Annotated in this window: 52 protein-coding genes and 1 riboswitch (1 of these 53 only partly in view); of the genes, 18 read left to right on the plus strand and 34 right to left on the minus strand. The window is 70.8% G+C overall.

Annotation, left to right across the window (positions count from 1 at the left end):
* The first annotated feature begins 271 nt into the window (after positions 1 to 271).
* Complete coding sequence (locus ACZ5VD_RS39580) at positions 272 to 943, plus strand: potassium channel family protein (RefSeq protein ID WP_468554155.1); 672 nt, start codon at positions 272 to 274, stop codon at positions 941 to 943.
* Positions 943 to 1617, plus strand: coding sequence for a potassium channel family protein (locus ACZ5VD_RS39585; RefSeq protein WP_468554154.1), 675 nt, complete (start codon positions 943 to 945; stop codon positions 1615 to 1617). Before ACZ5VD_RS39580 ends, ACZ5VD_RS39585 begins: the two co-directional genes overlap by 1 nt.
* A gap of 165 nt (positions 1618 to 1782) precedes the next feature.
* Here ACZ5VD_RS39585 and ACZ5VD_RS39590 read toward each other — a convergent pair whose 3' ends face one another.
* The 9 genes from ACZ5VD_RS39590 to ACZ5VD_RS39630 form a co-directional block, all read right to left on the minus strand.
* Complete coding sequence (locus tag ACZ5VD_RS39590; protein WP_468554153.1) at positions 1783 to 2574, minus strand: DUF3159 domain-containing protein; 792 nt, start codon at positions 2572 to 2574, stop codon at positions 1783 to 1785.
* Between the two features lie 3 nt (positions 2575 to 2577).
* Positions 2578 to 2976 carry an OB-fold nucleic acid binding domain-containing protein gene (locus tag ACZ5VD_RS39595; protein WP_468554152.1) on the minus strand — a complete coding sequence of 133 codons (399 nt, stop codon included), beginning with the start codon at positions 2974 to 2976 and terminating at the stop codon, positions 2578 to 2580.
* Positions 2977 to 3021: 45 nt separating this feature from the next.
* The gene (locus ACZ5VD_RS39600) at positions 3022 to 3705 is read right to left on the minus strand and encodes a response regulator (RefSeq protein WP_468554151.1); all 684 of its coding nucleotides are present in this window, start codon (positions 3703 to 3705) and stop codon (positions 3022 to 3024) included.
* A complete protein-coding gene (locus ACZ5VD_RS39605; protein WP_468685303.1) occupies positions 3702 to 6269 on the minus strand; it encodes an ATP-binding protein in 2568 nt (855 codons plus the stop codon). The genes ACZ5VD_RS39600 and ACZ5VD_RS39605 overlap by 4 nt, the downstream gene beginning before the upstream one ends.
* A 154-nt stretch (positions 6270 to 6423) precedes the next feature.
* Positions 6424 to 7116, minus strand: a complete 693-nt coding sequence (locus tag ACZ5VD_RS39610; RefSeq protein ID WP_468685305.1) for an ABC transporter ATP-binding protein — start codon at positions 7114 to 7116, stop codon at positions 6424 to 6426.
* Between the two features lie 60 nt (positions 7117 to 7176).
* Complete coding sequence (locus ACZ5VD_RS39615) at positions 7177 to 8358, minus strand: alginate lyase family protein (RefSeq protein ID WP_468685307.1); 1182 nt, start codon at positions 8356 to 8358, stop codon at positions 7177 to 7179.
* Between the two features lie 180 nt (positions 8359 to 8538).
* The gene (locus ACZ5VD_RS39620) at positions 8539 to 9312 is read right to left on the minus strand and encodes a DUF3710 domain-containing protein (protein ID WP_468554147.1); all 774 of its coding nucleotides are present in this window, start codon (positions 9310 to 9312) and stop codon (positions 8539 to 8541) included.
* Position 9313: 1 nt separating this feature from the next.
* Positions 9314 to 9874, minus strand: a complete 561-nt coding sequence (dut, locus tag ACZ5VD_RS39625; RefSeq protein WP_468554146.1) for a dUTP diphosphatase — start codon at positions 9872 to 9874, stop codon at positions 9314 to 9316.
* Positions 9871 to 10455 (minus strand): PaaI family thioesterase, encoded by a 585-nt coding sequence (locus ACZ5VD_RS39630; protein WP_468554145.1) that lies wholly within the window; start codon positions 10453 to 10455, stop codon positions 9871 to 9873. The genes dut and ACZ5VD_RS39630 overlap by 4 nt, the downstream gene beginning before the upstream one ends.
* Before the next feature lie 58 nt (positions 10456 to 10513).
* Between ACZ5VD_RS39630 and ACZ5VD_RS39635 the strand changes: the two genes are divergently transcribed.
* Positions 10514 to 10975, plus strand: coding sequence for a DUF3093 domain-containing protein (locus ACZ5VD_RS39635; RefSeq protein ID WP_468554144.1), 462 nt, complete (start codon positions 10514 to 10516; stop codon positions 10973 to 10975).
* 101 nt (positions 10976 to 11076) lie between these two features.
* Here ACZ5VD_RS39635 and ACZ5VD_RS39640 read toward each other — a convergent pair whose 3' ends face one another.
* From ACZ5VD_RS39640 to ACZ5VD_RS39655, 4 genes are all read right to left on the minus strand, one after another.
* Positions 11077 to 12006, minus strand: coding sequence for a hypothetical protein (locus ACZ5VD_RS39640; RefSeq protein ID WP_468685309.1), 930 nt, complete (start codon positions 12004 to 12006; stop codon positions 11077 to 11079).
* Between the two features lie 13 nt (positions 12007 to 12019).
* The gene (locus tag ACZ5VD_RS39645) at positions 12020 to 12316 is read right to left on the minus strand and encodes a DUF4193 domain-containing protein (RefSeq protein ID WP_005481602.1); all 297 of its coding nucleotides are present in this window, start codon (positions 12314 to 12316) and stop codon (positions 12020 to 12022) included.
* Positions 12317 to 12721: 405 nt separating this feature from the next.
* Positions 12722 to 13969, minus strand: a complete 1248-nt coding sequence (locus ACZ5VD_RS39650) for a sensor histidine kinase (protein WP_468554142.1) — start codon at positions 13967 to 13969, stop codon at positions 12722 to 12724.
* Positions 13970 to 13975: 6 nt separating this feature from the next.
* Positions 13976 to 14629 carry a response regulator transcription factor gene (locus ACZ5VD_RS39655; protein ID WP_007385219.1) on the minus strand — a complete coding sequence of 218 codons (654 nt, stop codon included), beginning with the start codon at positions 14627 to 14629 and terminating at the stop codon, positions 13976 to 13978.
* A gap of 416 nt (positions 14630 to 15045) precedes the next feature.
* On the opposite strand from ACZ5VD_RS39655, the gene ACZ5VD_RS39660 reads away from it, so the two are divergent.
* Positions 15046 to 15219, plus strand: coding sequence for a hypothetical protein (locus ACZ5VD_RS39660; RefSeq protein ID WP_468554141.1), 174 nt, complete (start codon positions 15046 to 15048; stop codon positions 15217 to 15219).
* A gap of 106 nt (positions 15220 to 15325) precedes the next feature.
* Here ACZ5VD_RS39660 and ACZ5VD_RS39665 read toward each other — a convergent pair whose 3' ends face one another.
* Together ACZ5VD_RS39665 and ACZ5VD_RS39670 are read right to left on the minus strand one after the other, a co-directional pair.
* Positions 15326 to 16141 carry an inositol monophosphatase family protein gene (locus tag ACZ5VD_RS39665; RefSeq protein ID WP_468685310.1) on the minus strand — a complete coding sequence of 272 codons (816 nt, stop codon included), beginning with the start codon at positions 16139 to 16141 and terminating at the stop codon, positions 15326 to 15328.
* Positions 16142 to 16149: 8 nt separating this feature from the next.
* Positions 16150 to 17277, minus strand: coding sequence for a ferrochelatase (locus ACZ5VD_RS39670; RefSeq protein ID WP_468554139.1), 1128 nt, complete (start codon positions 17275 to 17277; stop codon positions 16150 to 16152).
* 164 nt (positions 17278 to 17441) lie between these two features.
* Here ACZ5VD_RS39670 and ACZ5VD_RS39675 point away from each other — a divergent pair, with 164 nt between their 5' ends.
* The 3 genes from ACZ5VD_RS39675 (at position 17442) to sepH (ending at position 21434) form a co-directional block, all read left to right on the plus strand.
* Positions 17442 to 18680: an MFS transporter gene (locus ACZ5VD_RS39675; protein ID WP_468685312.1), complete on the plus strand. Its 1239-nt coding sequence runs from the start codon at positions 17442 to 17444 to the stop codon at positions 18678 to 18680.
* Positions 18640 to 19959, plus strand: coding sequence for a D-arabinono-1,4-lactone oxidase (locus ACZ5VD_RS39680; protein WP_468554137.1), 1320 nt, complete (start codon positions 18640 to 18642; stop codon positions 19957 to 19959). The genes ACZ5VD_RS39675 and ACZ5VD_RS39680 overlap by 41 nt, the downstream gene beginning before the upstream one ends.
* Positions 19960 to 20363: 404 nt before the next feature.
* Positions 20364 to 21434, plus strand: a complete 1071-nt coding sequence (gene sepH / locus ACZ5VD_RS39685) for a septation protein SepH (RefSeq protein ID WP_468685313.1) — start codon at positions 20364 to 20366, stop codon at positions 21432 to 21434.
* An 89-nt stretch (positions 21435 to 21523) separates the two neighbouring features.
* Here sepH and ACZ5VD_RS39690 read toward each other — a convergent pair whose 3' ends face one another.
* Positions 21524 to 22384, minus strand: a complete 861-nt coding sequence (locus tag ACZ5VD_RS39690; protein ID WP_468554135.1) for a sulfurtransferase — start codon at positions 22382 to 22384, stop codon at positions 21524 to 21526.
* A 296-nt stretch (positions 22385 to 22680) separates the two neighbouring features.
* Between ACZ5VD_RS39690 and ACZ5VD_RS39695 the strand changes: the two genes are divergently transcribed.
* A complete protein-coding gene (locus ACZ5VD_RS39695; protein ID WP_468554134.1) occupies positions 22681 to 23487 on the plus strand; it encodes a VOC family protein in 807 nt (268 codons plus the stop codon).
* Between the two features lie 330 nt (positions 23488 to 23817).
* Here ACZ5VD_RS39695 and ACZ5VD_RS39700 read toward each other — a convergent pair whose 3' ends face one another.
* The 4 genes from ACZ5VD_RS39700 to ACZ5VD_RS39715 form a co-directional block, all read right to left on the minus strand.
* The gene (locus ACZ5VD_RS39700; RefSeq protein ID WP_468554133.1) at positions 23818 to 24435 is read right to left on the minus strand and encodes a thymidine kinase; all 618 of its coding nucleotides are present in this window, start codon (positions 24433 to 24435) and stop codon (positions 23818 to 23820) included.
* Positions 24436 to 24503: 68 nt separating this feature from the next.
* Positions 24504 to 25706 (minus strand): alkaline phosphatase family protein, encoded by a 1203-nt coding sequence (locus ACZ5VD_RS39705; protein WP_468554132.1) that lies wholly within the window; start codon positions 25704 to 25706, stop codon positions 24504 to 24506.
* Positions 25706 to 26293, minus strand: a complete 588-nt coding sequence (locus ACZ5VD_RS39710; protein WP_468554131.1) for a DUF5998 family protein — start codon at positions 26291 to 26293, stop codon at positions 25706 to 25708. The genes ACZ5VD_RS39705 and ACZ5VD_RS39710 overlap by 1 nt, the downstream gene beginning before the upstream one ends.
* Positions 26294 to 26504: 211 nt before the next feature.
* Positions 26505 to 29348 (minus strand): bifunctional acetate--CoA ligase family protein/GNAT family N-acetyltransferase, encoded by a 2844-nt coding sequence (locus ACZ5VD_RS39715; protein ID WP_468685316.1) that lies wholly within the window; start codon positions 29346 to 29348, stop codon positions 26505 to 26507.
* Positions 29349 to 29525: 177 nt separating this feature from the next.
* Between ACZ5VD_RS39715 and ACZ5VD_RS39720 the strand changes: the two genes are divergently transcribed.
* A complete protein-coding gene (locus ACZ5VD_RS39720; RefSeq protein ID WP_468685317.1) occupies positions 29526 to 29807 on the plus strand; it encodes an HPr family phosphocarrier protein in 282 nt (93 codons plus the stop codon).
* A 127-nt stretch (positions 29808 to 29934) separates the two neighbouring features.
* Here the strand turns inward: ACZ5VD_RS39720 and ACZ5VD_RS39725 are convergent, their stop codons facing one another.
* The 4 genes from ACZ5VD_RS39725 to ACZ5VD_RS39740 form a co-directional block, all read right to left on the minus strand.
* Positions 29935 to 30630 carry a GntR family transcriptional regulator gene (locus tag ACZ5VD_RS39725; RefSeq protein ID WP_468554128.1) on the minus strand — a complete coding sequence of 232 codons (696 nt, stop codon included), beginning with the start codon at positions 30628 to 30630 and terminating at the stop codon, positions 29935 to 29937.
* A 187-nt stretch (positions 30631 to 30817) separates the two neighbouring features.
* Entirely contained in the window at positions 30818 to 31582 is a 765-nt protein-coding gene (locus tag ACZ5VD_RS39730) for a M23 family metallopeptidase (RefSeq protein WP_468685319.1), read from the minus strand.
* 13 nt (positions 31583 to 31595) lie between these two features.
* Positions 31596 to 31762: riboswitch (cyclic di-AMP (ydaO/yuaA leader) on the minus strand.
* Between the two features lie 190 nt (positions 31763 to 31952).
* Positions 31953 to 33353 carry a M16 family metallopeptidase gene (locus ACZ5VD_RS39735; RefSeq protein WP_468554126.1) on the minus strand — a complete coding sequence of 467 codons (1401 nt, stop codon included), beginning with the start codon at positions 33351 to 33353 and terminating at the stop codon, positions 31953 to 31955.
* Positions 33350 to 34699: a M16 family metallopeptidase gene (locus ACZ5VD_RS39740; RefSeq protein WP_468685321.1), complete on the minus strand. Its 1350-nt coding sequence runs from the start codon at positions 34697 to 34699 to the stop codon at positions 33350 to 33352. Before ACZ5VD_RS39740 ends, ACZ5VD_RS39735 begins: the two co-directional genes overlap by 4 nt.
* Before the next feature lie 395 nt (positions 34700 to 35094).
* Between ACZ5VD_RS39740 and ACZ5VD_RS39745 the strand changes: the two genes are divergently transcribed.
* Complete coding sequence (locus ACZ5VD_RS39745) at positions 35095 to 37548, plus strand: DNA gyrase/topoisomerase IV subunit A (protein WP_468685322.1); 2454 nt, start codon at positions 35095 to 35097, stop codon at positions 37546 to 37548.
* Here the strand turns inward: ACZ5VD_RS39745 and ACZ5VD_RS39750 are convergent.
* Entirely contained in the window at positions 37545 to 38651 is a 1107-nt protein-coding gene (locus ACZ5VD_RS39750; RefSeq protein ID WP_468685323.1) for a CobW family GTP-binding protein, read from the minus strand. The two genes, ACZ5VD_RS39745 and ACZ5VD_RS39750, sit on opposite strands and share 4 nt — an antisense overlap.
* An 827-nt stretch (positions 38652 to 39478) precedes the next feature.
* Here ACZ5VD_RS39750 and ACZ5VD_RS39755 point away from each other — a divergent pair.
* From ACZ5VD_RS39755 to ACZ5VD_RS39765, 3 genes are all read left to right on the plus strand, one after another.
* Positions 39479 to 39952, plus strand: a complete 474-nt coding sequence (locus ACZ5VD_RS39755) for a DUF6082 family protein (protein ID WP_468685324.1) — start codon at positions 39479 to 39481, stop codon at positions 39950 to 39952.
* Positions 39953 to 40198: 246 nt separating this feature from the next.
* Positions 40199 to 40438 carry a hypothetical protein gene (locus ACZ5VD_RS39760; protein ID WP_468685326.1) on the plus strand — a complete coding sequence of 80 codons (240 nt, stop codon included), beginning with the start codon at positions 40199 to 40201 and terminating at the stop codon, positions 40436 to 40438.
* A 121-nt stretch (positions 40439 to 40559) separates the two neighbouring features.
* Entirely contained in the window at positions 40560 to 41249 is a 690-nt protein-coding gene (locus ACZ5VD_RS39765) for a DUF6082 family protein (protein WP_468685328.1), read from the plus strand.
* Between the two features lie 15 nt (positions 41250 to 41264).
* Here the strand turns inward: ACZ5VD_RS39765 and ACZ5VD_RS39770 are convergent, their stop codons facing one another.
* Entirely contained in the window at positions 41265 to 42431 is a 1167-nt protein-coding gene (locus tag ACZ5VD_RS39770) for a citrate synthase/methylcitrate synthase (RefSeq protein ID WP_468685329.1), read from the minus strand.
* 123 nt (positions 42432 to 42554) lie between these two features.
* Here ACZ5VD_RS39770 and ACZ5VD_RS39775 point away from each other — a divergent pair, with 123 nt between their 5' ends.
* The 4 genes from ACZ5VD_RS39775 to ACZ5VD_RS39790 all read left to right on the plus strand — a co-directional run bounded on the left by ACZ5VD_RS39775 (position 42555) and on the right by ACZ5VD_RS39790 (position 47338).
* Positions 42555 to 43811 (plus strand): citrate synthase family protein, encoded by a 1257-nt coding sequence (locus ACZ5VD_RS39775; protein WP_468685331.1) that lies wholly within the window; start codon positions 42555 to 42557, stop codon positions 43809 to 43811.
* Positions 43812 to 43864: 53 nt separating this feature from the next.
* Positions 43865 to 44809: a sucrase ferredoxin gene (locus tag ACZ5VD_RS39780; RefSeq protein ID WP_468685332.1), complete on the plus strand. Its 945-nt coding sequence runs from the start codon at positions 43865 to 43867 to the stop codon at positions 44807 to 44809.
* A 181-nt stretch (positions 44810 to 44990) separates the two neighbouring features.
* Positions 44991 to 46661, plus strand: a complete 1671-nt coding sequence (locus ACZ5VD_RS39785; protein WP_468554117.1) for an ATP-binding protein — start codon at positions 44991 to 44993, stop codon at positions 46659 to 46661.
* Positions 46658 to 47338, plus strand: a complete 681-nt coding sequence (locus tag ACZ5VD_RS39790) for a response regulator (RefSeq protein WP_468554116.1) — start codon at positions 46658 to 46660, stop codon at positions 47336 to 47338. Before ACZ5VD_RS39785 ends, ACZ5VD_RS39790 begins: the two co-directional genes overlap by 4 nt.
* A gap of 106 nt (positions 47339 to 47444) precedes the next feature.
* On the opposite strand, the gene ACZ5VD_RS39795 is transcribed toward ACZ5VD_RS39790, so the two are convergent.
* The 6 genes from ACZ5VD_RS39795 to ACZ5VD_RS39820 all read right to left on the minus strand — a co-directional run bounded on the left by ACZ5VD_RS39795 (position 47445) and on the right by ACZ5VD_RS39820 (position 54633).
* Positions 47445 to 49037, minus strand: a complete 1593-nt coding sequence (locus tag ACZ5VD_RS39795) for a solute symporter family protein (RefSeq protein WP_468685334.1) — start codon at positions 49035 to 49037, stop codon at positions 47445 to 47447.
* A complete protein-coding gene (locus ACZ5VD_RS39800; RefSeq protein WP_468685335.1) occupies positions 49034 to 49594 on the minus strand; it encodes a DUF485 domain-containing protein in 561 nt (186 codons plus the stop codon). The genes ACZ5VD_RS39795 and ACZ5VD_RS39800 overlap by 4 nt, the downstream gene beginning before the upstream one ends.
* A 69-nt stretch (positions 49595 to 49663) precedes the next feature.
* A complete protein-coding gene (locus tag ACZ5VD_RS39805; protein WP_468554113.1) occupies positions 49664 to 50347 on the minus strand; it encodes a response regulator in 684 nt (227 codons plus the stop codon).
* Positions 50344 to 51489 (minus strand): sensor histidine kinase, encoded by a 1146-nt coding sequence (locus ACZ5VD_RS39810; protein ID WP_468685337.1) that lies wholly within the window; start codon positions 51487 to 51489, stop codon positions 50344 to 50346. Before ACZ5VD_RS39810 ends, ACZ5VD_RS39805 begins: the two co-directional genes overlap by 4 nt.
* Positions 51486 to 52010, minus strand: coding sequence for a DUF1453 domain-containing protein (locus ACZ5VD_RS39815; RefSeq protein ID WP_468685339.1), 525 nt, complete (start codon positions 52008 to 52010; stop codon positions 51486 to 51488). The genes ACZ5VD_RS39810 and ACZ5VD_RS39815 overlap by 4 nt, the downstream gene beginning before the upstream one ends.
* Before the next feature lie 502 nt (positions 52011 to 52512).
* On the minus strand, positions 52513 to 54633 hold the full coding sequence (locus tag ACZ5VD_RS39820; protein ID WP_468554110.1) for a DNA gyrase/topoisomerase IV subunit B: 2121 nt from the start codon (positions 54631 to 54633) through the stop codon (positions 52513 to 52515).
* A 441-nt stretch (positions 54634 to 55074) separates the two neighbouring features.
* On the opposite strand from ACZ5VD_RS39820, the gene ACZ5VD_RS39825 reads away from it, so the two are divergent.
* Entirely contained in the window at positions 55075 to 55305 is a 231-nt protein-coding gene (locus ACZ5VD_RS39825) for a DUF7455 domain-containing protein (protein WP_468554109.1), read from the plus strand.
* Between the two features lie 108 nt (positions 55306 to 55413).
* Here ACZ5VD_RS39825 and ACZ5VD_RS39830 read toward each other — a convergent pair whose 3' ends face one another.
* Both ACZ5VD_RS39830 and ACZ5VD_RS39835 read right to left on the minus strand, forming a co-directional pair.
* Entirely contained in the window at positions 55414 to 56271 is an 858-nt protein-coding gene (locus tag ACZ5VD_RS39830; RefSeq protein ID WP_468554108.1) for a serine protease, read from the minus strand.
* A 122-nt stretch (positions 56272 to 56393) separates the two neighbouring features.
* Positions 56394 to 56805: the final stretch of an RNA polymerase sigma factor gene (locus tag ACZ5VD_RS39835; RefSeq protein WP_468554107.1), read on the minus strand. 1124 nt of this gene lie beyond the right edge of the window; 412 of the gene's 1536 nt are visible here — the last part of the coding sequence; its start codon lies beyond the right edge, outside the window; the stop codon is at positions 56394 to 56396.

Below are 56805 nucleotides of genomic sequence, written 5' to 3' on the forward strand. Positions count from 1 at the left end.
GGCGTCCACCTCTCCGAGGAATTCCAACTCCACCCCGAACAGTCCACCGACGCCATCGTCATCCACCACCCCGAAGCCAAGTACTTCAACGCACGCTGACGAAACCGTCGTCCTGCACGGATGAGGGCAGGGACTCAGTTGCGGCTTAAGCTCGTCTTCGGGCAACGCCGGAGGCTGTTGCCCGGTCGTTGCCCGGCAGGCTGAGAGAAAAGAGTGATCAGGGTGTTTTCGCAGGTCATCGTGGTGACCAGGACTGCGGGGTAGGGCTTCAGTGCACATCGTCATCATGGGCTGCGGGCGAGTGGGTTCGGCTCTCGCCCAGACCCTGGAGCAGCAGGGGCACACGGTCGCCGTGATCGACCAGGACCCCACCGCCTTCCGCCGGCTCGGCTCCGGGTTCGGCGGCCGTCGCGTCACCGGTGTCGGTTTCGACCAGGACACCCTGCGTGAGGCGGGCATCGAGGAGGCCGGGGCGTTCGCGGCGGTCTCCAGCGGCGACAACTCGAACATCATCGCCGCGCGGGTGGCCCGCGAGATGTTCGGCATCGAGAACGTCGCGGCCCGGATCTACGACCCCCGGCGTGCCGAGGTCTACCAGCGTCTGGGCATCCCCACCGTGGCCACGGTGCGCTGGACCGCCGACCAGATGCTGCGGCGGCTGCTGCCCTCGGGCGCCGAGCCCCTGTGGCGCGACCCCACCGGTGGCGTCCAGCTGGCCGAGGTGCACACCACCACGTCGTGGGTGGGGCACAAGATCAGCCGCCTCCAGGAGGAGACGGGCGTCCGGGTGGCGTTCCTGACCCGGCTGGGCGAGGCGGTCCTGCCCACCTCGCAGACGGTGTTGCAGGAAGGCGACCTGGTGCACGTGATGATGCGCACCGACGAGGTCGACAAGGTCGAGGCGGCGTTCGCCAAGGGTCCCGAAGAGGAGGGCGGTCACTGATGAGGGTCGCCATTGCCGGTGCCGGTGCGGTCGGCCGCTCGATCGCGGGCGAACTGCTGGAGAACGGCCACGAGGTCCTTCTCATCGACAAGGCGCCGACCGCGATCTCGGTCGAGCGCGTCCCGCAGGCGGAGTGGCTGCTCGCCGACGCCTGCGAGATCACGTCCCTGGACGAGGCCGCGCTCCAGCGCTGCAACGTCGCGATCGCCGCGACCGGCGACGACAAGGTCAACCTGGTCGTCTCCCTGCTGGCGAAGACGGAGTACGGCGTTCCGCGGGTCGTCGCCCGGGTGAACAACCCGAAGAACGAGTGGCTGTTCAACGAGTCCTGGGGCGTGGACGTCGCCGTGTCGACTCCCCGCCTGATGTCGGCCCTGGTCGAGGAGGCGGTGAGTGTCGGTGATCTGGTCCGGCTGCTCCGCTTCAGCCACGGCGACGCCAACCTGGTCGAGCTGACCCTGCCGGAGGAGTCGGCCCTCGCCGGCACCCAGGTCGGCGATGTCGAATGGCCGCAGGACACGTCCCTGGTGACGATCATCCGCGGCACCCGCGTGCTCACGCCCTCCCAGGAGGACTCGCTGGAGGCGGGAGACGAGCTCCTCTTCGTGGCCGCCCCGGCCCGCGAGGAGCAGCTGGAGGACCTGCTGTCGGTACGCCGGGACACGGCGAGCTGATCCCTCCGGGAGCTATGACGGCGAAGGGCGCCCCGATTGTTCGGGGCGCCCTTCGCCGTCATGGCGGCAGTCGGTCTTCGTGCAGCCGACCTGGTCTACGTAGAGCCGACCGGTCTTCGTGCAGCCGACTTCGTCGTACGGACGGCTGGTCGTCGTACGGGGCGGCTACGCGTCGCGTCGGTGACGGCCCACGGTCGAATCCTCGGACTCCACGGATCCCGCCGGCTCACCGCGTTCCTCCGCGCGCGCCGCCTCCCGCTCCTTCTCGGCGCGTTCCTCCGCCTCCATCTCGGCGAAGACGTCGATGGGGGCCGGTGCCTTCGCGAGGAAGACCCAGGTCAGGTAGACGGCCAGCAGGAAGGGCGGGATCTTCAGGGCGACCAGGACCCAGCCGAGCTGGGCGGTGTCGGCCCACCAGTACAGCGGGAAGAGGATCGCGCACTTGGCGAGCAGGATCAGGCCCCAGGCCCAGCTGGCCTTGGCGTACGCCTTCTTGCGGCCCGGGTTGCGGGTGCGCCAGGAGAGGTTCTCCTTGAAGACCGGGCCGAGGATCAGACCGATCAGCGGGACCCCGCAGAGGGTCGTGATGATGTAGGCGAGGCCCAGGCCCAGCGTGTAGAGCATGCCGGGGAGGTAGAAGTCCTTGGCGTTGCCGGTCATCATCGCGAAGACGACACCGAAGGCGACGCCGAAGACCCCGCTGAAGGCGTGCTTGACGGTGTCCCGCGTCACCAGGCGGACCACGACCAGCAGCAGGGACACCCCGAGGGCGGCGATCGCCGACAGGTGCAGGTCCTTGTTGATCGTGTAGATCGTGACGAACAACAGGCCTGGCACAACGGTCTCGACCATGCCCCGCACGCCGCCGAAGGCTTCGAACAGCGCGGCCTCGGTCACCGCCCGGGCATCCGGCTCGGTGACTTCGGTGTCTTGGGTCGGCTTGTCGAGCGACGTCACCGGCTACTCCCGTCCGAGGGGTCTCAGTTCGTATTTCGGATTGAACAGCACCCGGCGGCCCCGGCTCATCGAGATCCGGCCCGATGCGATCAGTTTGCGTCCCGGCTCTATGCCCACGATGGAGCGCCTGCCGAGCCACACCACGTCCAGCGCGGCGGAGCCGTCGAACAGCTCGGCCTCCAGGGCCGGGACTCCCGCGCGCGGGCGCAGGGTGACCGTGCGCAAGGTACCAGTAACCGTCACGACCTGACGGTCCTGGCAGTCACCGATGCGCGTGCAGCCGGCGGTCTCGGTGTCCTCCCGCAGCTCCTCGGACTCCAGGTCCTCCTGGGACGAGGAGAGCCGGTCGAGCATGCGCCGGAACCGGCCCACCGGCTTCTCGGAACGAGGAACAGCACTCATATCTGAAGCGTACCGGGGCCCACCGACAGCTACGTACCCCTGGCGCTACCGCTCGAACCGGTACCCCATGCCGGGTTCCGTCACGAAGTGCTTCGGATGCGACGGATCCGCCTCCAGTTTGCGCCTGAGCTGGGCCATGTAGACCCGCAGATAGTTCGTCTCCGTCCCGTACGACGGCCCCCACACCTCCTGGAGCAGTTGCCGCTGGCTGACCAGGCGCCCCGTGTTGCGCACCAGCACCTCCAGGAGGTGCCACTCCGTGGGCGTGAGCCGCACGTCCTTCCCGTGCCGCCGGACCTTCTTCGCGGCGAGGTCGACGGTGAACTCGTCGGTCTCCACCAGCACCTCGTCCTCCTCTCCCCCGGTCGGCTCGGCGCGGCGGACGGCGGCGCGCAGCCGGGCCAGCAGTTCGTCCATGCCGAAGGGCTTGGTGACGTAGTCGTCGGCGCCGGCGTCCAGCGCCTCGACCTTCTCGTCGGAGGAGTGGCGGGCGGACAGCACCAGGATGGGCACCCGGGTCCAGCCGCGCAGGCCCCTGATCACCTCGACGCCGTCCATGTCGGGCAGGCCCAGGTCGAGGACCACCACGTCCGGGTGGCGGGTGGCGGCCAGTTCGAGGGCGGTGGCGCCGTCGTGCGCCGCGTCGACGTCGTACTTGCGCGCCCTGAGGTTGATCACGAGGGCGCGCACGATCTGTGGCTCGTCGTCGATCACCAGCACCCGGGTCATGTGACCTGCCTTTCGGGTCGTACAGGGTGGAGGGAGTCCTCGGAGGGGGGCGGCTGCCCGGGTCCCGGGCCTGCCGCCGCCCGGAGCGTGAGCACCATGGTGAGGCCGCCGCCGGGGGTGTCCTCGGCGTGCAGGGTGCCGCCCATGGCCTCGGCGAAGCCGCGCGCCACCGCGAGGCCCAGGCCGACTCCGGCGCCGCGCGGGGCGTCGCCGTAGCGCTGGAAGGGCTCGAAGATACGTTCCCTGGCCTCCTCGGGAACGCCCGGACCGCGGTCGACCACCCGCACCTCGACCCGGTCGGCGAGGGCACTGGCGGACACCAGGACGGCCTGCCCGACCGGGCTGTACTTCACCGCGTTCTCGACCAGGTTGGCCACCGACCGCTCCAGCAGCCCCGGGTCCACCGCGACCATCGGCAGCGTCTCGGGAACATCCAGGACGACACTGCCGCCGGGCACCCCGCCGAGCGCCATCGGCACCACCTCGTCGAGGTCGATCTCCCGGATCAGCGCCGTCACCGTGCCGGTCCGCAGCCGGGACATGTCGAGCAGGTTCCCCACCAGGTGGTCGAGGCGGTCGGCGCCCTCCTCGATCCCCTGCAACAGCTCCGCCCGATCCTCCTGCGACCACGCCACGTCCTGGGACCGCAGGCTGGTCACGGCCGCCTTGATCCCGGCCAGCGGAGTACGCAGGTCATGACTCACCGCGGCCAGCAGCGCGGTACGGATGCGGTTGCCCTCCGCGAGCGCACGGGCCCGGTCCGCCTCCTCCACCAGCCTGCGCCGGTCCAGGACCACGGCCGCCTGCGCGGCGAACGCGGCCAGCACCCGGCGGTCCTCGGCGGGCAGCACCCGCCCGGTCAGCGCCAGCGCCATGTGATCGCTCACCGCCACCTCGACATCCGCCTCCTCCGGCCGCTCCAGCGGCCGTCCGAGACCGACCCGGCCGGCACAGGTCCACGGATCGACCTCACCCGCCCGCTCCAGCAGCGCCGCCGACTCCATCCCGAACGTCTCACGGACCCGCTCCAGCAGCTCCTCCAGACCCGTCTCACCACGCAGCACATTGCCCGCGAGGAAGGACAGGATCTCCGACTCGGCCCGCAGTCTGGCCGCCTGATGGGTGCGCCGGGCCGCCAGATCCACCACGGACGACACCGAGACACCGACCCCCACGAAGATCGCGATGGCGACGATGTTCTTCGGATCGGCGATGGTCCAGTGGTGCAGGGGCGGTGTGTAGAAGTAGTTCAGCAACAGGGAGCCGACCGCCGCCGAGGCCAGCGCGGGCAGCAGTCCGCCGAGCAGGGCCGCCGCCACCGTCAGCGTCAGGAACAGCAGCATGTCGTTGGCGAGGCCGAGGTGGACGGTGTTGAGCAGGAGCGCCAGGATCACCGGGCCGGCCACACCGACCAGCCAGCCCCAGACGATCCGGGCCCGCCCGAGTCTGGCCCCCCGTGACACCGGCAGGCCGCGCCCCTTGGCGGCCTCTTCGTGGGTGACGATGTGCACGTCGAGGTCGGGACCGGACTCGCGGGCCACGGTCGCGCCGACGCCGGGGCCGAAGACGTACTGCCAGCTCTTGCGGCGCGAGGAGCCGAGGACGATCTGGGTGGCGTTGGCCCCGCGGGCGAAGTCCAGCAGCGCGGCCGGTATGTCCTCACCCACCACATGGTGGAACGTGCCGCCCAGGTCCTCGACCAGGGTCCGCTGCACGGCCAGCTCCTCGGGAGACACCGAGGTCAGCCCGTCACCACCGGCTATGTACACGGCCAGCACCTCACCGCCGGCCCCCTTCTCCGCGAGCCGCGCCGCCCGCCGGATCAACGTCCGCCCCTCCGGGCCCCCCGTCAGCCCGACCACGATCCGCTCCCGCGAACCCCAGATCCTCGACACCCGGTGATCACTGCGGTACTGCTGCAGGTACTCGTCCACCCGATCCGCCACCCACAGCAGCGCCAGCTCCCGCAGCGCCGTCAGATTCCCGGGCCGGAAGTAGTTCGACAGTGCCGCGTCCACCTTGTCCGGCCGGTAGACATTCCCGTGCGCCATCCGCCGCCGCAACGCCTGCGGCGACATGTCGACCAGCTCGATCTGATCCGCCCGCCGCACCACCTCGTCCGGCACCGTCTCCCGCTGCCGCACCCCGGTGATCGACTCCACGACATCGCCCAGCGACTCCAGATGCTGGATGTTCACCGTCGACACCACGTCGATCCCCGCCGCCAGCAACTCCTCCACGTCCTGCCACCGCTTGGCATGACGCGAGCCGGGAACATTGCTGTGCGCCAGCTCGTCCACCAGAGCGACCCGCGGGCACCGTGCCAGCACCGCTTCCACGTCCATCTCCGAGAACACGGCGCCGCGGTACTCCACCTCCTGCCGCGGAACCTGCTCCAGACCGTGCATCATCACCTCGGTCCGCGCACGGCCGTGGTGCTCCACGAACGCCACCACACAGTCCGTGCCCCGCTCCACACGACGATGTCCCTCCGACAACATCGCGTATGTCTTGCCGACACCCGGTGCCGCACCGAGATAGATCCGAAGCTTGCCGCGTCCCATGTCCTCATTGTCTTCCCACCGCTGCCGACCGCGCAGCGTCGACCTTACGGCCAGCAATCGCGACAAAGGGGACCGCGAGCGGCCCGAGGGCCGTCTTTGACGCAACCCTGACGTGGTGGAGCGCCGGCCCTGACGCGCCGGAGCCGCCGGGGCCTCACTCCTCGACGATCTCCCCGTCCCGCAGCTCCAGCACCCGGTCGGCCAGGTCGAGCAGGTTCGCGTCGTGGGTGGCGACCAGTGCGGTGACCCGCTCGCTGCGGACGACGGCCCGCAGCAGCTCCATCACGGCGTGACCGGTCTCCGCGTCCAGCTGGCCGGTGGGCTCGTCGGCGATCAGGAGCGAGGGGCTGTTGGCGAGGGCGCGGGCGATGGCGACCCGCTGCTGCTGGCCGCCGGACAGCTCGCCGGGCCGCTGTCCCGCGTGGTCGGCGAGTCCGACCAGGGACAGCAGCAGCTCGACGCGCTCCTCGCGCTCCCGCGGGTCGGCGCGGCGCAGCCGCATCGGCACGCCGACGTTCTCGGCGGCCGTGAGGATCGGGATGAGCCCGAAGGACTGGAAGACGAACCCGACGCGGTCCCGGCGCAGCGCGAGCAGGCCGTCCTCGCCCAGCTCCGAGAGGTCGAGCCCGTCGACCGTGACGCGCCCCTCGTCCGGCACGTCGAGCCCGCCGACGATGTTGAGGAGCGTGGTCTTGCCCGATCCCGAACGCCCTTTGAGGGCGACGAGTTCGCCGCGCGGCACCTCGAAGGTGACGCCGCGCAGCGCGTGGACGACGGCCGCCGAGTCGCCGTAGGACCTGCGGACGTTCTCGACACGCACCATGGTCTCGGTGACCACCTCAGTCATGCGTCCTCCCCCGTGAACCGGGCGCCAGTATCGCCACTGAGCGCCCGGCACTTCAACGGTTCAGCTCGGGTTGTCCCCGTGGGTGAGTGTTTCCCAGGCCACGAAGAGGTTGTTGCTGCCGGCCGGGCGGTTGCGCTCGGTCAGGGCCTGCGTGTTAGTCATGGGCATGCCAAGCCTGTGATGCAGGGCGTTGTGGCCGACCTCCGTGACGGGCCCGAGCCCGAGGTGCAGCGAACCACCGCACAGCGAACTCGGTACGGCCGCGCCCAGTTCGTACCTGGCCTGGAACCCGAGCGCCTGCCGCAGCCGTTCGCCCACGTCGGTGCCGTACAGGTCCTGGCCCTGGATCCGGCTGGTCTCGGCGACGTGCGCGATGGCGGAGATGCCGTAGCCGGTGTGCGTGAAGTCGCGGCAGGTCTCCTGGGTGAGCCCGGTGACGAAGGTCGACTGCCCCTGCCAGTAACCGACGATCTTGTCCCGGGTGTCGAGGTTCTGGCTCGGCACGGTCTTCGGCAGCTCGCCGTCGGAGGCGAGGTAGACGTAGGCGGCCGTGCGGGTGCGGAACTTCGCCATGGCCTTGTCGTACGACGTCCTGTCCTCCAGGAAGACGGAGATGCCGACGGCGGCCTCCATCATCGACAGCTCCCAGTTGCCGTTGGAGTGGGAGCCGTTGACGACCTCGGGCAGATACACGTTCCGGAGCATGGTCGCGAAACGGCCGGAGTTGGCCCAGCTCCCCGTGTACGTGTACTTGACGATCTCGGCGGCCCGGGGCCAGGAGGATCCCGCCCAGCCGGTCTGCAGGGGCGCGTTGCTGTTCGTGTGGTCCTTGATCACGGCGGACCAGGCGTCCATCAGCTCGATGGCCTTCCGGGCGTACCGCTCGTCGCGGGTCACGTACCAGGCGAGTGCCTGGGTGTACGCGGCGATGGCGTCCTCGCGCTCGTCGGTGCAGCCGAGGTCGGGGTCGGAGTACGAGCCGCACTCCACCGTCGCGCGCGGCCTGGGCGTGCGCCCCAGATCGGCGTACTTGCTCGCCAGCATCCGGTCGAAGGCGCCCTTCCAGGGCTGGGCGCCGGCCGTGACCTTGGTGCGGGCGAAGTCCAACTGCCCCTTGGAGACGGTGACTCCGGGGTGAGCGAAGGTCGCGGGGGCGGCCTCGGCGCGTGGTGCGGTCGGCTGCGCGAGGACGCCGCCCAGGGCGAGGGCGGCGACGATCGCGAGGAGGGGGGTGCGACGCATGGCGACTCCGTTCTCCTACAAGTTCTCATACATGAACGACGGGCGCCCTTATGAACTTAGGCGTTGAGCCGAGACCGTAGGTACAGACCAATCGCGCGTCAAGGGTCCGCGCACGGATCCACGCACGACGAGGGCCGCACCCCGTGCGGGGTGCGGCCCTCGTCGTGCGTATCCGAGCTTCTAGCGGACCTCGGTGATCTCCGGTCCGCGCTGCAACTGGCCCATGCCTCCGGAGAAGCGCGAGGTGCCGTCGTCCTGCTGGACGCCCTCGGGGACCATCTGCGCGTCGTTCGGCAGCTTCAGGACGATCGGGTCGCGAGGCGCCATCGGGCCCTCGCCGCGGACCACGACCGTGTCCCGGAAGATCTGCTCCAGCAGGCCCGCGGCCTGCGGCTGTACCGCGCCCTGGCCCGAGATGACACCGCGCAGGAACCAACGGGGGCCGTCCACACCGACGAACCGGACCACCTGGAAGCCACCCGTGCCGTCCGGGAGTTGCACCGGCACCTGGGCGCGCAGCTCCCAGCCCAGCGGACCCTCGACCTCGTCGACGATGCCGCCCTGCTGGGTGATGCCCGTGCCGATCTCCTCGCGGACCTCGCCCCAGATGCCCTCGCGCTTGGGGGCGGCGAAGGCCTGCAACTGGACGGCGCTGTCCCGCAGCACCACGGTCGCCGCGACGATCGCGTCGCCCGCGACCTCGACCCGCAGCTCCATGCCGTCGACACCCGGTACGAACAGACCGCCCAGGTCCACCCGGCCCTCGGCCGGGTCACGCACCTCGGAGTCGTCCCAGGGCCCGTCGGGCCGCGGCTCCGGCTCCAGCCTCACCCGCGGGCGCCCGCCCTCGTCCTCGGCCTTGTCGTCCGCCTCAGTGTCGACGCCGTCGACGACCTGCTCGGGCTCGCCGGCCGCGTCCTCGGCGGCACCCTTCTTCTTGCGACGTCCGAACACGTCACTGTCCTTCCCGGTCGGATACGACCGATGCGTATCGATTCCCACCCGTTGTGCCGCCGTCGGCGGCCTGACCGCTTGCGCTGTTCGTACTGCCGGGGTCGCCCACCGCCGCATGACCGCCGGTGGACCCGAAGCCCCCCTCGGCCCGAGCCGATCCGGGAAGCTCCGCGACCTCCTGGAAGCGGACCCTCTCGACCTGCTGGACGACGAGTTGGGCAATCCGGTCGAAGCGCTCGAACCGCACGGGCTCGTGCGGGTCGAGATTCACCACGATCACCTTGATCTCCCCACGGTACCCGGCATCAACCGTCCCCGGGGCATTCACGAGAGCCACACCGCAACGGGCGGCGAGGCCGGAGCGTGGGTGCACGAAGGCCGCGTACCCCTCCGGGAGCGCCACAGACACCCCCGTGGGCAGTACGGCCCGTTCGCCCGGCTTCAGTTCACGGCTCTCGGTGGTGCGGAGATCGGCTCCCGCGTCACCGGGAAGTGCGTACGCCGGAAGCGGCACGTCGGGGTCGACGCGCCGGATCAGCACGTTCAGGGGGTCACGGCTCACGGGTTCACCTCAAAGGCACGGGCACGCCGGACCTGGTCCGGGTCGTCCATGGCCGCCCGGAGCTCCTCCTGGCGGCCGTTCTCGATGAAGTGGTCGACCTTCACCTCGACGAAGAGCGCGTCGGCACGGACGGCGACCGGCCCGTCGGGGCCGCCGACGCGTCCGGTGGCGGTCGAGAAGATCTTCCGCCCCGCCACCGCCGTCACCTCGGCCTCCAGGTACAGCGTCGTACCGACCGGCACGGGCCGTACGAAGTCCGTCTCCAGCCGTCCGGTCACCGCGATCGTCCGCAGCAGCCAGTTCAGCGAGCCGAGCGTCTCGTCGAGCGCGGAGGCGAGCACACCGCCGTGCGCGAGGCCCGGGGCGCCCTGGTGGGCGGGTTGCACGGTGAACTCGGCGGTGACGGTGACGCCCTCGCCGGCCCGCGCCTGGAGGTGCAGTCCGTGGGGCTGTCCGTCGCCACAGCCGAAGCACTGGCCGTAGTGCGCGCCGAGGAGCACACCGGGCGCGGGGGCGTCAGGATGACGCACCGGTTTCACGGCGTCGGCGGGTGGCTCGACAGCGGCGGAAGTACGACTCACAGCCGCAGACCTTACCCGCGCGTCGGCCTGAACTGGACACCGTGCCAAGCTTGGCTTCATGCAGCTCTCCGCCACCCCGTACGAAGAACGTCTCACCGCCCCCCGGTCCTGGTGGCTGATCTCTTTCCTGGTCGGGGTCTCGATGGCGCTGATCCTGCTGCCCTTCGGCACGCTGCCGCTGCTCGGCGGCCTGGTCGGCGGGACGGCGGTGGCGGCGGTCGTGGCCAGTTCGTACGGCTCGCAGCGGATCCGTGTCGTGGGCGGTTTCCTGATCGCGGGCGAGGCGAAGATCCCGGTGTCGGCCCTGGGCGAGGCGGAGATCCTGGACCCCGAGGAGACGCGCGCCTGGCGCACCTACAAGGCCGACACCCGCGCGTTCCTGCTGCTGCGGGCGTACATCCCGACCGCCCTGAAGGTGGACGTCACGGACCCGGCGGACCCGACGCCGTACCTGTATCTGTCGACGCGGGAGCCGGAACGGCTCGCCGAGGCGCTGAGGTCGGCGCGCGCGGCCGCCTGACATCCGGCGTAGAACACTCGGGCGGGGCTTCACCCGGAGCCCCGCGGCGGGGCTTTGCCGAGGCGGTCCAAAATCTTTTTCACCGCCACGCAAAAACTTCGTCAGGGCCCGATTTCCTTACGGCCGCGACCGAGTTCCTTCGGAACATCCCCCAATGTGAGCGGATTTTCGGGACCCTCCAGAGGCGGCAGTTCGGGAAGTGCTTCCCAGGGCACCTGGGTCTTCCGCAGGTCCTGCCGGATCCGTTCCGCGAGTTTCCTCGTGTCCCGGCGGTTCATGACCGCCCCTACCGCCGCGCCGACCATGAAGGGCATCAGGTTCGGCAGGTCGCGCACCATGCGCTTCATGATCTGCTGCCGCAGCTGTTGCTTCATACGGCTGTTGACCGCCGAACCGACCGTGGTCGGCCTGGTCACGTCGATACCGCGCTCCCCCGACCAGGAGTCGAGATACGCGGTGCTGCGCTGCTTGAGGCCGCCCGGCGGCCGCGCGCCGTAGACCTCGTGGAGTTCGGCGATCAGCTTCAGCTCGATCGCGGCGACCCCGGTGATCTCGGCGGCCAGTTCGGTCGGCATGGCGGGCGGCACGGGCAGCATGGCAGCCGCTCCGATGCCCGCTCCGACCGTGGCGGTGGCACCGGAGGCGCCCGCCACGAGCTTGTCGGCGAGCTCCTCGGGCCCCAGCCCGGGGAACTGCCTGCGGAGCGTCGCGAGGTCCCGTACGGGGATCCGCGGCGCGCTGTCGATGATCCGGTCGGTGAGGTACGCCAGGCCCGCCCTGGCCCGGCTGCCGCCCTTGCGGACCCCTTCCCGGGCCTTGTCCCGGATCACCGCCACCCGTCCCTTGCTGACGGGCGGCGAGGTGTCCGACGGCGCCGGTAGGTCAGTCCGGCCGGCCGCCGGTTCGAGCGAGGCCGATCCCTGATCGGATGAGCCCCGCTCGTCGTCACGCGCGCCGAGCCGCCCTTCGGGCGGCCCTTGGTCCGCTCCCAGGTGGAAGCGGCGCTTCCGGGGAGGGGTCGAGCCAGTCACGGCCGACCCGCCCTCAGTCGCAGTCGCGGCAGATCGGCTGACCGTTCTTCTCGCGGGCCAGCTGGCTGCGGTGGTGCACCAGGAAGCAGCTCATGCAGGTGAACTCGTCCTGCTGCTTGGGCAGCACCCGGACGGCCAGCTCCTCGTTCGAGAGGTCGGCGCCGGGCAGTTCGAGGCCTTCGGCGGCTTCGAATTCGTCGACATCCACTGCGGAGGTCGACTTGTCGTTCCGGCGGGCCTTCAGTTCTTCAAGGCTGTCCGAGTCGACGTCGTCGTCGGTCTTGCGTGGGGTGTCGTAGTCGGTTGCCATGTCGCTCTCCCCCTCTGGGTGTCTTCGGTGTCTCCAGCGCACGTAACGCGTGAGAGGCCGGACTTGTGCCCGACCCGAGGCGGAGATTTTGCCTCACATCAAGGTCTGTTACTCAATCGACACCCAACCGGACTCCTCTTGAGTGATCGGGTTGGATGGCGATCGGGACCGTACACGGTCCGAATCCCGCACTTCAAAGGCGTCTCACCGTGTACTTCCCGTGATCAGGACCCTCGAAAACCCGGATTATCCCGGCTTTCCGACAGGGTGCATGATCACGGAGAGTAGATGGCCGGAAATTCGCCCTTGTGATCGATCACACACGGAGATGCTCGAAAGACGCCTCTAAAATTCCGCGCAAAGCGAACATCCTCGTGTGCCGGATCATGTGCGGGGGCCATGATCTCAGACGGGAAGGGTTACCCGCATCACGAGCCCACCCCCTTCACGGGGCTGTGCCGAGATATGACCGCCGTGCGCCCGGGCCACGGACCGGACGATGGACAGGCCGAGTCCGACGCCCTTGTCGCTGCCCGTACGTTCCGTGCGCAGCCGCCGGAACGGCTCGAAGAGGTTGTCGATCTCGTACGCCGGCACCACCGGGCCCGTGTTGGACACCACGAGCACCGCCTGACCGTGCTGGACCTCCGTCGTCACCTCGACCCAGCCGCCGTCGGGCACGTTGTACCGCACGGCGTTCTGCACGAGGTTCAGCGCGATCCGCTCCAGCAGCACGCCGTTGCCCTGGACCACCGCGGGCTTCTGCTCGCCGCGGATCACCACACCCTTGGCCTCCGCCTCGCCGTTCACCTGGTCCACGGCCTGCTCGGCGACCTCGGCGAGGTCGACCGGCTTGCGCTCGACGATCTGGTTGTCGCTGCGGGCGAGCAGCAGCAGCCCCTCCACGAGCTGCTCGCTGCGCTCGTTGGTGGCCAGCAGCGTCTTGCCGAGCTGCTGCAGCTCCATCGGCGCGCCCGGATCGGAGAGGTGGACCTCAAGGAGCGTGCGGTTGATCGCCAGTGGCGTCCGCAGTTCGTGCGAGGCGTTGCCGACGAAGCGCTGCTGGGCGGTGAAGGCCCGCTGCAGCCGCTCCAGCATGTCGTCGAAGGTGTCCGCCAGTTCCTTCAGCTCGTCGTCCGGGCCGTCCAGCTCGATACGGCGGGACAGGTCCGAGCCCGCCACCGCGCGCGCGGTCCGGGTGATCCGGCCGAGCGGCGACAGGACACGGCCCGCCATGGCGTAGCCGAAGGCGAAGGCGATCACCGCGAGGCCGAGCAGGGCCAGCAGCGAGCGGCTGAGCAGGTTGTCCAGGGCGACCTGGCGCTGGTGGTCGACGCACGCGCTGATCAGTTGGTTGAACGTGTCCACCGGGATGTTGGCCGCGTTGTTGACCGCCGGACAGTTGTCGCTGGTGACCTTCACCGCGGTGTTGCCGACGATCTTGAACAATGGCTGGTTGCCGGTGTTCAGGGCCTGCGCGGCCAGCAGGTAGATGATCGACAGGAGCAGGATGCCGGCGATCAGGAACATGCCGCCGTACAGCAGCGTGAGCCGTATGCGGATGGTCGGGCGCAGCCACGGGGGCGCCTCCGGCCTCCGGGGGTCCCAGGTGGGCTTCGGGGGCGCCTGGGGAGGCGCCGGGGTCGATGCCACGGCCGGTCAGATCCGGTAACCGGAGCCGGGGACGGTCACGATGACGGGCGGCTCACCGAGCTTGCGGCGCAGGGTCATGACGGTCACCCGCACGACGTTGGTGAACGGGTCGGTGTTCTCGTCCCACGCCTTCTCCAGGAGCTGCTCGGCCGAGACGACCGCGCCTTCGCTGCGCATCAGCACCTCCAGGACGGCGAACTCCTTGGGGGCCAGCTGGACTTCCTTGCCGTCGCGGAACACCTCGCGGCGGTTCGGGTCGAGCTTGATCCCCGCGCGCTCCAGCACGGGCGGCAGGGGCACGCTGGTGCGCCGGCCGAGGGCACGCACGCGTGCCGTCAGCTCGCTGAACGCGAAGGGCTTGGGGAGATAGTCGTCGGCGCCGATCTCCAGTCCCTCGACGCGGTCGCTGACGTCGCCGGAGGCCGTGAGCATCAGCACCCGGGTGGGCATGCCGAGCTCGACGATCTTGCGGCAGACGTCGTCGCCGTGGACGAGGGGGAGGTCACGGTCGAGGACGACCACGTCGTAGTCGTTGACGCCGATGCGCTCCAGGGCGGCCGCACCGTCGTACACGACGTCGACGGCCATGGCCTCCCGGCGCAGTCCGGTGGCCACCGCATCGGCGAGCAGCTGCTCGTCCTCGACGACGAGTACGCGCACGTCGCTTGTCCTTCCTGTGTCCACCCGCGTAGCGCTTCTGAGGGCACGTGGGCAGGGGGCTTGGTGAGTGTGTTGGCCTCCATCCTGCCCTTTTCGGCCATAAGTCGGCTGTAAGACGGGTGAGCACCGGCTGAAGGACAGGTATGAGGCCGGGGAAGGGAAGTTTTTCTCGTCGGGTTGAGGTTTCTGTCGAAGGGAGCGGGGGGAGGACGGCTTTACACCCCGCGATCACGCTCTGCATGTGTCGCACCACCATGTGGCACAGCGATCCGCTTCCCGCAGAGTGGGCGTGGGTGTCCGGCACCGTCGCCGCCCAGCACCGGGCAGCGCTGGGCACCTGTTGGAGACGTGATCGCCCCTTCTGAACGGCACACCCCCGTGCCATCGACCCACGACCCAGGACGAGGGGGCGCAGCATGGACGCATTCACCACAGGACTTCTGCAGCGCATAAGTGCGACCGAGACCGACCTGACGCGGGCTCGCGACGAGGGCGACGACTTCCTCGCCGAGGTGGAACAGGCCGAACTCGACGACCTGCGCCGCCTCGCCGCCGAACACGGTGTGGAGGTCGGCGCGTCACGCGTCTGATCAGCTTGTCTCGCACAACACCGCGGGCCCCGGCGAATCCAGCGCCGGGGCCCGCGGCGTTGTCCGGGCACGGGCCCGCGCACCGTGCGCGGCCCGGTCGCCGGGCTCAGTCGTGCCAGGCCCCGAAGTCCTCCAGGAGGCGCTGGAGGGGCTCGAAGACGCCCGGGGTGGCGGCGACCGTCAGGGCGTGTGCGGGGCGCTCTCCGGGGCGCCCACCGGTCAGGGCGCCCGCCTCCCGGGCGATCAGGTCGCCCGCGGCGAGGTCCCAGGGGTGCAGGCCACGTTCGTAATAGCCGTCGAGGCGGCCGGCGGCGACGTCGCACAGGTCGACGGCGGCCGAGCCGCTGCGCCGGATGTCGCGCAGCAGCGGGATGAGTTTGCGGGCGACCTCGGCCTGGTGGACGCGGACGTCGGTGACGTAGTTGAAGCCCGTCGAGACCAGGGCCTGGTCCAGGGGCGGCGCGGGGCGGCAGGCCAGCTCGCGCTCGCCGGCCCAGGCGCCGGTCGCCCGGGCGCCGCCGCCGCGTACCGCGTGGTACGTCTCGCCGCGCGCCGGGGCCGCCACGACGCCGACCACCGTCTCGCCGTCCTGCTCGGCGGCGATGGAGACGGCCCAAGTGGGCAGGCCATACAGGTAGTTGACCGTGCCGTCGAGCGGGTCGATCACCCAGCGGATGCCGCTCGTGCCCTCGGTGGAGGCGCCCTCCTCACCGAGGAAGCCGTCGTCCGGGCGGTGCTCGGCGATCAGGTCGGTGATCAGTTTCTCCGCCGCGATGTCCATCTCGGTCACCACGTCGATGGGGCTGGACTTGGTGGCGGCGACCGCCAGGTCGGCCGGGCGGCCGTCCCGCAGCAGCGCACCGGCGCGGCGGGCGGCCTCCTGGGCCAGCTCCAGCAGTTCCGCGTGCAGGGGGTCGGTCACGGGGCTCCTCACGCGTAGGGGCTGTCGGCGCCCGCGGCGGCGGGGCGGGGGGCACGGGCCGGGCAGCAGCCGATCGGGCAGAGGTCGTGGCCGGCGCCGAGCGCGCCCAGGGCGCACGGCGTGACCTCCTGCCCGCGTTCGACGGCGGACCGCTCCAGGACGAGGTCGCGGATCGCGGCGGCGAATCTCGGGTCGGCGCCGACGGTGGCCGAGCGGCGCACCGGCAGGCCCAGTTCCTCGCCCTTCGCCTTCGCCTCCGTGTCGAGGTCGTACAGGACCTCCATGTGGTCGGAGACGAAGCCGATCGGGGCCATGACGACCGCCGGGGCCCCGGCCGCGTGCCGCTCCTCCAGGTGGTCGCAGATGTCGGGCTCCAGCCACGGGATGTGCGGGGCGCCGGAGCGGGACTGGTAGACGAGCTGCCAGGGGTGGTCGACGCCGGTGCGCTCCCGGACGGCGTCGGCGATCAGCCGCGCGACGTCCAGGTGCTGTCCGACGTACGCGCCGCCGTCGCCCTGCTCCTCGACCGGGCCGGAGGTGTCCGCGGACGCGATCGGGATCGAGTGGGTGGAGAAGGCGAGGTGGGCGCCGTCCCGGACGGCCTCGGGGAGGTCGGCCAGGGAGTCGATCACACCGTCGATCATCGGCTCCAGGAAGCCCGGGTGGTTGAAGTAGTGCCGCAGCTTGTCGACCTTCGGCGGCTCCAGGCCCTCGGCCTTGAGGGCGGCCAGCGAGTCGGCGAGGTTCTCGCGGTACTGGCGGCAGCCCGAGTAGGAGGCGTAGGCGCTGGTGGCGAGGACCAGGACGCGGCGGCGGCCGTCGGTGACCATCTCGCGCAGGGTGTCGGTCAGGTAGGGCGCCCAGTTGCGGTTGCCCCAGTAGACCGGCAGGTCCAGGCCGTGGTCCGCGAAGTCCTTGCGCAGGGCGTCCAGGAGGGCGCGGTTCTGGTCGTTGATCGGGCTGACCCCGCCGAACAGGAAGTAGTGCCGGCCGACTTCCTTGAGGCGTTCCTTGGGGATACCGCGCCCCCGCGTCACGTTCTCCAGGAACGGGACGACGTCGTCGGGCCCTTCCGGGCCTCCGAACGAGAGCAGGAGCAGGGCGTCGTAGGGGGTGGCTTCGAGCGCGTCTCGCATGAGTCGATCCTGCCACTCGCCTCTGACAGCCGGGAAACGGTGGGTGACCTGCCGGTTTTTCCGTCCGGGTGCGCCGGGTGCGTTAGGGTCGCCTAACTCGTAAGCTGTATCAGCCGCCTTCGCGCCTTACTGAGCAGTCTTCCCCTGTCCGACCGGAGACCCCCGTGCCCAGCCCTTATCGCGCTCTGTTCGCCGCCCCCGGCTCCAAGGGGTTCTCGGCCGCGGGCTTCCTCGGCCGTATGCCGTTGTCGATGATGGGCATCGGCGTGGTCACCATGGTCTCCCAGCTCACCGGGCGCTACGGGCTGGCCGGCGCGCTGGCGGCGACCATGGCGCTCGCCGCCGCGGTGGCGGGCCCGCAGGTCTCCCGGCTGGTGGACCAGCACGGGCAGCGGCGGGTGCTGCGCCCGGCGACGCTGATCTCGCTGGTGGCGGCGGCCGGGCTGCTGTTCGCCGCGCACTACGAGTGGCCGGACTGGACGCTGTACCTGTTCAGCGCGGGCATCGGCTGTGTGCCGAGCATCGGCGCGATGATCCGCGCGCGGTGGGCGGCGGTCTACCGGGACACCCCGCAGCTGCACACCGCGTACTCCTTCGAGTCGGTGATCGACGAGGTCTGCTTCATCTTCGGGCCGATCATCTCCATCGGGCTGTCCACGGCCTGGTTCCCGGAGGCCGGGCCGCTGCTCGCCGCCTGTTTCCTGGCGGTCGGCGTCTTCTGGCTGACCGCGCAGCGCGCCACCGAGCCGGTTCCGCACCCCCGTTCACAGCAGGGCGGCGGTACGGCGATGCGGGCCCCCGGCCTCCAGGTCCTGGTGGCCACCTTCGTGGCGACCGGCGCGATCTTCGGCGCGGTCGACGTGGTCACCGTGGCCTTCGCCGACGAGCAGGGTCACAAGGGCGCGGCGAGCATCGTCCTCGCGCTGTACGCGGCGGGCTCCTGTGCCGCGGGGCTCGTGTTCGGACTGCTGCGCTTCAAGGGGGCGCCCGAACCTCGCTGGCTGCTGGGCATATGCGCGATGGCCGTGAGTATGATCCCCCTCCTACTGGTCGGAAACTTGCCGTTTCTGGCCGTGGCGCTGTTCGTTGCGGGTTTGTCCATCGCTCCCACGATGATCACGACGATGTCCCTCATCGAGCAGCACGTACCACGCGCGCAACTGACCGAGGGCATGACCTGGGTGAGCACCGGGCTCGCGGTCGGGGTCGCGCTCGGCTCCTCGGTGGCCGGCTGGGTGATCGACGCCGCCGGTGCGCGGGCCGGGTACGGGGTTCCGGCGGTGTCCGGAGCCGTCGCGGTCGCGGTCGGTTTCCTCGGGTACCGCCGGCTCAGCAGGCCGGTTCCGCGTCGGGGAGGCACCGTTGAGCAGCACAGCGAGCGCGAAGAACGGCACGTGGCGTAACTGGGGCGGCAACGTCGCCGCCCGCCCCGCGCGGGAGGTCTCACCCGCCTCCGTCGAGGAGTTGTCCGAGGCGGTGCGCAGGGCGGCCGAGGACGGCCTGAAGGTGAAGGCCGTCGGTACCGGACACTCCTTCACGTCGATCGCCGCCACCGACGGTGTGCTGATCCGCCCTCAACTGTTGACCGGTATCCGCACCATCGACCGGGACACCATGACCGTCACGGTCGAGGCCGGCACCCCGCTCAAGAGACTCAACATGGCCCTGGCGCGCGAGGGTCTGTCGCTCACCAACATGGGCGACATCATGGAGCAGACGGTCTCCGGGGCCACCAGCACCGGCACCCACGGCACCGGCCGCGAGTCCGCCTCGATCGCCGCCCAGATCAGGGCACTTGAGCTGGTCGTCGCGGACGGCTCGGTCCTCAGCTGCTCCGAGAAGGAGAATCCCGAGGTCTTCGCGGCGGCCCGGATAGGGCTGGGCGCGCTCGGCATCGTCACCGCGATCACCTTCGCCGTGGAGCCGATCTTCCTGCTCACGGCCCGCGAGGAGCCGATGCCCTTCGACCGGGTCGTCTCCGAGTTCGACGAACTGTGGGCCGAGAACGAGCACTTCGAGTTCTACTGGTTCCCGCACACCGGCAGCACCAACACCAAGCGCAACAACCGCAGCGCGGGCCCGGAGCAGCCGGTGGGCCAGGTCGCGGGCTGGTTCGAGGACGAGTTCCTCTCCAACGGCGTCTTCCAGGCGGCCCAGTGGGTCGGCCGCGCGGCGCCCGCCACGATCCCGTCGATCGCGCGGCTCTCCAGCAAGGCCCTGTCCGCGCGGACCTACACCGACATCCCCTACAAGGTCTTCACCTCCCCGCGCCGGGTGCGTTTCGTGGAGATGGAGTACGCCGTTCCGCGTGCGGCAGCGACCGCGGCGCTGCGCGAGCTGAAGACGATGGTGGACCGCTCCGGCCTGCGGATCAGCTTCCCGGTCGAGGTGCGCACCGCGCCGGCCGACGACATCACGCTGTCGACCGCCTCGGGCCGCGACAGCGCGTACATCGCCGTCCACATGGTCAAGGGGACGCCCTATCAGGCGTACTTCACCGCCGCCGAGCGGATCCTCACCGCGCACGAGGGCCGGCCGCACTGGGGCAAGGTGCACACGCGGGACGCCGAGTACTTCGGCGGGGTCTATCCCCGCTTCGGCGAGTTCACCGCGCTGCGGGATCGCCTCGATCCCGATCGCCGGTTCCAGAACGACTACCTGCGGCGGGTGTTGGGGACGTGACCGACTCCGGTTCCGTTTCCGGTGATTTCGTGAAGTACGCCACGTCCAAGATCGGGAAGAGCCCGCCACCGGGGCCAAATCCCACCTGTCACCAGAAGTTGGGCGGCGCGCCAATCCACGCACGTGGCCCGAATGGAGTACTGTTGCGAGCCCTGGGTCAGGTCTCCCGCCAGGGCGTCCGTGGCCTTCAAGGACCGCCAGGAGGGGGCTAGTTGCACAGGGTGACGGAGTTGGTCACTTAGCGTTGCGAATAGGTAACCGTGCCATAACGGCGGCTCAGGGCCCGTGCCCGACACGCCGGGCAACTCGGCAAGGTTGTGGCAGGCTGCACCCGGGCAGGCCACACTCGACTAGCGGAAGCAGCGACGCACGTGACGTCGGCAGGCACCACCCGGGAGGTCCCCATGCCCGAACTGCGTGTCGTGGCCGTCTCGAATGACGGCACACGGCTGGTGCTGAAGGCTGCGGACAGCACGGAGTACACGCTTCCGATTGACGAGCGTCTGCGCGCCGCGGTACGCGGCGACCGTCCGCGCCTCGGCCAGATCGAGATCGAGGTGGAGAGCCATCTCCGCCCCCGTGACATTCAGGCACGTATACGCGCCGGCGCGACGGCGGAAGAAGTCGCACAGATGGCCGGCATCCCCGTCGACCGCGTCCGGCGGTTCGAGGGTCCGGTACTGGCCGAGCGCGCGTTCATGGCCGAGCGGGCCCGGAAGACCCCGGTGCGCCGCCCCGGCGAGAACGCGGGTCCGCAACTGGGCGAGGCCGTCCAGGAGCGACTGACCCTGCGCGGTGCCGAGAAGGAATCCGTCCAGTGGGACTCGTGGCGCCGCGACGACGGCACCTGGGAAGTCCTGCTGGTCTACCTGGTCGCGGGCGAACCGCACTCGGCGAGCTGGACGTACGACCCGCCCCGGCGGCTCGTCCAGGCCGTCGACGAGGAGGCGCGCTCGCTGATCGGCGAGTCCGACGACCTCTCGGCCGCACCCCCCGAGCCCAGCTTTCCCTTCGTACCGCGTATCGCACGGCTGCCCCGCGACCGTCCGCTGGACCGTGCCCTCGACCGTCCCCTCGGCGGGGAGCGGCCGAGCCTGCCCGCGCCGCCCGATCCGGGCGACGAGAGCACGAGTACGACGGCCAGCGCGAGTGAACGGGACTCGCTGACCAGCCTGTTGGAGGCGGTGCCGAGCTTCCGGGGCGACCTGGTGGTCCCGGAGCGCCCGCTGGAGGACCCCGAGGCGGAGGAACCCGCCTCGGAGCCCGAGAGCGAGGAACCCCCGGCCCCCGCGGCCTCGGCCGGTTCCGCCTACGCGGACGTCCTCATGCCGCGCTCCGTCGGCAGTCACCGTGACCGTCTGGTCGGCTCCACCGACCGCCAGGCCGAGGCGGACGGGGTCCGCCCCGGGCGCCGGGCGGCGGTCCCGAGCTGGGACGAGATCGTGTTCGGGACGAGACGCAAGAAGCAGGAGTAGTCGGCCGTACGCGATACCGGGAACACCCGGACCGCCGTACGAGATCGTGAGGGCCCGCGCTGGTGGAGGCGGGCCCTCTCCTCGTGCGGCTACTGGGGGTCGGGGCCCACGGCGACCGGGCGCGAGGGGTCCGACGACCACTGGGACCAGGAACCGGCGTACAGCGACGCCGGGATGCCCGCCACCTCCAGTGCCAGCACCTGGTGGGCTCCGGAGACTCCGGAGCCGCAGTAGACACCGACCGCCGAGCCGTCGGCGGCACCGAGGGCCTTGAAGCGGTCGGCCAGCTCCGCGGCGGGCCGGAAGCGTCCGTCGGCGCTCACGTTGTCCGTGGTGGGAGCGGAGACGGCGCCCGGGATGTGCCCGCCGACCCGGTCGATCGGCTCCACGTCACCCCGGTAGCGCTCCCCCGCCCGCGCGTCCAACAGCACGCCGGAGCGCGCGAGTGCCGCCGCGCCGTCCGCGTCGAGCAGGCCGGTCGCACCCGGCTCCGGCCGGAAGTCCCCGGCGGCCGGCTCCGGCGTGGCCGACGACAGAGCGCCCTCCCACGCCGGCAACCCGCCGTCGAGGACCCGCACGTCCGGGTGACCCGTCCAGCGCAGCAGCCACCAGGCCCGGGCCGCCGCCCAGCCCTGTCCGCCGTCGTACACGACCACCGGCGTCCCGGACGAGACACCCGCCCGGCGCATGGCCTCGCCGAACACCGCGAGATCGGGCAGCGGATGCCGGCCACCGGTGCCGGGAGGGGCGGCGAGTTCCCTGTCCAGGTCCACGTAGACGGCGCCGGGGAGGTGTCCCGCCGCGTACTCGGCGCGGCCGTCGAACGGCGGCTCGCCGGTCGCCCTGGCCAGGCTCAGCTGCCAGCGGACGTCGAGCAGGACCGGCGCGCGGCCCGCCGCCAGATCGCTCGCCAGTTCGGATACGGTGATGATGGCGTTCATGGCCACCATCCTTGCGCACGGGGTGGCCGCATCGCCCGGGTCCGGCTACTCTGCTCGGCCGGGCGGGCCCGATCACGAGGCGTACGGGATCGGGCACATGCTGTACAGCCGATCGCCATCCGTCGGTCAGTCCACCGCAACGGACGCACAGCCGCGCGACGGGCACCCTCCGGGCACGGGCACGGGCCTGGTGCGCGGCGGCGTGCCCGGGGAGCGTGGCAGCACGGCGGGTGCGAGCATCGGCACGGGGTATCCGTCAGAGCGGAAGCGACACGGCACCGCGAGGGGCCGAGGAGAGAGTGACGATGACCGAGCCAAGGGGGTCGGCCGGCCCGCACGGCGAGACAGACGCCCGGCACACACCCGGCACACCCTGCTGGGTGAGTCTGATGGTGCACGGGGTGACGGCGACCCAGGAGTTCTACGGTTCACTGTTCGGCTGGGAGTTCCAGCCGGGACCACAGCAACTGGGCCCCTACGTCCGGGCCCTGCTCGACGGCCACGAGGTGGCCGGCATCGGGCAGCTGCCGCCCGACCGTCACCTGCCCCTCGCCTGGACGCCCTACCTCGCCTCGGACGACGTGGACCTGACGGCCGAGACGGTACGACTGTGCGGTGGCACGGTCGGGGTGGGACCGCTGGACGCGGGAGAGGCCGGGCGGCTGGTGGTCGGCTCCGACCCGGCGGGCGCGGTCTTCGGCGTCTGGCAGGCGGCGGGCCACCTCGGCACGAACATCGCCGGGGTGCCGGGCACCCCTGCCTGGCACGAGCTGCTGACCTTCGAGTCCGCCGGCGTCGCCAAGTTCTACGAGACGGTGTTCGGCTTCGAGGAGCAGCCGGTGGTCTCCGCCGACCGCGACTACGTCACGCTCCAGGTCGACGGCCGTCCCGTCGCCGGTATCCACGGCGTCGGCAACGACCTGCCCCGGGACCGGGGGCCGCACTGGATGACGTACTTCGAGGTCGCCGACACGGACACTGCGGCCTCCCTCGTCACCGACCTCGGCGGACATGTCCTCACGCCCCCTCATGACGGCGTGCACGGGAGGGTGGCGACGGTGGCGGATCCGGAAGGGGCACGGTTCTCACTCATCCAGCACGTCGACGCATGACGCGTGCCCTGGATCAGCGAGGTCCCGGCAACCGCACCAACCCATCGGCCGGGGCCAGGTGCCAACACGCGTGGTCGTGGCCGCCGTTGTACTCGGCGTAGGTGACCTGGCACCCGGTGGCGCGCAGGAGGGCGGCACCTCCGCCGAGACCGAGGCGGTGGTCGGTGACGGCTCCGGGTTCGGCGCCCGCACCGCCCGGCTGCCCCGGGTGCGTCCGCTGGGCCTCGCCCCGCTGCTTCGAGGAGGGTCACACCGATTCCGGTCGACCGGTATCGCCCCCACCGTGTTCTGCGCGGCCCGGGACGGTCGGCGTTGGCGGCCGGACAGGCCCTACCGGGTGAGGGCCGCCGCGGAGCTCGTCATGTGGCGGCGGTGGTGGCGGCGGCACAGCACCTCGTAACCGACCTCCGCCGACGGGCGGTTCACGTCTCCGACGACGACCTGCTCGCCCTCGACGACCATCTCGCCGCCCAGGGTGCGCGCGTTGTGCGTGGCGCGCGCCCCGCACCAGCACATCGCCTCGACCTGGAGTGCCTCTATGCGGTCCGCCAGCTCGATCAGGCGCTGCGAGCCGGGGAACAGCTTGGTGCGGAAGTCGGTGGTGATGCCGAAGGCGTAGACGTCCAGGCCCAGGTCGTCCACCACGCCGGCGAGTTGGTCGATCTGTTCGGAGGAGAGGAACTGCGCCTCGTCCACGATCAGGTAGTCGACCCTGCGGCCCTGTTCGATCTCGGCCACGACATAGCCGAGCAGGTCCATGTCCGGCCCGGCCTCGACCGCCTCCGTCACCAGGCCGAGCCGCGACGAGAGCTTCCCCTCGCCCGCGCGGTCGTCCCGGGTGAAGATCACGCCCTGGAGGCCGCGTGCCGAGCGGTTGTGCTCGATCTGGAGAGCCAGCGTGGACTTCCCGCAGTCCATCGTTCCGGAGAAGAACACCAGCTCGGGCATGGTGAGTCGAGCACCTTTCGGTCTGTGTGCAAGGAGGAGCAGCGGGCGGTGAGCGTTGCCCGCGGGCGTCAGGAGCGTACTTCGAGCAGGGGGACCAGTTGCTCGGCAGGGGTCATCGAACCGTGGTTGCCGACCATGGCCGACTCCTTGGGTTCCCGCTCCGAGGCGATGATCAGCACGTCGTCGCGGGCCGCCGCGACCACGTCGCCGAGACGGCCGTACACCCGCTCGTCGATCCGGTCGGGCGGGCCGAACCAGCCCGCCGCGATGGCCTCGTCCCGCGAAGCCACCCAGAACTGCTCGCCGAGGACCTCGCGCCAGCAGGTCAGGACGTCGCTCTCGGCGCCCGGCACCGCGTAGACGTGGCGGGCGCGGCCCTCGCCGCCCAGCAGGGCGACCCCGGCGCGCAGCTCCCAGTCCTCGTCGAAGTCGATGCGGTGCTGCTCGTCGAAGGGGACGTCGATCATGCCGTGGTCGGCGGTGACGTAGAGCGCGGTGCGCGGCGGCAGTTGCTCGGCGAGCCGCTGGACCAGCCGGTCGACGTACATCAACTGGCCGCGCCAGGAGTCCGAGTCGACGCCGTAGCGGTGACCCGCGCCGTCGAGTTCGGCGTAGTACGTGTAGACCAGGGCGCGGTCGGCGGCGGCCAGCTGCTCCGCGGCGAGGTCCATGCGGTCCTCGCCGGACAGCCGCCCGTGGAACGATCCGCCGCTGAGCGCGACCTTGGTGAGCGGGGTGTTCTGGAAGGTCGGGGAGGACACCTGGGCGGCGTGCACCCCCGCCGCGTGGGCCAGCTCGAAGACGGTGGGGTACGGCTGCCAGACCTGTGGGGCGGTCCAGGGCTGCCAGCGCAGTTGGTTCATCAGCGCGCCGGTGTCCGGATTGCGCACGGTGTAGCCGGGCAGTCCGTGCTCGCCCGGCGGGCGGCCGGTGCCGACCGAGGCGAGGGAGGTGGCGGTGGTCGCCGGGAAGCCGGTGGTGAGGGGCCGGCCGGTACCACCGCGCGAGGTGCCGAGGAGCGAGGTCAGGAAGGGGGCCTCGGCCGGGTGCGCCTTCAGCTGCTCCCAGCCGAGCCCGTCGATCAGGAACACGCAGTTCCGGTCGGCCGGGGTGAGCTCGGGGATGGTGGCGGTGGTGCCGGGTACGGCCATGCCCGCGGCGAGTGTGGGCAGCAGATCGGCGAGGGAGCCGCTGCCGTACTCGGGGATCGGCGCGGAGTCGGGGGCGAGCGGCTGCGGGTGGTGGTCCCAGTCGGAGGCGGGCTGTGCCATCAGTGGGTGACGTCCGCGGTCGCCTCGGAGATGGCCTGGGCGAAGACGAGCGCCTGGCGCACCGTCTCGGGGCCGTCACCGGCCTCGCTCACGCGCAGGCTCAGGTCGTCCGCCGTCGAGCTGCCGGTGTAGCCGTGGTCGGCCTCGCAGTTGGGGTCGCCGCAGGCGGCGGGCTCCAGGTCGAGGCGGGAGACGGCACCCCAGCCGATGGTCAGGACGACCTCACGGGGCAGGCTGCCCGGAACGTACTGTTCCGGGTTGGCGACGACGCGGCTCACCACGACCGAGGAGACCCGGCTGAGCTTGACGGACTCGGTGGAGGTGGTGGCGTAGGGCGTCGGGGAGGTGGTGTCCTCGGCCTGCTCGTCGGTGTGGCTGACGATGAAGCGGTTGCCGGTGAGGACGAGGACGGTCACATGCCGCCGGACCTCGTTCTGGTCGAACGTCGTCTCCTGGTGGACCAGGTACGACCGGATGGTGTCGCCGCCCACGGCGGCCTCCACCGCCTCGGCCACGAGGGCCGGGTAGTAACCGCTGCGTTCGATCGCCGCTCGCAGCCCCTGGGTCGTCGTACTGGTCTTGGCCATGACGTCCATCTTACGGTGACCGACCGACTGCGAGACACGCTCACGGCGGTCTCCGTCCGTCTCCGTGCGGTCTCCGTGGGTACGCGTGCGGTCCGCGCCGGTCTTCGTCTGTCTCCGTCCGTCTCCGCGCGATCTCCGTCGGTCTCCCCGCGTGCCGGTCCGCCTCGGTGCACGTATCGGGGGCACGCATCGGTGCGCCTTGCTGTACGCCTCAGTACGTGGGAAGCGTCCTCGGGCCGAGGTCGTCGCGGGCCGGCGGGGGCGCGAGCCGGACGGAGGCGCCCAGGACGCTCAGGCCCTGCGGGGCGATCACCACCGGCTCCAGAGTGACCGCGACGACCTCGGGATGGTCGTCGACCAGCCGCGACACCCGGAGCAGCAGCTCCTCCAGGGCCGGGGTGTCGACCGGGGTCGAGCCGCGCCAGCCGAACAGCAGGGGTGCCGTCCGGATCGACCGGATCAGCGAGGCCGCCTCCCGGTCGGTGACCGGCACCAGCCGGTGCGCCATGTCGCCGAGCAGTTGCGAGGCCGCTCCGGCGAGCCCGAAGGACAGCACGGCGCCCGCCGCCGGGTCGATGACCGCCCTGACAACGGTGTCGACGCCGCGCGGCGCCATCCGCTGCACCACCGGCCGCAGCTCCTCCGGCGTCCCGAACAGCTCGGTCAACTCGGTGTACGCGCGGCTCAGTTGCTCTTCGTCCGCGAGGTCCAAGCGGACGCCGCCCAGGTCGGCGCGGTGTCGCAGATGCGGGGCGGTGGCCTTGAGGGCGACCGGGTAGCCGAGGGTGCCGGCCGCGGCGACGGCGCTTTCGGGGGTGGGTGCGGGCAGCGCGCGGTGGACGTGCACGCCGTACTTCGCGAGCAGTTCGCCGGTCTCCTCGCCGCCCAGAGTGAGCCCCTGCCCGCGCGCGAGCAGCCCGCCGATCAGTTCGGCGGCCCCCTTCTCGTCGATGTCCTCGTACTCGGGGACCTTGCCGGGCTCGGCGGTGTCCCGTCGCCACTGGGCGTACTTGACGGCTTCGCCGAGGGCGCGGACGGCTCGTTCGGCGGCCGGGTAGGCGGGGATGAGGCGGGAGCAGTTCTCGGGGGCGGGCGGTTCCTCCGTCCGCTTCACGGACAGCCTGTCCAGCGCGCGGAACGGGTGGTCGCGGGCGACCTCGGGCGCCGTCGAGGTCGCCTGCGGGGCCGTGCTGGCGGCGGCCGACAACGCCTCCGCCAGCCCGCCCAGCTCCACGTGCACCACCAGGACCGGCTTGCCCGGTACCCGCTCCGCCGCCGACCGGAGGGCCTCGGCCAGGGCCGCGTCGCCGGGAGAGCCCTCGCCCACGGCCGGGATGGCGGTGACCACGACGGCGTCACAGGCGTCGTCGGCCAGTGCCGTGGACAGCGCCCGGTGGAAGTCCGCCGACGACGCCGCCGTGGTCAGGTCCGCCGGCGGCAACGGCCTGAGCCCCTCGGCCAGGCACGCGTCGTAGGTCAGCAGCCCCAGCGACTCCGAGTTCCCGAGGATCGCCACCCGGGGCCCGGGAGGGAGCGGCTGGCGGGCGAGCAGCAGGCCGACGTCGACCAGCTCGGTGATCGTGTCGACCCGGATCACCCCGGCCTGGCGCAGCAGCGCGGAGACCGTGGTGTGCGGCAGCCGCGTCGCCCGTACGGCGTGGCCCTGCGGTGCGGCGCCGCCGTGCCGTGCGCCCTGCACCACGACCAGCGGTTTCGCCGCCGCGGTGCGCCGGGCGAGGCGGGTGAACTTGCGGGGGTTGCCGATGGACTCCAGGTACATCAGCGCGACATCGGTGTCGGGGTCGTCGTACCAGTACTGGAGGACGTCGTTCCCGGACACGTCCGCCCGGTTGCCGGACGACACGAACGTGGACACACCGGTGAAACCCGTGACCCCGCCGCCGCGTCGGTGCAGCCGGGAGAGCAGGGCGATGCCGATCGCGCCGGACTGGGCGAACAGGCCGATCCGGCCCGGGCGGGGGGTCTGCGGCGCGAGTGAGGCGTTCAGCCGGACCTGCGGGGAGGTGTTGATGATCCCGAACGCGTTCGGCCCGATGATCCGCATGCCGTACGCGCGCGCGTGCCGGACCAGTTCACGCTGCCGCTCGCGCCCCTCGGGGCCGCTCTCGGCGTAACCGGCGGAGAGCACGACCAGGCCCTGCACGCCGTGCGCACCGCAGTCGGCGACGACTTCGGGGACGAGGTCGGCGGGTACGGCGACGACCGCGAGGTCGACGGTCCCCTCGATGTCCCGCACCGAGCGGTACGCGGGAACGCCGTCGAGGTCCTTCTGCTCCTCGGCGAAGGCCTTGTTCACGGCGTGCAGCCGGCCGGTGAACCCGGCGGCCCTGATGTTGTCGAGGACGCTGCGGCCCACCCCGCCCGGCGTGCGGCCGGCCCCGACCACCACGACGGACCCGGGGACGAGCAGCCGCTGCACGGACCGCCCCTCGGCGCGCTGTTCGCGCGCGTACTGCACGGCGAGCGAGCGGTCCGTCGGCTCCAGGTCGAACTCCAGGCGGACGACGCCGTCTTCGAAGCTGCGCTTCTGGGTGTAGCCGGCGTCCGTGAACACCTTGATCATCTTGCTGTTGGCGGGGAGCACCTCCGCGGCGAAGCGCCGGATGCCCCGCTCGCGGGCGACGGCCCCGATGTGTTCGAGGAGGGCGGAGGCGACACCGCGCCCCTGGTGGGCGTCCTGGACGAGGAAGGCGACCTCGGCCTCGTCGGCCGGGGCGGAGGCGGGCATGCCGTCGGCGCCGATGCGGTCGTAGCGTACGGTGGCGATGAACTCGCCGCCGATGGTGGCCGCGAGTCCCACCCTGTCCACGAAGTCGTGGTGCGTGAAGCGGTGGACGTCCTTTGCGGACAGACGAGGGTAGGGCGCGAAGAAGCGGTAGTACTTCGACTCGTCCGACACCTGCTCGTAGAAGCTGACGAGGCGATCGGCGTCATCGACGGTGATGGGCCGGACGCGCGCGGTACCGCCGTCGCGCAGCACCACGTCGGCTTCCCAGTGGGCGGGGTACTCGTGCCGGTCCGACGAGGTCTGCATGGGGCCCAGAGTACGGCTCGCGTACGACAACGGCGCGAGGCAGTCTGTGGGGGACGACAAGCCGGACCGAGGCCGCGGTCCGGCGACACACCGGGGCGGGACGAAGGACCGCCCGGGCATGCTTCACGATGTGGGAAACTGGTCTAGACAACCTGATACACCGAAGGGCAGCATCACATGGCTGAGCGCCGCGTCAACGTCGGCTGGGCCGAGGGCCTCCACGCCCGCCCCGCTTCCATCTTCGTCCGGGCCACCACGGCCGCAGGTATCCCGGTGACGATCTCCAAGGCCGACGGCAACCCCGTCAACGCGGCCTCCATGCTGGCCGTCCTCGGTCTGGGCGCCCAGGGCGGCGAGGAGATCGTCCTCGCCTCCTACGCCGAGGGTGCCGACGCGGCCCTCGACCGTCTGGCGAAGCTGGTCTCGGAAGGCCTTGAGGAGCTTCCCGAAACCGTCTGAGCATCCGATTTCCGATTGCATTGAAGGGCTCGTCCGAATGATCCGGGCGAGCCCTTCGCATTTCCGTCCGACGGGCAGCAGAAATAATCCCCCGCGAATTAACCCCTCTTTGTATACGGCGCCCGTGTTAATGCCGCAGGCTCGTCATGTTTACGGGATGTTGCGAGTTCCTCACACGCTCCGGCCGTTCCCCGCCGCCGGCGAACCGCAGCCGGTGGACCGCCGTCGCGCGCTCCGTGTGCAGCGCCGTGAGCGCTCGCGCGCGTTCGCTGTCGCCACGCGCCACCGCGTCCACGATCGCGCCGTGCTCCGCCCAGGACTCCACGGGGTTGGACGGCGCGTCCACCGTGTACATCCAGGCGATCTTGTGGCGCAGCTGGGTCAGCATCGCGGTCATCGCGGCACTGCCGGAGGACTGCGCCAGCGTCTCGTGGAACCAGCCCCCCAAGGAGCGCAGATCCTCGCTGTTGCCCCGCCTGGCCCGCTCCTGGCCCAGCCGGACCAGGCCGCGCAGCACCTTGAGATGGGCCTCGGTGCGCCGCTGGGCGGCCCGGGAGGCGCCGAGCGGCTCCAGGAGCATCCGCATCTCCAGCAGGTCGGCACCCTCCTGCTCGGTGGGTTCCGCGACGCACGCGCCCGCGTGCCGCCGGGTCACCACGAAGCCCTCCGCCTCCAGCGTGCGCAGGGCCTCCCGGACGGGGACGCGCGAGACGCCGTAGCGGCGCGCGAGCAGTTCCTCGGTGAGCCGGCTGCCGCGCTCGTAGACACCCGCGACGATGTCGTCCCGGATCGCCGTGCATACCGAGTGCGCCGGAATACGCATGACCGACCTCCGCTTTAATCCCCGTGAAACGTCGACGATTGACGTGTGTTCGGTGACTCTATTGCAATCAGCGGGAATTTCCGATGGCGGACCGGAATCCATGGATATTTTTTGGACAGACACCCTCCTGAAACGCCGAAAGCCCCGGCTCGGGGAGCCGGGGCTTCGGGATGCGGGCCGTGAGTCGTCAGACGTTCACACCGTGCGAGCGGAGGTAGGAGACGGGGTCGATGTCCGAGCCGTAGTCCGCGGTCGTGCGGGCCTCGAAGTGCAGGTGCGGCCCGGTGACGTTGCCGGTGGCTCCGGAGAGGCCGATCTGCTGCCCCGGGGTGACCGACTGGCCGACGGAGACACCGAGGGACGACAGGTGGCCGTACTGGGTGTAGGTGCCGTCGTTCATCTTGATCACGACGTTGTTGCCGTACGACCCGCCCCAGCCGGCCTCGACGACCGTGCCGGAGCCGACCGCGTGGACCGAGGTGCCGCTGGAGGCGTGGAAGTCGACGCCGGTGTGGCTGCCGGAGGACCAGACGGCGCCACCGGTCTTGTAGCCGGTCGAGACGTAGGAGCCGGAGATCGGCGAGACATAGGAGTTGAGGCGCTTGCGCTCGGCCTCACGGGCGGCGCGCTCCTTGGCCTCGCGCTCCTTCTTGGCCTCGGCGGCCGCCTTCTCGCGTGCGGCCTCCTCGGCCTTCCGCTTCGCTTCGGCCACCTCGGCGGCCTGCTTCTGCGCGGCGGCCTGGGCGTCGATCTGGTCGGCGACCGTGTCGCCGACGGTGAGGACGGGTATGAGACCGGTCTGTTCGACGGCGGGCTCGGCGGCGAGTGCCGGGGCGGCCAGCGTGCCGATGACGCCGGTGGTGGTGAGGGCCGCGACGCCCGCGGCGCGGGCGGTGGAGCGCTTGATCCGGCCGGGACGACGGTGCTTCCCGGTGGCGCAGGTGAACGCCATGTAGTGGCTGGTCCTTTCCTTCCTTCTCGCCTACCGGGTTAGCTGACGGGTTCGGAGCAGGAAGGTCTCCTACGGACCCCCTCGCGGTGCGCGCGGGCGTCCGATTCACCCCAGGGACTTGTGGTGTGGGTCCCCGGCTCCCCTGGCTCGCGCCATGCGGGGACTCGGCGATGACTGTCCGGTGCCACGGGTGCGGCGCGGTGTCTGACGGACAGCCCGGATGACGCTAAACGTGACAACTTTCAATCCCCAAACGGATCATGTCTTTTGTAGCGCATACCACAGGGCAGACAGGCAGCCTCTCCCCCAATTCGGGCATAAAGGGGCCCTGGTGACTCTTTGGTCACCAGGGCCCCCCGCGCGCGTGCCGCTATTCGGCGGTCACGACGGTGACTTCGCCGATGCCGAGGGCCTCGACGGGCTCCTTGATCTGCGCCGCGTCACCCACCAGCACGGTCACCAGGCGGTCCACCGGGAAGGCGCTCACGGCCGCCGCGGTGGCCTCGACGGTGCCGGTCGCCGCGAGCTGCTGGTACAGCGTGGCCTGGAAGTCGTCCGGCAGGTGCTGCTCGACCTGGTCGGCCAGCGTGCCCGCGACGGCCGCCGCGGTCTCGTACTTCAGCGGTGCCACCCCGACGAGGTTCTGCACGGCGACATCGCGCTCGGCGTCGGTGAGGCCCCCTTCGGCGAGCGTGCGGAGCACCGTCCACAGGTCCTGCAGAGCGGGTCCCGTGTTCGGCGTGTCGATGGAGCCGCTGATGGCGAGCATCGCGGCACCGGTGGGCCCTCCGGGAGAAGGCGCGGCGGAGCGCATGACCTGCCCGAACGCCCGGACGCCGTAGGTGTAGCCCTTCTCCTCGCGCAGGACCCGGTCCAGGCGGGAGGTGAGGGTGCCGCCCAGGCAGTACGTGCCGAGCACCTGCGCGGGCCACACGCGGTCGTGCCGGTCGGGGCCGATACGGCCGATCAGCAGCTGTGTCTGGACGGCTCCGGGGCGGTCCACGATCACGACCCGCCCGGTGTCGTCGGCGGTCACCGGAGGCACGGGGCGGGGCTCGGCCCAGGAGCCGGTCCAGGCGCCGAGGGTGTCGCCGAGCAGCGCGTCCAGGTCGATGTCGGTGAGGTCGCCGACGACCACCACGGTGGCGGTGGCGGGGCGCACATGCTTCTCGTAGAAGGCGCGTACGGCCGCGGAGTCGATGTTCTCGACCGTCTCCTCGGTGCCCTGGCGCGGCCTCGACATGCGCGAGGTCACCGGGAACAGTTCCTTGGAGAGCTCCTTGGCGGCCCGCCGGGACGGGTTGGCCAGCTCGTGCGGGATCTCGTCCAGGCGGTTGCGGACCAGCCGCTCGACCTCGCTGTCCGCGAACGCGGGTGCCCTCAGGGCGTCGGCCAGCAGACCGAGCGCCTTGGCCAGGCGCGAGGCCGGGACTTCGAGGGAGAGCCGTACGCCGGGGTGGTCGGCGTGCGCGTCGAGGGTGGCGCCGCAGCGCTCCAGCTCGGCGGCGAAGTCCTCGGCGGAGTGCTTGTCGGTGCCCTCGGAGAAGGCCCGCGCCATGATCGTGCCGACGCCGTCCAGGTCGGTCGGCTCGGCCTCCAGAGGCGCGTCCAGGAGCACCTCCACGGCGACGACCTGCTGGCCGGGGCGGTGGCAGCGCAGGACCGTCAGGCCGTTGTCGAGCGTGCCGCGCTCGGGCGCCGGGAAGGCCCAGGGCCTGGCCTCGCCGGCCTGCGGCTGGGGGTGGAATTCCATCGTGGCGAGCTCGGTCACCGGGCCGCCTCCTCGTTCTCGTCCTGGTCGGCGGGGGTTTCGGGAGCGGTCGGCTCGTAGACGAGCACCGCGCGGTTGTCGGGGCGCAGGCGGGCCTTCGCCACGTCCTGGACCTCCTGGGCCGTCACGTCCAGCACGCGCTGTACGGCGGTCAGGGCGAGCTGCGGGTCGCCGAACAGCACGGCGTAGCGGCACAGTTCGTCGGCGCGGCCCGCGACCGTGCCGAGCCGGTCCAGCCACTCGCGCTCCAACTGGGCCTGGGCGCGCTCCATTTCCTCGGCGGAGGGGCCCTCCTCGGCGAACCGGGCGAGCTCCTCGTCGATGGCGGCCTCGATGACCGGCACCTCGACGTCACCGGAGGTCTTCACGTCCAGCCAGCCCAGGGAGGGCGCACCGGCCAGCCGCAGCAGGCCGAAGCCGGCCGCCACCGCCGTACGGTCGCGCCGCACGAGCCGGTTGTAGATGCGGGACGACTCGCCGCCACCGAGGACGGTGAGCGCCAGGTCCGCCGCGTCGCACGCGCGCGTGCCGTCCTCCGGGAGCCGGTAGGCGGCCATCAACGCGCGCGCGGGGACCTCTTCCTCGATGATCTCGCGCAGTTCGCCGCCCATGACGTCGGGCAGCGCGCCGTCGCGGGGCGCGGGCTTGCCGTCGTGCGCGGCGATGGACCCGAAGTACTTCTCGATCCAGGCGAGCGTCTGCTCCGGGTCGATGTCGCCGACCACCGACAGCACGGCGTTGCCCGGCGCGTAGTACGTGCGGAAGAACGCGCGGGCGTCCTCCAGGGTGGCCGCGTCCAGGTCGGCCATCGAGCCGATCGGGGTGTGGTGGTAGGGGTGGCCCTCCGGGTAGGCGAGGGCGGTGAGCCTCTCGAACGCCGTGCCGTAGGGGACGTTGTCGTAGCGCTGCCTGCGCTCGTTCTTGACGACGTCCCGCTGGTTCTCCATCGACTCGTCGTCCAGGGCGGCCAGCAACGAGCCCATGCGGTCGGCCTCCAGCCAGAGGGCGAGCTCCAGCTGATGGGTCGGCATGGTCTCGAAGTAGTTGGTCCGCTCGAAGCTGGTGGTGCCGTTGAGCGAGCCGCCCGCGCCCTGGACCAGTTCGAAGTGGCCGTTGCCCTTGACCTGGCCGGAGCCCTGGAACATGAGGTGCTCGAAAAGGTGAGCAAGGCCGGTACGACCCTTGACTTCGTGGCGCGAGCCGACGTCGTACCAGAGACACACCGCGGCGACCGGGGTCAGATGGTCCTCGGAGAGCACCACGCGCAGGCCGTTGGCCAGACGGTGCTCGGTCGCTGTCAGTCCGCCGGAGCCTGCCTGCGCTGTGGCCGTGTGACCCATGGGCATGTACGTCCCTTCGATCGCGGTCGCGGTCGCTGAAACCGCGGTTTTCCTGCCGGTCCTGCCACTGTATGCAAGCGTGCGGACGGTCGGCGAAGTTCCCGGACGACGTACGCCGTGAGCGAGATCGCGTAGCCTGCGGGCAACCGCCGTCGGACGACCGCCCGCACCGGGCCCTGGCGGCCGACAACGGGCCCTGGCCCGCACTGTCAGTCCCGCGGTCCACAATGGTCTGCGTCAGATCCCGTTCACGCTTCAGCAAGAGTGAGCCGAAGGGACGCGTCGGTGTCCGGAGGTCGAGCGCGCGGAGCCCCCCGGGGCTGAGCACGATCGGGCACTCCTCGGCACCGACCCGAGCGCCCCGTAAGGCGAACGACCAGAAACAGGAGGAGCCGGCAGCGATGGCCCGCCGCAGCACGAAGACCCCGCCCGACGACTCGTACGAGGAGAAGATCCTCGACATCGACGTCGTCGACGAGATGCAGGGCTCCTTCCTCGAGTACGCGTACTCGGTCATCTACTCCCGCGCCCTGCCGGACGCCCGTGACGGCCTCAAGCCGGTGCACCGCCGCATCGTCTACCAGATGAACGAGATGGGGCTGCGCCCCGACCGCGGCTACGTGAAGTGCGCCCGTGTCGTCGGCGAGGTCATGGGCAAGCTGCACCCGCACGGCGACGCGTCGATCTACGACGCCCTGGTGCGTATGGCCCAGCCCTTCTCGATGCGCGTCCCGCTGGTCGACGGTCACGGCAACTTCGGCTCGCTCGGCAACGACGACCCGCCGGCCGCCATGCGGTACACCGAGTGCCGCCAGGCCGAGGCGACGAGCCTGATGACCGAGTCGATCGACGAGGACACCGTCGACTTCTCCCCCAACTACGACGGCCAGGAGCAGGAGCCGGTGGCACTGCCGGCCGCCTTCCCCAACCTCCTGGTCAACGGCGCGTCGGGCATCGCGGTCGGCATGGCCACCAACATGGCGCCGCACAACCTGGCCGAGGTCATCGCGGCCGCCCGCCACCTGATCCGTCATCCGAACGCGGACCTCGAAGCCCTGATGCGCTTCGTCCCGGGCCCCGACCTGCCCACCGGCGGCCGGATCGTCGGTCTCGCCGGTATCCGCGACGCCTACGAGACGGGCCGCGGCACCTTCAAGATCCGCGCCACGGTCTCCGTGGACAACGTGACAGCGCGCCGCAAGGGCCTGATCGTCACCGAACTCCCCTTCACGGTCGGCCCCGAGAAGGTCATCGCCAAGATCAAGGACCTGGTCGGCTCGAAGAAGCTCCAGGGCATCGCGGACGTCAAGGACCTCACCGACCGGGCGCACGGCCTGCGTCTGGTCATCGAGATCAAGAACGGCTTCGTGCCGGAGGCCGTCCTGGAGCAGCTCTACAAGCTGACGCCCATGGAGGAGTCCTTCGGCGTCAACAACGTGGCGTTGGTGGACGGCCAGCCCCTCACCCTCGGCCTCAAGGAGCTCCTGGAGGTCTACCTCGACCACCGCTTCGAGGTCGTGCGCCGCCGCAGCGAGTTCCGCCGCACCAAGAAGCGGGACCGTCTGCACCTGGTCGAGGGCCTGCTCACCGCCCTGGTGGACATCGACGAGGTCATCCGTGTCATCCGCTCCAGCGACAACTCCGCCGAGGCCAAGCAGCGCCTCATCGAGCGCTTCTCGCTGAGCGAGATCCAGACCCAGTACATCCTGGACACGCCGCTGCGCCGCCTGACCAGGTTCGACCGCATCGAGCTGGAGTCGGAGAAGGAGCGGCTGAACGCGGAGATCGCGGAGCTGACCCGGATCCTCGACTCGGACGCCGAGCTGCGCAAGCTGGTCTCCACCGAACTGGCCGCGGTGGCCAAGAAGTTCGGCACCGAACGGCGCACGGTCCTGCTGGAGTCGGCGGGCGCCCCGGCGGCCACCGTGCCGCTCCAGGTGGCCGACGACCCGTGCCGCGTCCTCCTGTCCTCCACCGGTCTGCTGGCCCGCACGGCGAACGGCGAGCCGTTCCCGGAGGACACCGACGCCCGGCGCACCAAGCACGACGTGATCATTTCGGCGGTGCAGGCCACCGCGCGCGGCGAGGTCGGCGTGGTGACATCTTCCGGACGCCTGCTCCGGGTGAACGTGGTGGACCTGCCACAACTCCCCGACACCGCCTCGGCGCCGAACGTCTCGGGCGGCGCCCCGCTGGCGGAGTTCGTCTCCCTGGAGGGCGACGAGACGGTCATCTGCCTGATCACCCTCGACGAGTCCTCCCCCGGCCTCGCGATCGGCACCGCCCAGGGCGTCGTCAAGCGCGTGGTCCCCGACTATCCGACCAACAAGGAGGAGCTGGAGGTCATCACCCTCAAGGAGGGCGACCGGATCGTCGGCGCGATGGAACTGCGCACCGGCGAGGAGGACCTGATCTTCATCACGGACGACGCGCAACTGCTGCGCTACCAGGCCTCCCAGGTCCGACCCCAGGGCCGCCCGGCCGGCGGCATGACGGGCATCAAGCTCACCGAGGGTGCCAAGGTGATCTCCTTCACGGCCGTCGATCCCGCCGCGGACGCGGTGGTGTTCACGGTCGCGGGCTCACGCGGAACCCTCGACGACTCCGTCCAGACGACGGCCAAGCTGACCCCGTTCGACCAGTACCCACGCAAGGGCCGGGCCACCGGCGGCGTCCGCTGCCAGCGCTTCCTGAAGGGCGAGGACTGCCTCTCCGTGGCCTGGGCGGGCCCCGTCCCGGCCAAGGCGGCCCAGAAGAACGGGACACCGGCCGACCTCCCGGAGATGGACCCGCGCCGCGACGGTTCGGGAGTCTCGCTGCCGAAGACGGTGGCAGTGGTGGCGGGACCGGTCTAGGCCTCCCCCACGTCCTCCAAGTCCCCCGGGTCCCCCCGGTCCCCCAGGTCCTCCGCGGGAGCCTCCTCCAGGGGTTCGCCCTCCGGCTCCCGCACGTAGCGGAGAACGCCCCACATGCCGCGCTCGTCGGCGTGTGGGGCGTCGCTCTTGCACGCCTCCAGTTCCTTGCCGAGGGCGGGCACGTCGATGCCGGAGCCGATGAGCACCAACTGCGTGAGGCGGGCGTCGCCGGACGTCCAGGGTTCCGGGTAGAAGCGCAGGAACCGTCCGACGGCGTGCACGCCGTAACGGTTCCCGGAGTCGTTCGGCCCGAAGTCGACGTACCCCTTGATCCGGTACAGCCCCTCCGGCCTGCTGTCGAGGAACCGCATCAACAGACGCGGGTCGAGAGGCACTTCGGAGACGAAGGACAGGCTGTCGTAGCCGTCGTGCAGATGGCCGGAATGGTCGGCCCCGGTGTGATCGGGCCCGGCCCGATCCTGTCCGGTGTGCTCGTGCAGGTCGTCGAAGGACAACTGCCCGATGCGCTCCTCGCTGGGCCGGCAGTCGAAGAGGAACTCGGGGTCGATGCGGCCGTAGCGCGCCGGGACCACGGCGGCGCGGTCCACGAGGGACCGGACCAGGCCGAGGACCCGCTCCCCGTCGGCGGCCCGGTCGAGCTTGTTGACGACGACGAGGTCGGCGAGGCCGAGATGCCGGTCGATCTCGGGATGCCGCGCGCGCGTGTCGTCGAACTCGGCGGCGTCGACGACCTCGACCAGCCCGCCGTAGACGATCCCGGGATGCTCGCTGGCGAGCACCATGCGCACGAGCTCTTCGGGCTCGGCGAGCCCGCTCGCCTCGATCACGATGACGTCGATACCGAGCGCGGGGCGTGCGAGCCGCTCAAGGTAGTCGTCCAGCTCACTGGCGTCGACGGCACAGCACAGGCACCCGTTCCCGAGGGAGACGGTGGAGTCACCGAGGGCGCCGGCGACCGCCATCGCGTCGATCTCGATGGCCCCGAAGTCGTTGACGACGGCACCGATACGGCTGCCTCCGCTGCGGTGGAGGAGGTGGTTGAGCAGGGTCGTCTTGCCGGAGCCGAGGAATCCGGCGAGCACGACGACGGGGATCTGCGGCGCACCGGGACCCGCCGGGTGGGGAACTGCCGCCGGGGAGAGACCCGGTTGCCGACCGAGCCCGGGGCGCGGGCCGGGTCCCGACCCAGGGCCGGAACCCGTCTCAGGTGTCACCTCAGGGCCGGGGCCCGTCTCGGGACTCACCTCAGGGCCGACGCTCACCTCAGGGCCGGGGCCCGTCTCAAAGCCCGGGCTCGTCCCCGGGCCGTGGCTCACCTCAAAGCCCGGACTCGTCCCCGGGCCGAAGCTCGTCTCAGAGTCAGGTCTCGTCCCCGGGCCCAGGTGCGGACGCGGTCCCGGACTCGCCTCCGGGCCAGGACTCGGACGTGGGCCTGCGCTCGGCTGCGGGCACGGCTGCGGGAGCGGCGACGGGCTCGGCTGGCTCAACGGGCGACCTCTTTCACACCGACGCGTGCACCGGCTCGCGGCCCGGCGCACGTACGAGGATTGAATGCCGAACCAGGATACGAGCCGGAAGAATCACCGCGAAGTGAACGATTGTTAGCAGCACTTGCGGGGCAGACGTTGGGGAAGGCGCTGGATTGTGCGACCCTCGCTTCCTTCCGTGCGCCTCCTCTCCGCCTCCCCCGCCGATCAGAGCCGCTCGGCATTCTGGGAGACGGCAAGCGCCGCCCTCCGCTCGCCGGTCCCCTCCCGTCGACCCGCACCCGACGACCGGCGGACGGCCGCCTGATTCGGGGATTGACATGGCCACACGGAAGCGTGGAACACAACGGACGCCTGGGACACAGGGGCACGCCACCCCCCTGGCAGCCGGTCTCGGTCTGTGCGCGGGAGCTCTCGCGACCTTGGCCGCACAACACCGCACGCTCCGCGCGCTGCGCGAACGCCTCGACCACCTGGAGGAACAGGTGGCCCACAGCCAACGCCACACCAACCTGGCCAACCAGCAACACCTGCACTGGGAACTGCTGAGCAAGGCGATGGACGATTCGGAACTCGCTGAAGTCCTTGATCTCTACGAGTCACAGGTATCGCCCAAGCAACGGCGCCAATACATCTTCGCCAATGCCTTGTACACGAACTTGCTCTTCTACTACCGCATCGGCAATCTCAGTCGCGAAGAGTTCTTCAAGCATGCCCGGGGCATTTTCCAAAGCCCGATTGTCAGGGAGTACTGGTACGCGACCCGGCAACAGCGCGCAAGCATCTCTGACACAGACGAGGCAGAACTCGGACAGTTGGTCGACGAGCTCCTGCGTCAAATGGAGGAAGCGGACACCGAGGAGTGGTGGGTGGTCGGGGAGCCGCCCGACGCATGACGTAAACTCCCACCCTTCTCATCACCCAGGAGCAGGGATCACGCCTGCAGGCGTTACGGATCAAGAACCGGTGCGTTCTTCCAGGTGTCAGGGGGTTGACCACTGTGCGACCGCGCAAACAGTCGACCACCGCAAAGAACCGTCACTCACGCCGTCCGGTGGTCAAGGCTTGCCCCACAGGGATGCCGTCACACCCCGCGGCAGAAGTGCGCAGGCGCTGCGCCTTAAGACCAAAGGAAATCAACAGTGGGTCAGATCATTCGCCGTCTCGGCGTACCTCCACGAGAGCGAGGCAGCACGTCCAGTGCGACTTGCCCGGATATTTTCGAATTGGCGAACGGGAATTTTGCCATTATCGGAACAGACGTAACTGACTCACTGGACACGCAACTACCCGCCGACGCCGCTCGCGCCGACTATGAGCGCATTGTCGTCATCACGCGCGAAACGCTGATCAAGGCCAAGGGTGACATTCCCGACGCGTAGCCGGTAATCACTAACCACGCAAGCCCCTCACGACTAGGCACCACGTGGGCTCGGTGTCGCACTCGATACCGAGCCCGCTCAACTTGCCACCCGAACATCCGACTACTCCCAGGAGTGCGCGATGCCGCCTGTCTCCGCTCGACGCTCGGTGGCCAGACTGTCAGTCGCTGCGGCGCTCGGCACCGCGGTCGTCGGCGCCGCTTCGATAGCCGTCGCCGGCTGGCTCATCGATGGCGTCGAGTGGATTGAGGGAGGCAGGGAGTCCGCCGCAGAGCGTGGATCCGTCGGCGAGTACTTCAGCGGGGTCAGCACCCTGTTCTCCGGGCTTGCCCTAGTGCTGCTCGTCGCCACATTGCTGCTTCAGCAACGCGAACTACGCCTTCAGCGCGAGGAACTCATGCTGCAGCGTGAGGAGTTGATGGCGTCACGCCAGGAACTCCGCAGATCGGCGGAAGCAGACCTGCGTGGGCTTCACCTACAGATGACCCAGATGGCGATGACCGACCCTTCACTGGCCGAAGTGTGGAACGACCTCCCGACCGCATCCCCGACAACACTGCGCCAGGACTTGTTCGCCAATCTCACCTTCAGCCACTACGTCCTGCTGTACAGCTGGGGCACAGTGTCCGAGGCGGATCTGCTTGTCTATGCGAACAGCCTGCTACGCAGCCCGGCGTTCCAGCGCTATTGGAACGCCACCCGGCCGAGCAAGATTGACCTGCCTCCGGACAGTGCAGAAGGGCGAGTGTTCCGACTGTTCGAGCAGGTCCTGGTCGAGAGTGACCCGAGTGCGGCGCCTCCCGCCCAGTGACACCATGTCCCGCACTCACACCGCCTCCGGCACCGCCACCGGCGCCCCCGGCCCCACATACCGCGCCACCGGCCTGATGATCTTCGAGTCCGCCGCCTGTTCCAGGATGTTGGCGCTCCAGCCGACCACGCGCCCGGCCGCGAACGTCGGCGTGAACATCTCGCGTGGCAGGCCGCACAGTTCCATGACCACACCGGCGTAGAACTCGACGTTGGTGTGGAGCTCCCGTCCCGGCTTCAGCTCGGCGAGGATCCGCTCGACCTGACGCTCGACCTCGACGGCGAAGTCGACACGCGGTCCGCCGAACCGCTGGGCGATCTCGCGGAGCATCCGGGAACGGGGGTCCTCCGTGCGGTAGATCGCGTGGCCGAAGCCCATGATGCGGTCTCCCGCGAGGACCCGCTCGCGAATCCAGGGGTCGATGCGGTCGGGCGTGCCGATCGCGTCCAGGGTGTCCAGCGCACGGCTGGGCGCGCCCCCGTGCAGCGGCCCGGACAGCGCCCCCACCGCCCCCACGAGACACGCCGCCACGTCGGCACCGGTCGATGCGATCACCCGTGCCGTGAAGGTTGATGCGTTGAATCCGTGATCAATGGTTGAGATCACGTACTGCTCGACCGCTCGTGCCCGCTCCGGCTCCGGTTCCGAACCCGTCAGCATGTAGAGGTAGTTCGCCGCGTACGACAGGTCCTCGCGCGGCTCCACCGGTTCGAGCCCCGCGCCCAGCCGGTGCAGTGCGGTGAGCAGTGTCGGTACGGCTGCCGCCGCGACGACGGCGTCCTCGCGGCGCCGGTCCGCGTCGAGGTCGTACACCGGCCGGAAGCCCTTGGCCGCGCCGAGCAGCGACAACGCGCTGCGCATCGCGGCGAGCGGCCCGGAGCCCGCGCCGGCCGCGGCGATGGCGGGCAGCGCGGCCCGCACCCCGTCGGGCAGGCGCCGCAGCCCGGCGGTCTCCGCGGCGAAGGCGGCGGCACGTTCGGCGGTGGGCAACTCGCCGTGGACGAGGAGATGCCAGACGTCCTCGAAGCTGCGGGTCTGCGCGAGTTCGACGGCCGAGTACTGGCGGTAGTGATAGAAGCCCTCGCGCCCCCGCACGTCCCCGATCTCGGTGTCGGTGACCACGACACCGGCGAGTCCTCGCGGTACGTCGACCAGTGTGCCTGCGGACCTGTTGACGGACATGATTCCTCCCTCGACTTGATTCGACTGTCCATGATTGACTGATTCTCTGTCAATATTGATTGAATCAATCTGAGTGAATCAATGCCCGCCCAATGAACCGAGCTGCGGATACGGTGACGTCCTATGCGCGATCAAGAACCCCTCCCCGGCCCCGCCGGACAGCGGCTGAGTACCAAGGAGGCCGCCGAGCTGCTGGGCGTGAAGCCGGAGACGGTGTACGCCTATGTGAGCCGCGGTCAGCTCACCAGCCGTCGCATCCCCGGCGGCCGGGGCAGCACCTTCGACGCCAAGGAGGTGGAGGCACTCGCCCGGCGCAACAGGCGTGACAGCGGCGGGAGTCCGGGCTCCGGGGGCGAGCTGTCGGTGCGGACGCGCATCACGTTGATCGACACGGACCGGTACTACTTCCGGGGCGTCGACGCGACCGAACTGGCCGCCCGGTACTCCTACGAGGAGGTCGCCGAGTGGCTGTGGACCGGGCGGATGCGTCCCGGAGTCTCCTTCACGGCACCGGAGGCCGCCGTCGCCGTGGCCCGCCGCGCGGTGGACGCGCTGCCCGAACACGCCTCTCCCACCGACCGGTTGCGGGTCGCGGCGGTCGCCGCCGCGGCCTCGGATCCGCTCCGCTTCGACCTCTCCGAGGAGGCCGTGCTCGGCACCGCGCGCGTCCTCATCCCCACCCTGGTGGGGGCCCTCCCGCCGGTCCGTCACGATGTCGCCGACGGCGGCCCGCTCGCCCGGCGCCTGTGGACCCGCCTCACCGGCCGGCCCACCGACGAGCCCTCCCTACGGGTGCTGGACACCGCACTCGCCCTGCTCGTCGACCACGACCTCGCCGCCTCGACCCTCGCCGTACGGGTCGCCGCCTCGGCCCGCGCGCACCCCTACGCGGCCGTCTCCGCCGGGCTCGGCGTCATCGAGGGTCCCCTGCACGGCGCGGCCAGCGGGCTCGCCCACAAGCTGCTCCTCGACGTGCTCGACCACGGCAGCGCGGCCCCCGTGATCGCGGACGAACTACGGTCCGGCCGCCGCATCCCCGGACTCGGACACCGCCTCTACCCCGGCGAGGACCCACGCGCGCGTGCCCTGTTCCGCCTCCTGGAGCAGCTCCCCGACGCCGGCCCCACCCTCGCCGCGGCCCAGGACGTCGTGGCCACCACCGCCCGCCACGCCCCGCTCCACGCCAACGTCGACCTGGCCCTCGCCGTCCTCACCGCCTCCTGCGGCATGCCCTCCACGGCAGGCGAGACGATCTTCGCGGTGGCCCGTACGGCGGGCTGGATCGCGCACGCCCTGGAGGAGTACGGGGAGCGCCCCCTGCGCATGCGCCCCAGCGGCCACTACGTCGGCCCTAGGCCGCCGCAGCTCCTCCCGGAGTAGGACACGGCCCGGCCGGAAGTCGCCCTGCCCCGAGTCAGGTTAGGCTCACCTCTGTGAGTACGTGCTCAACCGTCTCCCGGGAGCTCGACGAGCCCATTTCCGGGACCGCGGCCACCGCGAGGACCTGGCTACTGCTGGAACAGCCCGGCCCCTGGGGTGCCCAGGCGCTCACTTCGAGTCACCTGGACCCCGCACTGGGACGCGCCCTGGAGGCGGCCGCGGAGGGCACGGACGTACGGGTGGCACTGATCCGCCGCCCCGGGCGGCACGCGGACAGCCGCACGCCCACGACACGTCATGTGTACGCCGCCCACACCCTGCCCGGGAACGCGTGGCTGCGCACCGCCACCACCTGCGATCCGCGCCGACTGCTCGACCTCGACTTCGCCGCGCTCGGCCGGGGCGACCACGGCAGCTTCGACACGGCGCTCGACGGGCGGCCCCACCTGGGCGAACCGCTCGCGCTCGTCTGCACCAACGGCAAGCGCGACCGCTGCTGCGCCCTGCTGGGCCGCCCGCTCGCCGCCGAGCTGGCCGCGTCCGGCGTCGAGGGAGCCTGGGAGGTCACCCATCTGGGTGGACATCGCTTCTCGCCGACGTTGCTCGTGCTGCCGTACGGATACGCCTACGGCCGGGCCGAGGCCCATGCCGTCAAGCAGGTCCTGCACAGCGTCCAGGAGGGCCGGATCGTGGTGGAGGGGTGCCGTGGGAACTCCGCCTGGGAGCGGCCCGGCCAGGCGGCCGAGCTGGCCGTGCGCACGGCCGTGGGCGAGTACGCGGCGGACGCCCTGGCCGTCGTCCGCACGGAGGGTGCCGCCCCGCGCTGGGAGGTGACGGTCGCCCACGCCGACGGACGCCACTGGCGCGTCGTCGTGGCCCAGGGCTCGTCCCTGCCGCCCCGCGCGGAGAGCTGCGGTGCCTCGGCGCTCGGCTCCCCCGCGCGGATGGACGTGGTGGCGGTGCGCGAGTCGGCGCCGGTGTCGGCGCTCGCGAGCTGAGGACCCGGACCTCGCGGGCGGCGCCGACCGCACCCAGACCGCGCGCCTACAGGGCGTGCGGCGGAGACCGGCCGTACGACAGACACCCCCGTCCCCCGTCCACCCCGTCGCACCTATTGATCAAGTAATCCACGCCACACTCGCTGCGGCACCCCGGACCCACCCACGTACCGTCATGGGTATGAGCCGCACTCCCCCCGCCCGCCGCCTGCGCCTCGGCCTGCCGAAGCGCGTGTTCTCGCAGGTGCTGCTGATGCAGCTGGCGATCGCCGCGGGAGTCGCGGTCCTCGCGACCGGACTCTTCCTCGCCCCGCTGAGCGATCAGCTGGACGACCAGGCGATGCGCCGGGCGCTGGCGATCGCGCAGACCACCGCCGCCGAGCCACGGATCGCCGAAGAGGTCAAGAACACTCCTCCGACGGCCGACGGACCCGTCCAGAAGGCCGCGGAACGGATCCGCGAGACCACCAGCGCCGAGTACGTCGTGGTGATGGACTGGCGGGGCGTGCGCTGGTCGCACCCCACCTCCGACCAGGTCGGAAGGACCGTCTCGACCGATCCGGGCGCGGCGCTCGCCGGCCGGGAGGTCATGGAGATCGACAGCGGCACCCTGGGCCGTTCCGCCCGTGGCAAGGTGCCGCTGCGCGACAGTGACGGACACATCGTCGGCGCGGTCTCGGTCGGCATCGCGTACGACAGTGTGCGGGCGCGGCTGATCCACGCGATCCCGGGACTGTTCGCGTACGCCGGCGGCGCCCTGGCCGTGGGCGCCCTGGCCGCCTGGCTCATCTCGCGCAGGGTCCACCGGCAGACACGGGACCTGGCCTTCTCGGACATCTCGGGGCTGCTCGCGGAGCGCGAGGCCATGCTGCACGGCATCCGGGAGGGCGTCGTCGCCCTGGACCGCGCCGGCCGGGTCCGGCTGCTCAACGACGAGGCACAGCGCCTGCTGGACATCGGGGACGAGGCCGTCGGCCGCTCCCCCGACGAAGCGCTCGGCGAGGGCCGTACCGCCGATGTCCTCGCGGGCCGGGTGACCGGCACCGACCTGCTCACCGTGCGCGGCCAGCGCGTCCTGGTCACCAACCGCATGCCCACCGACGACGGCGGTGCCGTGGCCACCCTGCGCGACCGCACCGAACTGGAGCAGCTCGGCCGTGAACTCGACTCCACCCGCGGCCTGATCGACGCCCTGCGCGCCCAGGACCATGAGCACGCCAACCGCATGCACACGCTTCTCGGGCTGCTCGAACTGGAGATGTACGACGACGCCGTCGACTTCATCGGAGAGGTCGTCGGCGATCACCGTGTCACCGCCGAGCAGGTCACCGAGAGGATCCAGGACCCCCTGCTCGCCGCCCTGCTGGTCGGCAAGGCCACCGTCGCGGCGGAGCGCGCGGTCGCCCTGGGGGTGTCGGACCGGACCCGGCTGCCGGACCGGCTGATCGACCCCGGCGGGCTCGTCACGATCCTCGGCAACCTGGTGGACAACGCCCTGGACGCCGCCGCGGGAACACCGCACGCGCGCGTGGAGGTCGAACTGCGCGCCGAGGGGCGTACCGCGATCCTCCTGGTGCGGGACACCGGCCCCGGAATTCCGGTGGCCCACCGTGAGCTGGTCTTCACCGAGGGCTGGTCCACGAAGACGCCGCCGGCCCACCGGAACCGCGGCATCGGACTCTCCCTTGTGCGCAGGCTCGCCGAGCGTCAGGGTGGCAGCGCCACGGTCGGCGAGGCGGGCGGCGGGGGCGCGGAGTTCACAGTCGTCCTGCCCGAGGCCCTGGCCGAGCCGGAACCGGCCCTCACCGCGCCGCGGACCCAGCCGTCGGCCGGCAAGGAGGAGACCCGATGATCGAGGTCCTGGTCGTGGACGACGACCTCCGGGTCGCGCAGGTCAACGCCGCCTACGTGGCGAAGGTGCCGGGCTTCCACGTGGCCGGCGAGGCGCACAACGCGGCTCAGGCGCTGGACCAGTTGGAGGCGCTGCCCCACGTGGACCTGGTGCTGATGGACCACTACCTGCCCGACGGGACCGGCCTCGCGGTCGTCCAGGAGATGCGCCGCCGCGGCCACCAGACCGACGTGATCATGGTGACGGCGGCGCGGGACGTGTCGACCGTGCAGGCCGCTATGCGGCAGGGTGCGCTGCAGTACCTGGTCAAACCGTTCGCCTTCGCGGGCCTGCGCGCCAAACTGGAGGCGTACGCACAACTGCGCAGCACCCTCGACGGCGGCGGCGAGGCGGAACAGGCCGAGGTGGACCGCATCTTCGGCGCCCTGTCCACAACGTCGGAACCCGAACTCCCCAAGGGTCACTCCCCCACCACGGCGGAACTCATTCGCCGCTCCCTCATGAACGCCGAAGGCCCCCTGTCGGCCCAGGAGATCGCCGAACGCACGGGGGTGAGCCGCCAGACCGCCCAGCGCTACCTGAAGCTCCTGGAGCGCACGGGACGCGCCAGACTCACCCTCAAGTACGGCGACGCGGGCCGCCCGGAACACCGTTACGTGTGGGCGACCCGCGCCTGAGGGCACGGCCGGGTGGGGGCGGGGGAAGGAACCGTGCCCGCCGTTACATACGGACGCGAGCCACCGGAATGTCATCCCGTACGACGACGATGACGGCGCGTCCTGCCTACACGGCTCCGGCTCCCGTCAGCGACCGCACCTCGGTCTCCGCGTGTTTGGCCTCGTCGGGAAGTTCCGCCGAGGTGACCGTGCCGAGCCAGCCCGCGACGAAGCCCAGCGGGATCGAGACCAGGCCGGGGTTCTGCAGCGGGAAGTACTGGAAGTCGACGCCCGGGAACAGTGATTCGGGGCTGCCCGACACCACCGGCGACAGCAGCACGAGCACGATGGCCGGGATCAGCCCGCCGTAGACCGCCCACACGGCGCCGCGGGTGGTGAAGCCGCTCCAGAACAGGGAGTAGAGCAGCACCGGCAGATTGGCGGACGCGGCCACGGCGAAGGCGAGTCCCACGAGAAACGCCACGTTCAGGTCGCGTGCCAGCAGACCGAGGGCGATGGCGACCACGCCGATGCCGACGGCCGCGGTGCGGGCCACGGCCACTTCGCTGCGCGGCTTGGCACCCCGGCGCCGCAGTGAGGCGTACAGGTCGTGGGCGACGGACGCGGAGGAGGCGAGGGTGATGCCGGCGACCACGGCGAGGATCGTCGCGAAGGCGATGGCGGCGACGATCGCGAAGAGAACCGTTCCACCCGTGGAGTGCGCACCACCGCCCAGGTCGAGTGCCAGCAGCGGGACCGCCGTGTTCCCGGCGGCGTTCGATCCCCGTACCGCATCCGGCCCCACGATCGCCGCGGCACCGAACCCGAGGACGATCGTCATCAGGTAGAAGCCGCCGATCAGCCCGATCGACCACACGACCGAGCGCCGGGCGGCCCGCGCGGTGGGCACGGTGTAGAAACGGGACAGGATGTGCGGCAGCCCGGCCGTGCCCAGCACCAGCGCGAGTCCCAGGCTGATGAAGTCGAGGCGCGCGGTCCAGTCCCCGCCGTACCTGAGGCCGGGCGCCAGGAACGACGTGCCGTGACCGCTGCGCTCCGCCGCCGTGAGCAGCAGGCGGTTGAAGTCGCCGTGGAACCGCACCAGGACGAGCACGGTCAGCGCGACGGTGCCGCCGAGCAGCAGGACCGCCTTCACGATCTGGATCCAGGTGGTGGCGCGCATCCCTCCGAACGACACATAGATCACCATGAGCGCGCCGACCCCGATGACCGTCCAGGTCTGTGCCGCCGCTCCGGTGCCGCCGAGCAGCAACGCGACCAGGCTGCCCGCCCCCACCATCTGCGCCACCAGATACAGAACGGACACGGTGACCGAGGAAGTTCCCGCCGCGATCCGCACCGGCCGCTCGTTCATCCGGGACGCCACCACGTCGGCCAGGGTGAACCGCCCGCAGTTGCGCACCAGTTCGGCGACGAGGAACAGCACCACCAGCCAGGCCACCAGGAACCCCACCGAATACAGCAGCCCGTCGTAGCCGTAGAGGGCGATGAGCCCGGAGATGCCGAGGAAGGACGCGGCCGACATGTAGTCACCCGCGATGGCAAAACCATTCTCCATGGGCGAGAAGAGCCGCCCGCCCGCGTAGAACTCCTCCGCCGAGCCGTGCCGGTGACGGCTCACCCATGTGGTGATCCCCAGTGTGACGGCGACGAACACACTGAACAGCAGCAACGCCAGTGTCTGGTGGTTCCCCGTCACAGCACACCGCCCCGGACACCACGCGTCAGTTCCTGGGTGTCCCAGCGCAGTTCGAGCGCGGCCCGGTCCCGGCGCAGCCGCGCGTGCCGCGCGTAGGCCCAGGTGAACAGGAAGGTCGTGAGGAACTGCCCCAGTCCCGCCACCATCGCCACGTTCACGGCGCCCGCCACGGGGCGTGCCATCAGGCCGGGGGCCGTCGTCGCGGTCACGACGTAGGCGACGTACCAGGCGAAGAACACGACGACCGCCGGCACCACGAACCTTCGGTACCGGCCGCGCACCTCCTGGAACGCCGCGCTGCGCTGCACCTCCAGGTACACCTCGGCCGCGGCGACGGCGGGGGCCTCGCGCTCCCGAGGCGCCGGCAGCACCAAGGGCCCGGACGCGTCGGCGCCGCCCGACTCACCCCAGCCGGAGGCCAGTGCGTCGTACCAGGGGTCGTCGTACCGCACCTGTCCGCACTCCTCGGAGGGCGTCGGGGCATGACCGTCGTGGTTGTCGACCGAACTCTCGGCACCACCCTCGCCTCCGCGCGGGCGACCGTTGCTTGACTGCATGCCCAAGGATGGACAGAACGGGAAGATCCCCGACTCTTCTTCCCCCCGCTCTTCACCCCATCAGGTGACTCACCCCGTCGGTGGGCGTACAAGCCCCTTCCCATACGCGTAACGCACCGCCTGCGCGCGATCCTTGAGTCCTGTCTTGGCGAAGAGGTTGTTGATGTGCGTCTTCACCGTCGCCGTGGAGACCTGCAACCGGCGGGCGATCTCCTGGTTGCCGAGTCCCTCGGCGATCAGCACCAGCACCTCGGTCTCCCGCCCGGTCAGTCCGTCCGGCGGCTCGACCGGCGCCGCCGACAGCGGCTCGGGTTCCGACAGCCGCTCCAGCAGCCTCCGTTGAATGCTCGGCGACAGCCCCGCGTCACCGGACAGCACGCTCCGCACGGCCCGCACGATCTCGTCACCCCCCGCGTCCTTGGTCAGATAGCCGCGCGCCCCCGCACGCAGCGCCGGGAACAGCGACTCGTCGTCCGCGAACGTCGTCAGCACCACGACCTGCGTCCCGGGGTGTTCCGCCCGGATACGACGGGTCGCCTCCACCCCGTCGCAGCGGGGCATCCGAAGGTCCATCAGCACCACGTCCGGGGCGAGTTCGGCCACCAGCCTCACCGCCTCCTCCCCGTCCCCCGCCGCTCCGACGACCTCGATCCCGGGCAGCAGCCCCAGCAACATCACGATGCCCTCACGGACCACGGTCTGGTCGTCGACGACCACCACCCGCGCGGCCTTCTCCGCCACGCCCTGCGTCATACGGGCACCTGCAAGGTCACCACGAACCCCTCCTCGTCCGGCCCGGCCTCCAGCGAGCCGCCCAGCAGCTCGGCACGCTCCCGCATGCCCAGCAGACCGTACCCGGCGCCGGTGCCCGTGAGTTCGCCCGGTGAACCGCCGGAGTCCCGCACGACCAGCCTGACTTGGTGGTCGCCGTACTCCAGGCGCACCTGTACCTTCGCCCCCGGCGCGTGCTTGCGGACGTTGGTCAGGGCCTCCTGCGTGACCCTGCGCACGGCCTGCGACGCCTCGGCCGGCAGAGGCCTGCGCTCACCCGAAATGACGGCCTCGGCACCGGCCGTGTCGACGGCCTGGGCCAGGTAGTCCTCCAGCGGGGTCAGCTCGCCACGCAGCGCCGACAGCGACTGCCGGGTCTCGGCCAGGCCGTCGCGGGCCATTCCCCGTGCCGCGACCACCCGTTCGAGGATCTGCTCCCGGTCGGCCCCGCCCTCGATCAGCAGCCTGGCCGCTTCCAGGTGCACGAGCTGCGCCGACAGACTGTGGGCCAGCACGTCGTGGATCTCCCGCGCGATCCGGGCCCGCTCCGCGAGTGCCGCCGACTCCGCCTCCGCCGCCCGTGCCGCCCGCTCCTGCGCGAGCAGCCGCTGCGCACCGCCCCGGGCCTCGGCGTCCAGCCGCAGGACGTATCCGGCGAGGGCCAGCCCCACCGTCGTCACCGCGGTGGTCAGCCAGGGGTCGTCATTGACCAGGGCGTACGACGTGAGAGCCACCGCGGTCACCGGCAGGGCGGCCGCGAGGGGCAGCCGCTCCAGGGCCGTGATGGCGCACCCGCACCACAGCACCAGCGCGGGCACCCTGACGTCGGCTGTCTGGGCAACCATCGCGATCCCCAGCAGCACCGTGGTCAGGGCCAGGGACGGCCAGAGCCGGTGGGCGAGGGTGGTGCGGTAGAGGGCCCAGGCGGCGAACGCGGCCAGCAGCACGGCCGCCGCCGCGGCCGGCACCCCCCAGCCGCGCACCTGACTGCTGAAGACGCCCCACAGGAGCATGCCGAGCACCAGGGCCCGCACGATCCACCCGAGCAGACGCCGGGGAGACGAGATGTCCCCGTGGACGAGTGCTTCCCTGGAAGGCCAGCGTGTCCAGACGTTCTCCGTCACACACGCTCCTTCCACGCGGGCGCGGACATGCCGTCACCGTACGCCGTACCGGGCACGGCAACCGGGCGCAGGGACTGGGCCCGCCAGGCGAGGATCCCGGAGCGGACCAGGAGGGTCGCCGCCAGGGCGAGCAGCAGGGCGGAGGAACCCTGGTGGATACCGAGCACCGCGCCGAGCGCGAACAGGCCGGCCCGCAATCCGATGCCGACGGCCCAGACCGCCCCGCTCGCCTTGGTGCTCCTGCTCCACACCTCTCCGCCCGGCTCCACCCATATGCGGGTGGTCCAGGCCCAGCCGGCTCCGACGGCGAGGCCGGTGACCAGCTCGACGGCGAGCAGTGCGACCGATGCCGTGTGGTGATGGGCGTCCACCACCTGCGGCTCGCGGAGTGCCACGACGGCCAGGATCACGGGCAGCAGCCACCAGCGCCTCTCGGTGTCGATCCGACTGGCGCGGAACTGGCGGACGACCACCAGGACGACGACGGCCACGATCATCAACGCGTCCACGAGCCCGGACATCGCAGCCTCCGTAGCGAGAAAGGGCGAGACCGGCAGCGAGCGCTGCCGACGCCTTCGACGCTACGCAAACGGGCAGGTCGACGGATCGGAGCCGGGGTGGATCATGGGTGGACCCGCGGCGACCGCCGCCTTCCACCCACGGGTGGAGACACCGGCCGTACGCCGTACGCCGCGCAACCAGCGTCCGTGTGCCGCGCCTGCCTGACCTACTTCGTCCTGCCCTGCCCGGCCCGAGCCTGCGCACCTCCGGGGACGCTGCGCCCCGACGGGCGCGAGCCACGCCCGTCGCGCCAGTTGGGCGCACCAGCCGGCCCGGGCCCGTCCAGGGCCGCGCGGAGCGTCACCCGCCGGAAGGGCCCGGACAGCCCGCCGCGACGCACCCCCGCCGGTCTCCCGTCCCCCACCACCCCACCCGGCCGGTGCCGGGCACCACAGCCCGGCCGCGTCACACCCACCCGCACCGGGCCCGGTCCGTCTCACCGGCCCGAGCCCGGCGCAGCGGCTACGCGTCGATGCGCGACCGGTCCAGCGTCGCGGCCGAGCTGGAGATGAACTCCTTGCGCGGTGCCACGTCGTTGCCCATCAGGAGGTCGAAGACCCCCTCGGCGGCGTCCAGGTCGGAGAGGTTGATCCGGCGCAGGGTGCGGTGGCGCGGGTCCATGGTGGTCTCGGCCAGCTGGTCGGCGTCCATCTCACCGAGACCCTTGTAGCGCTGGATCGAGTCCTTGTACCGGACCCCCTTGCTCTGGAACTCCAGGAGCTTGTCGCGCAGCTCTCGGTCCGAGTACGTGTAGACGTACTTGTCCTGGCCCTTTTTCGGCTGGACCAGCTCGACGCGGTGCAGTGGCGGCACCGCGGCGAACACCCGCCCCGCCTCCACCATGGGGCGCATGTAGCGGTGGAACAGCGTCAGCAGCAGGGTCCGGATGTGGGAGCCGTCCACATCGGCGTCGGTCATCATGATGATCTTGCCGTAGCGGGCCGCGTCGATGTCGAACGTGCGGCCCGAGCCCGCTCCTATGACCTGGATGATCGCGCCGCACTCGGCGTTCTTGAGCATGTCCGTCACGGACGACTTCTGGACGTTGAGGATCTTGCCGCGGATCGGCAGCAGCGCCTGGAACTCGGAGTTCCGGGCGAGCTTGGCGGTACCGAGCGCGGAGTCCCCCTCGACGATGAACAGCTCGCTGCGCTCGACGTCGTCGCTGCGGCAGTCGGCGAGCTTGGCGGGCAGCGACGAGGACTCCAGCGCCGTCTTCCGGCGCTGTGCGTCCTTGTGCTGACGTGCGGCGATCCGAGTACGGGCGGCGGCGACGGCCTTTTCCATGACGACGCGGGCCTGGGCCGCGTCGTCCCGCTTCGTGGACGTGAGGAACGCCTTGAGCTCCTTGGAGATCACGGTGTTCACGATGCGTCGGGCCGCGGAGGTCCCGAGGACCTCCTTGGTCTGCCCCTCGAACTGCGGCTCGGCCAGACGGACCGTGACGACCGCGGTGAGGCCCTCCAGGGCGTCGTCCTTGACGATGTCGTCCTCGGCGACGCGCAGCATCTTCTTGGTGCGGAGCACCTCGTTCATCGTCTTGGCCACGGCCTGCTCGTAGCCCGCGACGTGGGTGCCTCCCTTGGGAGTGGCGATGATGTTGACGAACGACCTGAGGGTCGTGTCGTAGCCGGTCCCCCAGCGCATCGCGACGTCCACGCCGAGCTCACGGGTGACCTCGGTGGGCGTCATCTGGCCGTGGTCGTCCAGGACGGGAACGGTCTCCTTGAAGCTGCCCTGGCCGGAGAAGCGGAGGACGTCGCAGACCGGCTTGTCGGTGGCCAGGTACTCGCAGAACTCGCTGATGCCACCGTCGAAGCGGAAGGACTCCTCACCCTTGCTGCCGCCCTCGCCGAGGCCGTACTCGTCGCGGACGACGAGGGTCAGGCCGGGAACCAGGAAGGCGGTCTGGCGAGCGCGCTGGTGCAGGTTCTCCAGGGAGAGCTTGGCGTCCTTGAGGAAGATCTGACGGTCGGCCCAGTAGCGCACGCGCGTGCCGGTGCGGGTCCTGGGGATCTTCTTGGCCTTGCGCAGGCCACCGGGCTCGAACTTGGCGTCGGGGCCCACGGCCGCGAAGGACCCCGGGACACCGCGCCGGAAGCTGATGGCGTGGGTGTGACCACTGCGGTCCACCTCGACGTCCAGCCGGGCGGACAGGGCGTTCACCACGGAGGCACCGACGCCGTGCAGACCGCCGGACGCGGCGTAGGAGCCGCCGCCGAACTTGCCGCCGGCGTGCAGTTTGGTCATGACGACCTCGACACCGGAGAGGCCTGTCTTGGGCTCCACGTCGACGGGGATGCCACGGCCGTTGTCGCGGACCTCCACCGATCCGTCGTCGTGGAGGATCACCTCGATGTGGTCGCAGTAGCCCCCGAGGGCTTCGTCGACGGAGTTGTCGATGATTTCCCACAGGCAGTGCATCAGGCCACGACTGTCGGTCGAGCCGATGTACATGCCCGGGCGCTTGCGCACGGCCTCAAGTCCTTCGAGGACGAGCAGGTGCCGCGCGGTGTAGTTGGAACCGTCCCGGTCTGCTCCTGCCAGCAGAGCTGTGGACGGCACGGACGTCTCGGCGGTCACGCGGTTCGCTCCTCGCTGAATTTCAGGTGGGGCCCTTCTGGGTAAGGGCGCGGCTTGGGTTGCCGCTCAGAGGGTACCGAGGCCTGGTAGAGCCGATGTAACGCCACCCTCGTCTGAACTCACACTAGTCCACGGTCGTATACACGTTCGATCCCTCGATTGAGTGAAGTACATATCACGTTCCCTTCGGGGCATGAACCATTTAGGCTCCGGGCACGTCCTCATCAACAACCGGCAACCCAGCCGGGAGGATCGACCCCCCGACCGACAGAGCGAACCCGTAAGCAACGAAGCCACGCAATACGGCACATTCGCCGCCAACCGGCAGCACACAGCCACCCCGGAGAGATTTTTCGAGGAAAAGCCCCGAGCGGGAACGTTTTCGGGCTGGTTGGATGTTGACCCTGGTACGACAGCTCGTCGAGCTAGAGAAGAGGCGACGTGACTACTGTTCTGACCCCCGCGAGCCCGCTGACGGCCGCTGACCGCTGCGACCGCTGCGGCGCCCAGGCGTACGTACGCGTCGTCCTGCTCAGCGGCGGAGAACTGCTCTTCTGCGCCCACCACGGTCGCAAGTTCGAGCCGGAACTCAAGAAGATCGCCGCTGAAATACAGGACGAGTCGGAGCGGCTCACGGCCGCTCCCGCATCCGCCTCCGAAGAAGAGCGCTGATACTCGCGTCCACGACGAGCCAGCACCGGCACAGACCGGCCAAGGGCGGCCGCCCCTCCCAGGGGTAGCCGCCCTTGCTCATGCCCCACTAGGGCCCTCAGGCCCCCGTCAGACGCCCGCACGAGGCGCTCTGGCCCCGCGACCCCAGTCCAGCGTCCGCATGACGTCGGACAGGCGCGTGTAGACGCCGGGACTTCCGGCACGACCGCAGCCGCTCCCCCAGGACACGAGCCCGATCAGCTTCCCCCCGGCGACCAGCGGCCCTCCGCTGTCCCCCTGGCAGGCGTCACGGCCCCCCTCCGCCTCCCCGGCGCACACCATGCCGGCGGCGAGGTACGTACCGTCGGCACTTCCCGGATAGGCCTCCTCGCACAGAGCGTCGGCCAGCACGTGCACGCGCGCCGCCCGTAGATTGCGGGCGTAGTCCCCGGCCCCCGTGACGTCACCCCAGCCGGACACCAAGGCACTCGTCCCCGGCCGGTACGACGGATCACCGGTCGCCGCCATGCTCACGACCGATGCCTGCGGCAACGGCTCGGCGAGAGTGAGCACGGCGAAGTCCCCCGCGTTGCTCGCCCCGTCGTAGCCCGGATTCACCCAGGTGCCCCGCACGGGGACCTCCTGCCCCCGGTCCGAGAGGAGGTCCGTACGGCCCGCGATCACCTTGAGGTCGCGCACGCGGCCCGGCGGGGAGCCGAGGACGTCCGCCCCCAGACAGTGGGCGGCGGTCAGGACGGTGGTGCGGCCGACCGCCACACCACCGCAGAACTGCCCCGCCCGCGTACCCCCGAACCGGTCACGACTGGACAGCGCCACCGTCCATGGACTCTCCGACACGTCGATCGGGAATCCGCCGACGACGATGCTGTCGGCGGCCACGGGGACGGCCGACACCAGCGGTATGGCTGCCGCCGCGGCCACCAGAACCAGCGGCCGGGCCAACGCCCGGGCCATGCGACTCCGCATGCCTGCTCCTCACTCCAGGGGGTTGATCAGACACCCAGAGTCATGCAGAGGAGGGCGGTCCGCAGCACGAAGGCCCGGTTCCCTCTCAGGGACCCGGGCCTTCGACGTCGTACGACCGCGACCTAGTCGAGGTAGTCGCGCAGCACCTGCGAACGCGACGGGTGACGCAGCTTCGACATGGTCTTGGACTCGATCTGGCGGATGCGCTCACGCGTGACGCCGTACACCTTGCCGATCTCGTCGAGGGTCTTCGGCTGACCGTCGGTGAGACCGAAACGCATGGAGACGACGCCCGCCTCGCGCTCGGACAGGGTGTCCAGGACGGAGTGCAGCTGCTCCTGCAGAAGCGTGAAGCTGACCGCATCGGCCGGAACGACGGCCTCGGAGTCCTCGATGAGGTCGCCGAACTCACTGTCGCCGTCCTCGCCCAGCGGGGTGTGCAGCGAGATGGGCTCGCGGCCGTACTTCTGGACCTCGATGACCTTCTCCGGGGTCATGTCGAGTTCCTTGGCCAGTTCCTCCGGGGTGGGCTCA

Source organism: Streptomyces sp. NPDC032822, from assembly GCF_055578825.1.

Coding starts and splice junctions, on each gene's coding strand:
- ACZ5VD_RS39585 (WP_468554154.1), top strand. CDS start 943: ATGAGGGTCGCCATTGCCGGTGCCGGTGCGGTCGGCCGCTCGATCGCG.
- ACZ5VD_RS39595 (WP_468554152.1), bottom strand. CDS start 2,976: ATGAGTGCTGTTCCTCGTTCCGAGAAGCCGGTGGGCCGGTTCCGGCGC.
- ACZ5VD_RS39600 (WP_468554151.1), bottom strand. CDS start 3,705: ATGACCCGGGTGCTGGTGATCGACGACGAGCCACAGATCGTGCGCGCC.
- ACZ5VD_RS39605 (WP_468685303.1), bottom strand. CDS start 6,269: ATGGGACGCGGCAAGCTTCGGATCTATCTCGGTGCGGCACCGGGTGTC.
- ACZ5VD_RS39610 (WP_468685305.1), bottom strand. CDS start 7,116: ATGACTGAGGTGGTCACCGAGACCATGGTGCGTGTCGAGAACGTCCGC.
- ACZ5VD_RS39615 (WP_468685307.1), bottom strand. CDS start 8,358: ATGCGTCGCACCCCCCTCCTCGCGATCGTCGCCGCCCTCGCCCTGGGC.
- ACZ5VD_RS39635 (WP_468554144.1), top strand. CDS start 10,514: ATGCAGCTCTCCGCCACCCCGTACGAAGAACGTCTCACCGCCCCCCGG.
- ACZ5VD_RS39645 (WP_005481602.1), bottom strand. CDS start 12,316: ATGGCAACCGACTACGACACCCCACGCAAGACCGACGACGACGTCGAC.
- ACZ5VD_RS39660 (WP_468554141.1), top strand. CDS start 15,046: ATGGACGCATTCACCACAGGACTTCTGCAGCGCATAAGTGCGACCGAG.
- ACZ5VD_RS39670 (WP_468554139.1), bottom strand. CDS start 17,277: ATGCGAGACGCGCTCGAAGCCACCCCCTACGACGCCCTGCTCCTGCTC.
- sepH (WP_468685313.1), top strand. CDS start 20,364: ATGCCCGAACTGCGTGTCGTGGCCGTCTCGAATGACGGCACACGGCTG.
- ACZ5VD_RS39690 (WP_468554135.1), bottom strand. CDS start 22,384: ATGGTGGCCATGAACGCCATCATCACCGTATCCGAACTGGCGAGCGAT.
- ACZ5VD_RS39695 (WP_468554134.1), top strand. CDS start 22,681: ATGACCGAGCCAAGGGGGTCGGCCGGCCCGCACGGCGAGACAGACGCC.
- ACZ5VD_RS39700 (WP_468554133.1), bottom strand. CDS start 24,435: ATGCCCGAGCTGGTGTTCTTCTCCGGAACGATGGACTGCGGGAAGTCC.
- ACZ5VD_RS39705 (WP_468554132.1), bottom strand. CDS start 25,706: ATGGCACAGCCCGCCTCCGACTGGGACCACCACCCGCAGCCGCTCGCC.
- ACZ5VD_RS39710 (WP_468554131.1), bottom strand. CDS start 26,293: ATGGCCAAGACCAGTACGACGACCCAGGGGCTGCGAGCGGCGATCGAA.
- ACZ5VD_RS39715 (WP_468685316.1), bottom strand. CDS start 29,348: ATGCAGACCTCGTCGGACCGGCACGAGTACCCCGCCCACTGGGAAGCC.
- ACZ5VD_RS39720 (WP_468685317.1), top strand. CDS start 29,526: ATGGCTGAGCGCCGCGTCAACGTCGGCTGGGCCGAGGGCCTCCACGCC.
- ACZ5VD_RS39725 (WP_468554128.1), bottom strand. CDS start 30,630: ATGCGTATTCCGGCGCACTCGGTATGCACGGCGATCCGGGACGACATC.
- ACZ5VD_RS39730 (WP_468685319.1), bottom strand. CDS start 31,582: ATGGCGTTCACCTGCGCCACCGGGAAGCACCGTCGTCCCGGCCGGATC.
- ACZ5VD_RS39740 (WP_468685321.1), bottom strand. CDS start 34,699: ATGCCCATGGGTCACACGGCCACAGCGCAGGCAGGCTCCGGCGGACTG.
- ACZ5VD_RS39745 (WP_468685322.1), top strand. CDS start 35,095: ATGGCCCGCCGCAGCACGAAGACCCCGCCCGACGACTCGTACGAGGAG.
- ACZ5VD_RS39765 (WP_468685328.1), top strand. CDS start 40,560: ATGCCGCCTGTCTCCGCTCGACGCTCGGTGGCCAGACTGTCAGTCGCT.
- ACZ5VD_RS39770 (WP_468685329.1), bottom strand. CDS start 42,431: ATGTCCGTCAACAGGTCCGCAGGCACACTGGTCGACGTACCGCGAGGA.
- ACZ5VD_RS39775 (WP_468685331.1), top strand. CDS start 42,555: ATGCGCGATCAAGAACCCCTCCCCGGCCCCGCCGGACAGCGGCTGAGT.
- ACZ5VD_RS39785 (WP_468554117.1), top strand. CDS start 44,991: ATGAGCCGCACTCCCCCCGCCCGCCGCCTGCGCCTCGGCCTGCCGAAG.
- ACZ5VD_RS39790 (WP_468554116.1), top strand. CDS start 46,658: ATGATCGAGGTCCTGGTCGTGGACGACGACCTCCGGGTCGCGCAGGTC.
- ACZ5VD_RS39800 (WP_468685335.1), bottom strand. CDS start 49,594: ATGCAGTCAAGCAACGGTCGCCCGCGCGGAGGCGAGGGTGGTGCCGAG.
- ACZ5VD_RS39805 (WP_468554113.1), bottom strand. CDS start 50,347: ATGACGCAGGGCGTGGCGGAGAAGGCCGCGCGGGTGGTGGTCGTCGAC.
- ACZ5VD_RS39815 (WP_468685339.1), bottom strand. CDS start 52,010: ATGTCCGGGCTCGTGGACGCGTTGATGATCGTGGCCGTCGTCGTCCTG.
- ACZ5VD_RS39830 (WP_468554108.1), bottom strand. CDS start 56,271: ATGCGGAGTCGCATGGCCCGGGCGTTGGCCCGGCCGCTGGTTCTGGTG.